Raw genomic sequence first — 56862 nt, 5'->3', positions numbered from 1 at the left:
GTGATGCCGCTGACGCTGGTCAGGCTTCCGCTGTTCGGTTTCGATGTCAGCCTCGCGGTGATCCTGGCCTTGCCCGTCCTGATGTACTGGCTGCTGCTCGACGTGGCGCTCGGGATCGGCATTCTGGCGGTCTCGATCGTGCTGTTTTCGGTTGCGACGACCGTTGCGGCGCAAGTCAGCATCGCGACGATGTGGGCGATTTTCGCCGCGCTGGTGGCGCTCGGCCTCGCCGCGCAGGCTATCGGTCACAAGGTTTTTGAGGGCCGCGAAGCCTCGTTGTTCACTTTTCCTTCGCATCTTTTGCTTGGACCGATGTTCGTGATGGCAAAATTATTCATTGCATTGGGCTTCCGTCGCGACCTTGCCGCGATTCTGGCGCCTCTTCCGACCAATTCCCTTTCAACCCGATAGCTCTAGACGCGAAACAGCAACCTTCTGCATGGCTCTCGTACTGGTTACCGGTGGCAGTGGCTTCATCGGACATCACCTCGTCGAAGCGCTCCGCGCCCGTGGGCAGCGGGTGCGCGTTCTCGATGTCCGCGCGCCGGCCGCGGCGAACGCGGATGTTGAATACGTCCACGGTTCGGTGCTCGACGGCGCCGCGGTCGATGCTGCGATCGCCGGGGTCGATCAGGTCTATCACCTTGCCGGCCTGCCCGGCATGTGGGTCGCCAACAAGCAGGACTTTCACGACGTCAACTGTCGCGGCACCGAAATCGTGCTCGCGGCCGCAATGAAGCGTGGCGTATCGCGCTTTTTGCACTGCTCGACGGAATCGATCCTGTTCCCCTATTCCGACCTCAAGGGCGCTGCAGCCGAAGAGGCGCTGCAGCCGGCCGACGCGATGCCGGGTGCCTATACGCGCTCGAAGTCGCTCGCCGAGCATCATGCCGCGAAGGCCGCGGCCAGCGGCTTTCCGCTCGTGATCGGCACGCCGACCATGCCGATCGGAGCGGCCGACCACAATCTGACGCCGCCGACGGCGATGCTGTGGTACTTCCTCCAGAAGAAGGTGCAGCCGCATCTCAACTTCCTGGTCAACCTCGTCGATGTCCGCGACGTCGCCATGGGCCTCGTGCTGACCATGGAGCGCGGCCGCACCGGCCAGCGCTACATCCTCGGCGGCGACTGCGTCCCGCTCGGCAACATCCTGCGGATGATGTCGGCGATGAGCGGCCGCCGGCAGTTCCCGATCGTCGTGCCCGGCAAGATCGCCGAGCTCTCGGGCATCATGCTCGAATACCTCGCCGACCGTGTCACGCGCCGGCCGCCCAACGGCACCGCCGAGGGCGTGCGCATTGCGCTCGCCGCGAGCGACCTCTCGATCGGCAAGGCGCGCACCGAGCTCGGCTACGCGCCGCGTCCGATCGAGCCGGTGCTGCGCGAAACCATCACCCATCTGCTCGCCCGCAACGGCCAGCAGCCCTCCGGCGCCATCAAGCATCACGCGCTCTCCTCGCGCGCGAGCTAAAGCCGCCGCCCAACGCAAAGAACCTTCATGTCCTTCGATTTCAGCAAGCTTCTCTCCGTCGCCTGGGGTGGCTGGACCACGGCCTGGCCGACCGAACTCCTGGCCCTGGTCTGGCTCGCCTTTCTCGCCAGTTGGGTCGGCGCCTCGTTCTGGCAGGGGCGGACCAAGAAGCAGGTCATGACGCTGGAGTCGCAGCGCTATCGTCTGCCGATCCTGGTCGGCGGCATCCTGTACACGCCGTGGGTTGCACAGCTGCTGGGCTGGAAGCCGCTTTGGGTGCTCGGCAACACCGGCATCTACATCGCCGCGGTCCTCTCGGCCGCCGGCATCGCTTTCGCCTGGTGGGGCCGGCTGCATCTCGGAAAATTCTGGTCGAACACCATCACCCAGAAAGAAGATCACCGCGTTATCGACACCGGCCCCTACGGCATCGTGCGTCACCCGATCTACACCGGCTTGATCTTCGGCATGCTCGTCACCGGCATCGCAATCGGCCTCGTAACCACAATCCTCGGCGCGATCCTGATCTCGCTCGGCATGTGGCAAAAGGGCCGGATGGAAGAGGTGTTTCTGTCGAAGGAGCTCGGCGAGGACGCCTATGGCGCCTATTGCCGCCGCGTTCCGATGATCATCCCGTTCCTGTCGCCGCGGTAAGGGCCTAGCAGCGCCTTCCTACTATTTTCTCCGCATAACACTGCTGCTGGTCCCGTCATCCTGAGGTGCGAGGTTGGCGATGCGAATGCATCGCCTGCCGAGCCTCGAAGGATGTACGGCCGCGATGCAGCCGGGGCGTTCATCCTTCGAGGCTCCCCATGGGACGCGTTGCGCCCATGGCTCGCACCTCAGGATGACGGGATAGATCGGCGCACCCGGAACTTTCGGCCGAGGAACCGCCCCTCCACCAGCCCGTTACCCCTCGACAGCTGCCACCTGCGCGAGCATCGAGCCATGTCGGACGCCTACGATTATTTTCGCGAGCATGCGATCGCCGCCGTCCGCAAGGCGCGGGCGCTGCCGCGTGGGCGGCCGAAGCAGAAGCAGCGCACGGTGGCGCGGGTCTATCACCTGCTGTCCAAGGAGGCAGCGCTGGTGCCGAACATCCATCACCTCGACGATTTTCGCACGGCGCGGCGGCTTGAGCAGCAGATCCCTCGCTGATCTCCTGGCAGGCCCGCCAGCGTTCGTCCCATGCAAAATCGATCGGCTGCCATTCCACGGGAATAGGCCCGGCCGGCGCCCCGCACAGGTTGACGTCTGCCTCGTCAGCCAGTTGGATGCGCGCGCAAACAGGGGCCCTCTCATGACGTTCTCCAGCATCTTTGCGCAGTTCGTTGCGCTTCTCGGCGGCATCGCGCTGCAATGGCGGAAGCTGTCGGGCACCGTGCCTGCGCCGGCCTGGGGAGAGAAGCCCGCCATTCCCGAGGCGAAGCCGCAAGGCGCGATCCCGACCTTGAAGATGCCGACCGCGCGCGGCTGGAGCGAGGGCCAGAAGCCGACCGTCGCGCCCGGACTCAAGGTCAATGCGTTCGCAACCGGGCTCGACCATCCGCGCTGGATCGAAGTGCTGCCCAATGGCGATGTGCTGATCGCGGAGGCGACGCAGATCGCGGGCGCACCGCGCAGCGTGTTTCACTACGCGATGCAGGCGACGATGCGGCGCGCCGCGGCGCTCGGCGTGTCCGCCGACCGCATCACGCTGCTGCGTGACAAGGACGGCGACGGCGTCGCCGAGGTGCGTGGCGCGTTCATGGAGAATCTCAGCCAGCCATTCGGCATGGCGCTGGTCGGCGACACCTTCTATGTCGGCAACACCGACGGCGTGATGGCTTTCCCCTACGTCACCAATGCCGACCGCATCACTGCGCCGGGCAAGCGGCTCACGACGTTCAAGCCAAGCGGACACTGGACCCGCAGTCTTTTGGCAAGCCCCGACGGCAAGAAGCTCTATGCCGGCGTCGGCTCGCTCAGCAACATCGCCGAGATGGGCATGGAGGTCGAGGAAGGCCGCGCCGCGGTCTACGAGCTCGACCTCGTTGCCGGCACGCACCGCATTTTCGGCGCGGGCCTGCGTAACCCGGTCGGGCTGGCGTGGGAGCCAAATACGGGTGTGCTCTGGACCGTCGTCAACGAGCGCGACGGGCTCGGCGACGAGACGCCGCCGGATTATCTCACCTCGGTGCGCGACGGCGGCTTCTACGGCTGGCCCTATTGCTATTGGGGCAAGACGGTGGACGACCGCGTGCCGCAGGATCCTGCGATGGTCGCCAAGGCGATTCAACCGGACTACGCGCTCGGCGGCCACACCGCCTCGCTCGGCCTGTGCTGGATGCCCGCAGGCACGCTGCCGGGCTTCGGAGACGGCATGGTCATCGGCCAGCACGGCTCGTGGAATCGCAGCACGCTGTCCGGCTACAAGCTGGTGTTCATCCCGTTCGAGAACGGCAAGCCGTCCGGCCCCGGTCGCGACATCCTGTCGGGCTTCCTGTCCCCGGACGAGAAGGAATCCTACGGCCGCCCGGTCGGCGTCGTGATCGGCCCCGACAAGAAATCGCTGCTGATGGCCGACGACGTCGGCAACGTGATCTGGCGCGTCACGGGCGCGTAAGGTAGCCAGGCGACACGGGCGCTCGCATAGGCGTCCCGTCATCCTGAGGCGCGAGTGGCGCGATGCGCAGCATCGCGCCGGGAGCCTCGAAGGATGAACGGCCGAGATGCAGCCGGGCCGTCGTCCTTCGAGGCTTGCTCTGCGCCGCATTCGCGTCCCAGAGCAAGCACCTCAGGATGACGGTGATGGAGCGCTTCGATCGCTCACGTCCCCACGCACAACGTCGCGCGCTGTTTGCGCAGCAGCGCGATCACCGACAAGGCCGTGATCAGCCCGGTCTTGGGATTCTCGGACGGGATGTTCTCGATCGACATCGAGAACCGCGCCGAATCCGCCTCGACCTCGATGCGGTGAACGTTGCGCGTCACGGTTGGATCAGCCCAAACCTGGATCTCGGTACGATCAGGCCCGATGCCCGCCAGCGACAACGCAACGGCGACATTGACGTTCGCTGGAAAGCCCTTCGCCGCTTCGCGCGCGCTGCCCTCGAACAGCTTCAGCGGCTCGCGCAGATTGTCGATGTCGATCTTGTTCTGAACGATGAAGGGCGCGCCCTTCAGCCCGTCGATCGGCTTGCGCGTCACCATCTTCACGGAATGGATGGTGCCGATTGCGGCGGCGTTGACGGCGTCGAGCCCGATCAGCGCGCCGGTCGGCACGATGATGCGGCCGCCATTGGCGCGGGCGAGATCGACGAGATCAAAATTGTCGAGCAATCCGCCGACGCTGACCACGACCGCCGCCTTGCCGCGCTTCACCGCAGGCTCGACGATCGCGCGCAACTGGCTGCTCGGTGCGCACTCGACCACGATGTCGGCGACCTCGCCGAGCTGATCGATCGGCAGGATCTTTGGCGGATGACGCAGACCGCCGATGAAGGTCTGATGCTTGGCGGGATCGCGCACGGCCACGGCCGACAGCGCCAGCCCCTCGATGCCCTGATCGAGCGCGGCCGCGATCTTCGTGCCGATCGAACCCAGCCCGGCAATGGCGACCCGCAACGCGCTCGAAGCTCTCTGTTCAGTCATCGTACTCACCTTTTCCGGGCTTCCGTCATAGCGCCTCACGCCTCCCGCGCATAGCTACGCAGGCGTGCCTCGAGCACCGCCACCATGGCATCGCGGGCCGGATCGCGCGAGCCGCGCAGCCACGCGGCGGCGAGCGGCAGGCGGCCGACCGGCCCGCTCTGCCTTGGCCGCAGCGGCACGAAGCGCACGCCCGTGACCGCCATCCGCGCCGTCCAGCGCGGCACAATCGCAACCCCGAGCTTCGTGGCCACCAGGTTGATGATGGTCTGCTTCTCGTCGGCGACCTGGACGATGCGCGGCGTCAGGCCTGCCTGCTCGAACAGCTTGATCGTGAGGTCATGGCTGTGCGGACGCGAGCGGCGGTCCGGCACCAGCATCGCCTCGTCGGCGATGTCGGCCAGCGTGACCCACTTGCGTCCGGCTAGCGCGTGCCGCTGCGGGAACGCCACGATCGCGGTCTCCTGGAGCAGATCGCGGAATTCGAGCCGCTTGTCCGCACGACCGGGCGGGCGAACGAAGGCGAGATCGAGCGCGCCGGTCAGGATCTTCGGCAGCAGCCGGACGGTCTTGTCCTCGAGCAGCTGCACCGCGATGTCAGGATGCTTGGCGCGTAAATCGCGCAAGAGGGTCGGCAGCAACCCGGCGGCTGCGCTGTCGATGGCGCCAATCCGGAGCCGCCGCGCGGTCCCCGCCCGGGAGCGGTTGCGCAAATTGCTCTCGACCGCCTCGACGCGGGCGAGGATAGCGCGGGCATCGCGCAGCAGGGTTGCGCCGTCCTCGGTGAGCGACACCGCGCGCGTCGTCCGCGCAAACAGCCGCGCGCCCAGATCCTCTTCCAGCAGCCTGATCTGCCGCCCGAGCGCGGAGGGCAGCATCTGGAGCTGCTGCGCCGCGCGGCCGAAATGCAGCTGCTCGGCGGCCGCCACGAAGCATCGGAGCTGATGCAATTCCATCCCGCAAATCCTCTCGTCTCGCGAGGATTATATCATTTTTTTGTATAAACCAGCGCCAATTGAGTCCGCCCTGCACTCCCGTCTAGATTCGCCGACGACGCAGCCGGCCTGATATGCCGGCCCGATCTCTCACACGGAGCATTCTCATGCGCACCCATTCGATCGCAGCAATTCCCGCCGACGGCATCGGCCCCGAGGTGATCTCGGCCGGCGTGCGCGTGCTGGAGGCGCTGGCAAAGCGCAGCGGCGATCTTGCCTTCAACGTCAGGACGTTCGACTGGGGCTCGGACTATTACAAGAAGCACGGCGTGATGATGCCGGCGGACGGCCTCACCGAGCTGAAGACGTTCGACGCGATCTATTTCGGTGCGGTCGGCGCGCCCGATGTGCCCGACCACATCACGCTGTGGGGCCTGCGGCTACCGATCTGCCAGGGCTTTGACCAATACGCCAATGTGCGCCCGACGAAGATCCTGCCCGGCGTCGCCTCGCCGCTGCGCAATGTCGGTGTCGGCGATCTCGACTGGGTGATCGTGCGCGAGAACTCGGAAGGCGAATATGCCGGCATGGGCGGCCGCGCCCACAAGGGCCTGCCGGAAGAGGTCGGCACCGAAGTCGCGGTCTTTACCCGCGTCGGCGTCACCAGGATCATGCGCTATGCGTTCCAGCTCGCACAGTCGCGCCCGCGCAAATTGCTGACCGTCGTGACCAAGTCGAACGCGCAGCGCCACGGCATGGTGATGTGGGACGAGATCGCGGCCGAGGTCGCCGGCGAATTCCCCGACGTCACCTGGGACAAGATGCTGGTCGATGCCATGACCGTGCGCATGACGCTGCATCCGAGGAGCCTCGACACCATCGTCGCGACCAATCTCCATGCCGACATCCTGTCCGATCTCGCCGGCGCGCTGGCCGGCAGCCTGGGTGTGGCGCCGACCGGCAACATCGATCCGCAGCGCCGCTTCCCCTCGATGTTCGAGCCGATCCACGGCTCGGCCTTCGACATTACCGGCAAGGGCATCGCCAATCCGGTCGCGACGTTCTGGACCGGCGCGCAGATGCTCGAGCATCTCGGCGAGAAGGACGCCGCTTCGAGGCTGATGGCGGCGGTCGAGCGCGTCTGCGCGGCGGGCGTGCTGACGCCTGACGTCGGCGGCAAGGCGACGACGAAGGAAGTGACGGACGCCGTGATCGACGCAATCAACGGCTCGAATGTGTAGCACTCTCGCTTACGCCGCTTGCGGCAGGGAGAGGCGGAGAACGTCCCTACTTCCGCTTCGCCGGAGCCGGCGGCGGTGTCGCCATCGCGGCCGTGGGCTCGGGCGGCGTCAGATGCCGGGGCACGATGATAGTCTGGCCCGGGGTGAGCTGCGCGTTCTCTGCTAGCGAGTTGCTCTGCGCGAGCGTCCACAGCGGCACGCGATTGGCTGCAGCGATGCTCTCCATGGTGTCGCCGCGGCGCACCGGCACCCGCGCGCCGCTGTCCCATAACTCGACCAAGGTGTCCGCGGGGACGAGGTAGCGCAGCGGCACGGCATCGGCCTGCGTCTGCGGCGGAATGCGCGGCAACTGCGTCACCATCTCGACGATCTGGCGATGGATGTCGTCGGACTTCTCGATGTTGATGTGGGAGACGCGCGCGTTTTCCTTGAGGTCATAGCTCGCATAATGGCCGCGAAAGCCGGGGACCGCGACGACGTCGCCGCCGCCGAGCACGCTATCGGACAGGAAGATGTTGATGAAGCGCTCGACATTGAGCGGCACGTCGCCGGTCGCATGCGCGGGATCGATGGCGATGACGAGGCTGATCGGGATGCTCTCCTTGGCCGCCATCTCGGAGATGACGATCGAGCACAGACCACCCATGGAGTGCCCGATCAGCACGATCGGCGCCGCCTTCTCCTTGTAGCTGGCGATGACGCGGCTGCCGATGAACCGGCATAGGGTGAATTCATAGACATCGGCGGAAAAGCCGGCCTGTGTCAGCTTCTCGCCGAGCCGGTCCATGCCGGTCGAGAAGATCGGGCCCATGGCGCCGCGGAACAGGTAGATTTTCGGCGGCGGCAACGGCTCGAACGGCGGAGGCGGCGGCGCGGCGGGTGCAGCCGCGGTGGCCTTGGACTTGGCAGGTGAGGCGGCGGCCATGCCGGGGCTCAGGACGAGCAGCGCAACGGCTGCCAGCGCGACTAGTCGCCTCAAATCAATCATCAGTCCAGCAGTCCCGCCACGGGAGGCGATCACCTCCCTCGCGGGCTTAGTGACGGCCGATTGGGTGGAATTTGGGGCACGGAACCGGCCTGCATCCCCTCCGGGCGCAATCTCCCACCGCACGCCTGGCGGCGCGACCGGACTTTGCGGCGATTGGCCTCAATCCTCGCTCGCGAATGGCTAAAATGGCAGCATCCGGTTCAACAATTCGAGCAGCGTGCGCTGCTCGGCCTCGCTGAGCGGCGCCAGCATCTTCCGATTATAGGGCTCCGTCAGCCTTGCTCCCTCCGCAATGAGCTTTGCGCCCTTCGGCGTGAGCATGAGCTCGACGGCGCGGCGATCGGACTTCGAGCGGTTGCGCTTGATGAGACCGGACGATTCGAGTTCGTTCAAGATCTTGATCAGGTTCGGCAGCCGCAGCCGGAGCAGGCTGGCGAGGCTGCTCGGCGGCACGCCGGGATTGTCGCGAATGACGGCGAAGATGGCATAGGTCGCGGGCGTCAGGCCCAAGGCGGCGAACTCCTCGTAGAAGCCCTCGAAGAATTTCAGCTGCGCCAGGCGCAGCATGAAGCCGGGCGTGCGCTGCAGAGCGCGCAGGTCCAGCGATTTCTCCATCTGCGGAGCGGACTTTTGCGGAGTGGATTTGGCTCCGGGTCTTAGAGGCTTCGGGCTCATGATTCTCAATCCAAGGGACGGCCGAATTGACACTCTCAAAAATAGCTATAAAATATAACTATTATTCAGCGGCACCAAGACCGCCTATGGGAGGGACACAATGAACAGCAAATTCCTGCACAAACTGTGCATTTTGGCCGCAACGCTCGCCACGGCGCCGGCGTTTGCCCAGGACGTCGTGAAGATCGGCATCCTGAACGACCAGTCGGGTCCGTTCGCGAGCTACCAGGGCGTCGGCTCCGTCGTCGCCGCCAAAATGGCCGTCGAGGATTATGGCGGAAAGGCCGCCGGCAAGCCGGTGGAGGTCGTCGCGGCCGATCACCAGAACAAGACCGACATCGGGATCGGCATCGCCAGGCGCTGGTACGAGAACGACAGCGTCGATGCGATCTTCGACCTTCCGAACTCGTCGATCGCGCTCGCGGTGGCCGGCATGAGCGCCGAGAAGAACAAGGTGTTCGTCGGATCGGGCGCCGGAACGGTGCTGCTGACCGGCGAGAAGTGCACGCCGAACACCGTGCACTGGACCTACGACACCTATTCTTACGGCCGCGGTCTCGGCAAGGCGATCGTGCAGCAAGGCGGCAAGAAATGGTTCTTCATCACCGCTGACTACGCCTTCGGTCACGATCTGGAAAAGCAGGCTGCGGAGGCGGTGAAAGCATCCGGCGGCGAGGTGCTCGGCAGCGTGCGGCATCCGCTGGGAACGGCCGATTACGCCTCTTTCCTGCTGCAGGCCCAGGCGTCGGGCGCGAACGTCGTCGGCTTCGCCAATGCCGGTGACGACACCATCACGTCGATGAAGCAGGCCGCCGAGTTCGGACTGACCAAGGACCACAAGCTGGTCGGATTGATCCTCGGCATGAACGGGCTTCCCGCGCTGGGCCTGAAGTTTGCGCAAGGCGCGCAGATCATGAACCCGTTCTATTGGGATCTGAACGACGGCACGCGCGCTTTCGCAAAACGCTTCGCCGAACGGATTCCCTCAAAGGCCTATCCGAACGACATGCAGGCCGGCGTCTATGCCTCGGTCATTCACTATCTCAAGGCGGTCGACAAGGCCGGAGGCGCCAAGGACGGCAAGGCCGTCGTCGCCGCGATGAAGGAGATGCCGACCGACGATGTTCTGTTCGGCAAGGGCTATATCCGCAAGGACGGTCGCAAGATCCACCCGCTCTACCTGTTGCAGGTCAAGTCGCCCGAGGAATCGACCTCGGCGTGGGATCTGCTGAAGGTCGTCGCCACCATCAAGGGCGAGGACGCGTTCCGCTCGGAGAGCGATGGCCAGTGCCCGCTCAGCAAGCCATAGAAGCGGAGCTGACCATGAGCGGCATCGCCTCCAGTCAGGTCGACCCGTTTGCACCTGACTTCCTGTTGAACCCCTATCCTGCCTATGAGGCGCTACGCGCGCTCGGGCCCGTGTTCGCGCTGGAGCGTTACGGCGTGTGGGCGATGGCCGGCTATGGCGAGGTCGAGCCAGCCTTGAAGGACTGGAAGACGTTCATCAGTGGCGAGGGCGTCGGGCTCAACGGGATGAACCCTGCGCTGCCGAAGCCGCTGACGCTCCAGATCGATCCGCCCGATCACGACAAGGGCCGGCGGGTGCTCGGCCGCACGCTGTCTCCGGGCGTCGCGAGGAAGCTGCGCGAGACGTTTCAGCAGGAGGCGGAGAAGAAGGTCTCGGAGCTGATCGACAAGGGCACGTTCGATGCCGTCACCGATCTTGCCGAAGCCTATCCGATGAAGGTGTTTCCGGATGCGATCGGTATCCGGCCGGACGGCCGCGAGAAGCTGCTGGCCTGGAGCACATTCGTGTTCGACAGCTTTGGCCCCGAGAACGAGATGCTGGCGGCATCGCGCAAGGCCGGCCTCGCCGCCCAGAGCTGGATCATGGACTGCTGCGCACGAGATGCGTTGCGGCCCGACAGCCTCGGCATGATGATCTACCAGGCAGCCGACGACGGCGAGATTACCGAGCACGAGGCGACGCACCTGGTGCGGCCGTTCCTCACGGCGGGGATAGACACCACCGTCAACGGCATCGGCAACACCCTGCTCGCGCTCGCCACCCATCCGGATGAATACCGAAAACTCCACCACAGGCCGGAGTTGGCGCGCAACGCTTTCGAGGAAGGCCTGCGCTATGACTCACCGGTGCAGACGTTTTTTCGCACCACCTCGCGCGACGTCGAGATCGGCGGCGGCGTGATCCCGGCACACCGCAAGGTGCTGCTGTTCATGGCCTCGGCCAACCGCGATCCGGCCCGATGGGACGGAGCCGATCGCTTCGAGGTCGAACGGACCGCGACCGGCCATGTCGGCTTCGGCGCAGGCATCCACGCCTGCGTCGGTCAGATGATCGCGCGTCTGGAAGGCGAATTGATCTTCGGCGAGCTTGCGAGGCGCGTGAAGACCATCGAGCTCACCGCGGAGCCCAAGCGCAGGCTCAACAATTCCCTGCGCGGGCTGGAGAGCATGCCGGTCCGCGTGACGCCCGCTTAGACGGCGTCACGCGGGAGCATGCGACGGCTCAGTTCCGTGCCGGAGCGGCCGCGGCCGCCGAGCGCGCCTGCCGGGGTGCGCCGGGTTCGGCGACCGGGACAGCCGGTGCGCGCGAACGCATGATGGCGGCGTCGATCTCGGCGATGACGCGGCGCTGGATCGCCTCGTTCTTGTCGATCGAGATGTGGCCGACGCCCGTGCCGCGCACGTCGACATTGTCGAGCTTGCCGCGGAAACCGTCGGCACGCTTGACCGGCTCGCCGGGACCGTCGCCGATATAGATGTTGATGTAACGCTCCGCGCCGGTCGAGAGCTTGGTCTTGAACACGGAATCGAGGCCGATCGCGAGCTTCACGGGCACGCCGAGCCGGTTGAGCTTTGCGATCATGTCGGGCAGCGCGGTCGCGCCGGAGGAATGGCCAACCAGGACGATGGTCTTGAGCCGACCGGCCTTGTAGGCGGTCGCGGCTTCATCGGCGAGCGAGGACCAGGAGACGAAGTTGGCGACCGTCACCGGGATGCCCTGCGCCTGGAGCCGGGCGCCGATCGTGTCGAGCCCGAGCGAGAAGATGTTGAGCACGCCGCGGAGCAGATAGACATGCGTGGTCGCGACCTGGGCCTGGCTCGGGGCCGCCCGGGCCGTGGTCGGGCTGATGGCAACAGCTGACAGCAGGAGCAGGCAGATCGCCCATACACGGAGGGCGGACAACTGGCTGGCGCCGGCGGTGTGACGGCCGTTCGGTCTCATCGGTGTTTTCCCTGGGGACAATACGCTTTGCGATTGGCCGGAATCGTAGCCATGGCCTGCTCGCAGACGCAACAAAGAGCCGCGTGAATGGCAATCTTAGCCACAGCCCGTGACCATCGCGCAACACCTGCCCGGAACCTGCCACCGAAGGGCCTGTTTTGAGACCATTTTTCTCTCGCCAATTGCGGCCCGGCAAAGGCGTTCCTATCTCAGGGCTCCGCTGACCCGCCGTTCCCGGCAGGTTCCAGCCTCCCCTCCTCAGCCTTTGCCCCTCAGCCTGACGGCCATCCATGTCCTCCATCATCTCCGTCGCCAACCTGTCGAAGACCTATGGGTCCGGCTTCAAGGCGCTCAAAAACGTCAATCTCGACATCAAGCGGGGCGAGATCTTCGCGCTGCTCGGCCCGAACGGCGCCGGCAAGACCACGCTGATCTCCATCATCTGCGGCATCGCCAATCCGAGCGAGGGCCGCGTCCTCGTCGGCGGCGAGAACATCCAGACCTCCTACCGCAAGGCGCGCTCGCTGATCGGCCTCGTGCCGCAGGAATTGCACACCGACGCCTTCGAGAGCGTGTGGGCGACCGTGAGCTTCTCCCGCGGCCTGTTCGGCAAGCCGAAGAATCCTGATCACATCGAAAAGGTGCTGAAGGACCTCTCGCTGTGGGACAAGAAGGACAACAAAATCATCACGCTCTCCGGCGGCATGAAGCGCCGCGTGATGATCGCGAAAGCGCTGTCGCACGAGCCGCAGATCCTGTTCCTGGACGAGCCCACCGCCGGCGTCGACGTCGAGCTGCGCAAGGGCATGTGGGAAGTGGTGCGCACCCTCCAGCAGTCCGGCGTCACCATCATCCTCACAACGCATTACATCGAGGAAGCCGAGGAGATGGCCGACCGCATCGGCGTCATCAACAAGGGCGAGATCGTGCTGATCGAGGACAAGGCGACGTTGATGCAGAAGCTCGGCAAGAAGCGGCTGACGTTGCATCTGCAGGGTAAGCTCGACGCGCTGCCGGAGAGCCTTGGGCATTACGAGCTGGAACTCTGCGATGCCGGCGCGACGCTGGTCTACGATTACGACACCAAGGGCGAGCGCACCGGCATCACCAGCCTGCTCGGCGATCTCCGCACCGCCGGCATCCGCTTCAACGATCTCGACACGACACAATCGTCGCTCGAGGACATCTTCGTCGATCTCGTGAGGACGTCATGAACCACCGCGCCATCCGCGCCATCTATCTGTTCGAAATGGCGCGCACCTGGCGCACGCTGCTGCAAAGCATCGTCTCGCCGGTCGTATCGACCTCACTTTATTTCGTGGTGTTCGGCGCCGCGATCGGCTCGCGCATCAGCCAGGTCGAGGGCGTCAGCTACGGCACCTTCATCGTGCCGGGCCTGATCATGCTCTCGGTGCTGACTCAGAGCATCGCCAACGCCTCGTTCGGCATCTACTTCCCGAAATTCACCGGCACCATCTACGAGATCCTGTCGGCACCGATCTCCTACTTCGAGATCGTGCTCGGCTATGTCGGCGCTGCGGCGACCAAGTCGATCATCTTGGGCCTGATCATCCTGGCAACGGCCGGGCTGTTCGTGCCGCTGCATATCCACCATCCGGTCTGGATGCTGGCCTTCCTGGTGCTGACGGCAGTGACGTTCAGCCTGTTCGGCTTCATCATCGGCATCTGGGCCGACGGCTTCGAGAAGCTGCAGATGATCCCGATGCTGGTGGTGACGCCGCTGACCTTCCTCGGCGGCAGCTTCTATTCCATCGACATGCTGCCGCCCACCTGGCGCACGGTGGCGATGCTCAACCCGGTCGTCTATCTCATCTCCGGCTTCCGCTGGAGCTTCTACGAGATCGCGGACGTCAGCATGTCCGTCAGCGTCGGCATGACGCTGGCGTTCCTGGTGATTTGTCTCGTCGTGATCTGGTGGATTTTTCGGACGGGGTATCGGCTGAAGAATTGACGCGTCATCACCGATAGCAATGGAATCGGTGATAGCCGTCGTAATAGCCGTGGCAGCGGTGACGATAGTGACGATGGGGAATGCCGAGCACGCCCTCGACTGCACCAACGGCGCCGCCGACGCCGGCACCGACGACGCCTCCGACCGCGCCGCCCACGGGGCCGGCAATCCGGTTGCCCTCGTACGAGCCTTCCTGGGCGCCGCGGACGATGCCCTGGGTGTGGCCGGCTTGCGGCAGCGCCAACAGCGCGAGCAGGATGGCGGCGATTGCGAACGCCAAGCGGACGGCTAAACCGGCCGGTGACGGCGCGGCGGCGATGCGGGCTTTGTTCATCTTCGATCCCAAAGGTGAATGGCGGCGAACGCCGCCTGTCGAGGCAGGTGATCGTCAACGCACCGGGCGACCAAATGGTTGCGCCTTTGTGACGAATTGTCGGCGTTGTGAACGGCGCAGCGCTCGCGAAAATGTCAGCGCCACCGCGCGCGGCGCGGCACAAAGCGGCCTTGCTTACGCCCCGCGCCGCGTTAACGATGGGCAGGCAGGCCGCTGGAACGAAAGCCGGATTGCAGGCATATTGCACGCCGGGGACGGAGAGCCGCGGCGCCTAGCGTGAACAGGCCGGAGGCCAGGATTCAAATGCGTTTCCAGATGCGTTCATTTTTTATCGCTTTCACCTCACTGATGTTTTTGAGCGCGGGCAGCGCGCAGGCCAAGGTCGAGATCACCGTCGACAAGGACAATCAGCAGATGACCGTCGCGGTCGACGGCGTCGCGCGGTATCACTGGCCGGTGTCGACCGGCATCCCCTCGCGCGAAACGCCGAACGGCGCGTTCCGCGCCTTCCGGATGGAAGAGGATCACTATTCCAAGGAATTCGACGACGCGCCGATGCCGCACGCGATCTTCTTCACCAAGGTCGGCCACGCCATCCATGGCACCGACTCGGTCGGCCGTCTCGGCTCGCCGGCGTCCCACGGCTGCGTTCGGCTGTCGCGCCAGAATGCCTCGACACTCTATGCGCTGGTGCAGCAGCAGGGCGTGCTCAACACCTCGGTGACGCTGACCGGCTCGGCGCAGGTGGCGCTGGCGCGCAATCCGCGCGGCCGCACCAACAATGCAGTCGCCCGCGCGCCGCAGCAGCCCGCCGAAGAGCAGTACGCGACCACGGGCGATCCCGTGAATCTGACGCCGCCGGCGCAGCCCACCCGCCGCTACATGCCGCAGGACGACAATTACATCTATCCGGCCGACGGCAGCGACACCGGCGCACGGTATCCGGCACCGCGCGGCACACGCCCGCTCTATGATGCGCAGGTTTACCAGCAGCAGCCGCGTCCCAATTACGACCAAGGCTCCGGCCAGCAGGGCTATTACTATCAACCGCAGCCGCGGCAGGTTTACCAGCCGCGCGGCTATTACTACCAGAACTGACGCTATCTGAACGCGGCGTCGCCGCGTTCCACGATCTTTCGCGCAGCATCGACGAAGGCGCGTGCGACCGGCTCGAGGATCTCGGGCCCGGTCGCTGCGAGGTCGTCCGACGGCGTGTGGAAGGTGCGATGGCGGCCGGCCATGCCGAGGAAGTTGGCGTAGCCCGCCGCGTGCACGTCGCGCAGCTCGCCGACCGCCTGCTTCTCCGTCACCAGGCGTTTTGCCGCGACCTTGGCAAAGGCCTCATCGGTGAGCGCAACCGCGGATTTGCTGAGCACGAGATAGCGTTCTTCCTCGGGCCGATCGGTGCGCGCACCTTCCGCAAAGCCGTAGCACGCATTCGACGAGCCGAAGTGGATCCACGCCAGCGTGTCCTTCGGCGCCGGCGCGCCGTGCTTCAGGAACAGCTCCATGCCGCCATGGCCGATCTCGTGGCCGGCGGTGGCGACGAAGACGAAATGCGCCGGCCATTTCTCGGCGGCGACGGTGCGCGCCAGCGCGAGGAAATTGGCAATGCCGGGGCCGCGCTCGCAGACGCAGCTATACCAGCCGGTCATCGGCGTGGAGACCACGACGGTCGGCCCGCGGCCGGCGCCGGTCTCGGCGATCACGTTGCGGCCGGTGACATCGCGTTCGTAGTGCCCCTTGACGTCGAAGCTGACAGCCGCGCCTTCGGCGAGCGCGCGCTCGAACGTCGCTTTCGACCTGGCCCCGACCACGATCACCGGCACCGGCCAGGGCGCATCCTCCTGCGTGACATTGTAAGCGAAGCGATCGTCGGCGGGATTGCCGATCATCAGCAAGATCGCTGCCGGCTTCTTCGCCGCCGCTTCACACGATGGGTTGGCCCCAGATAGGCTCCCCGGTCGAATGGCAGATCGAGCAACAGGATCTTGCCGGCGACATCGCCATCGCGTGCGAGCGGCGCCGACAGGCGGAAATTCGCCCGGTCCTCCGGCGGCCACCAGAATGGCGTTGCCTCGACAATCGTGCCGGCGGCTTCGGCGCTGGCCTGCTCGACGACATATTGGCGCCCCAGCACGACGGGCTGGAAGCTGATTGCAAAGCCCGCGGCCGAAAGCTCGCCGGCAATCCAGTCGGCGGTCGCGCGATCGCCCGCAGAGCCGAAACGGTGCAGACCGAAGGAAGCATAGCGCGCCACATCTTCATAGAGACTCGCGCCCGAAAGCACGTCCTTGGCTGCCGTCTGTCCAACCATGAGAACCACCATCGCTCCGATGAAGACAAGCCGCATGTGAGTGGCTCCCTGTATCATTGCTTTTTGAGGCGCAGTTTCTGCCTTCCACGGCCGCCGTCAACCGCGAGACTGGACGAAACGCGCAAAGATTTCATAAGCTCCTGTTTTCACGAGCGCTGCGATCCCCGATGCCGCCACGTGCCACGATAATCCTGACCCTGCTCTCGGTTCTCATGACGGGACAAGCCAAGGCTCTAGATATGGCCTTTGATATCGAGGCGCATCGCGGCGGACGAGCGCTGTTGCCGGAAAACAGCCTGCCGGCCTTCGCCAACGCGCTGTCGATGGGCGTGGACACGCTGGAGCTCGACGTCGGCGTCACCGCGGACGGCGAAATCGTCGTCTCGCATGAGCGCGGGCTCAATCCCGATCTCGCACGCGGCGCAGGCGGGACTTACATTACCCCGCCCGGCACGCCCTTCGTAAAACTGCGGCTGGACGAGGTCAGGACCTATGACGTCGGCCAGATCCGGCCGGACAGTGCCTATGCGAAACAATTCCCCGACCAGCGCGCCGTGCCGGGGACACGCATTCCCACCCTGAGCGAGCTGTTCGCGCTGGTACGGAAATCCGGCAACTCGCGTGTGCGCTTTAACATCGAGACCAAGATCGATCCGAATCGCCCGGACGAGACGCTCGATCCGCAAGCCTTTGTCACGAAGCTGCTGGGACTGATCGACGCCGAGAAATTCTCCGACCGCGTCATGATCCAGTCCTTCGACTGGAGAACCCTGCAGCTCGTCCAGCAGCAGGCGCCGAAGATACCGACGGTGTACCTGACGCTCCAGCGCGGCTCGGGCCAGACGGTGACATTGGACAAGGCCACCAACTGGACGGCAGGTTTCAGCCCGGCCGATCATGGCGGCTCGCTGCCGCGGACGATCAAGGCGGCGGGCGGTGCGATCTGGTCGCCCTATTTCGGGGATGTGACCGCCGCGCTCATCGCGGAAGCCCACGAGCTCGGATTGCGCGTCGTGGTGTGGACGGTCAACAAGCGCGAAGACATGGCGCGGATGATGGAGCTCGGCGTCGACGGGATCATTTCCGACAGGCCCGATCTGCTGCGCGAGGTTGCCGGCGAGAAGGGCATTGTGCTGCCGGCGGGGACGCCGGTCGTGCCGTAACCGTCGGTCTCGTGTCACGGACGCGGTTGTCGTGCCGCCCTACTCTCCATTCTTCAAACGCCGGTACAGGGCGCCCAGGATGTTGGAATAGTCGTCGGTCCAGACCCGCACCCTGTCGTCGGCTTCGGTCTGCTCCCAGACCTTGGAGGACGCGAGCCGACCGATGTCGGCCTCCTCGCGCGCGGAGATGACGACGTCGGTCGAGAAGATGTAGTCGCCATCACGCCCGGAATCCTCGTTGAAGACCCAGCTCTTGAGATCGTTGGCGTCCGCAATGCCGACCACGACGGTCTCGAGATCGAGGTGCCGGTTGGAGACGTGCATCACCACGGCACCGTGCGGGGCGAGCTTGTCCTTGTAGATCTTCATCGCCTCCTCGGTGGCGAGATGGATCGGGATCGCATCCGACGAATAGGCATCGACGATGATGAGGTCGTAGGCGCCGTCGGGCTCCTTTGCGAAGGTCAGGCGCGCATCGCCGATCACCGGCTTCATGTCCGGCAGGCAGCTCGAGATATAGCGGAAATTTTTGGGGTCACGCGCGGCATCCACCATCGACTGGTCGATCTCGAAGAATTTCCAGTCCTCGCCAGGTTCGGCGGCACAGGCGAGCGTGCCCGATCCGACGCCGATCGCGGCGACCTTGAGCGGCGCGCCCTTGCGCTCGCGGATCGCGCTGACGGCCTGACCGATGCCTCCGTCCTTGTGATAGTAGGTGATCGGCTCCGGCCGGCCGGTGACCGGCGTGCCGTCATTGTTGCGGAAGCGCTCGGCGCCGTGGATGGTGGTGCCGTGCATCAGCACGTGGAAATAGCCGCCGGGCGTCACCACGATCTTGTGCACGCCGAAGAAGCTGCGCACCGTCGTGACCCGGCCCTCGTCCGCCGGATAAACGCGGATCAACGCCAGCGCGAGCGCGACGGTGGCGAAGATCTTCCAGCGACCGGCATTGAGCGCCAACGCCAGCAGCGCTGCGAGCACGCCGACGGCGCCGGCGACCCAGACGCGGTGATCCTCCAACCAGGTCGAGGGGCCGCCGGTGGTATAGGACGGCGCGACGAGCGCCACCGCGAGCGCGGCGAGCACCAGCCAGTACCATTTGACGATGCCGGCGAGACGCTCATTCGCGGCCGGGCGGCACAGCGCGGCGAGCGCGATCAGGATCGGGTATTCGGCGATCCACGAGAAGGTGAAGGGAGCAACGAGGCCAGCAAAGAGACCGCCGACCATGCCGCCGAACGACAGCGCGACATAAAAACCGGTGAGATATCTGGCCGCCGGCCGCGTCCGCGCCAGTTCGCCGTGACAAGCCATGGCGATGACGAAGAAGCACAATTGGTGGCCGCCGAGGGTCAGCAGCAAATTCTGCTCGCCGCCGAAGGCGAGCAGGACGATGACACCCGCGATCGCGACCGGCTGCAGCATCAACATCCATTTGTGCGGCAGCAGCGGCCGCGACTGGAACACCACGACCCAGGTGAGCAGGTACAGCGACAGCGGCAGCACCCACAGCAACGGCGCCGCGGCGACATCGGTCGAGATGTGCGCGGTGACCGCGATGAGCAGACCCGAAGGCACCGCGGCGAGAAAGATCCAGCGCAGCCGCGTCACGATATCAGGCGCCGGCGCATTGGCGTCCTCGGTCCGCGCATCGGCCATTGCGAGCTTCGGCGAGCGCAACAGCAACACGCCGCAGGCGGCGATCAGGAGGATCAACAGGCCATAGCCACCGGTCCAGAACCGGTTCTGCGCATGCAGCGTGAACATCGGCTCCAGCAGGAACGGATAGGACAGCAGCGCCAGGAAGCTGCCGATGTTGGAGGAGGCGTAGAGGAAATAGGGATCGTGCCCAGCGGGATGGCCGGTGCGAACGAACCAGGCTTGCAGCAGCGGATTGTTGGCGGCGAGCGCAAAGAACGGCAGGCCGATCGAGACCACGAACAGGCCGAGCAGCCAGAACGCATAGCCCGAAGCGGGCGGCTCGCCATAGGCGGAGGCTATTCCGAGCGGCAGCGTGGCGAAGGCCGCGATCAGCAGCACCAGATGCACGGCCACCGGTACGACGCGGCTCCTCGCCTGCATCAACAGATGCGCATAGGCATAGCCCGCCAGCAGCAACGACTGGAAGAACACCATCGCCACCGACCACACCGCCGGCGAGCCGCCGAGCCGCGGCAGCACCATCTTCGTGAACAGCGGCTGCACCGAGAACAGCAGCAGCGCGCTGACGAAGATCGCAGCGGTGTAGGCCGTCAGCAGCAGCCGGTTGCGCGAGGACGACGGCTGCTCCGTGGCGGCAGGTTGCACGATCGAATCCATGGAAGCTCCAGCCTACATTCCCCGGCGGGCGCCGGACGCGCGCAATGGAGCACAAGGCGCCTGAACGGGCAATAAAGGCACTCGTGATGTTGCAGCGAGGAATGCCTGATATAGAGATGTCATTCCGGGGCGCGCGAAGCGCGAACCCGGAACCTCGAGGTTCTCCGGTGCGGAGCCCGCACCATAGTTCGGTGCTGCGCATCGCCCCGGAATGACGCCAGGGAAATCATGAACGAAACCGACGTCGTCATCATCGGCGCTGGCCATAACGGCCTCACCTGCGCGGCCTATCTCGCGAGCGCGGGCTTGCGCGTGCGCGTGGTCGAGCGCCGCAAGGTGGTCGGCGGCGCCGCGGTCACGGAGGAGTTTCACCCCGGATTTCGCAATTCGGTCGCGGCCTACACTGTGAGCCTGCTCAATCCGCAGGTGATCCGCGACCTCAAGCTCGCCGACCAGGGCCTGCGGATCGTCGAACGGCGCGCCCAGAACTTTCTGCCCGCGCCGGATGGAAGCTATCTCCTGACCGGCGAGGGACGGACAAAGGCATCGGTCGCGCGGCTGAGCGCGCATGACGCAGACACACTCGATGGGTTTTCACGCGAGCTGGAAGACATCGCCGACGTGCTCAGGCAGTTCGTGCTCCGCGCGCCGCCGAACCTCGTCGACGGTTTCGGCACAGCGGCCGTCCGCGAAGGCGTCAACGCCTGGAAGACGGCCAACATCCTGCGCGGTCTCACGCTGGAACAGAGCCGCAGCCTGCTCGATCTCTTCACCCGCTCGGCCGGCGAGATGCTGGACGAGCGCTTCGAGCATGATCTGGTCAAGGCCCTGTTCGGCTTCGACGCCATCGTCGGCAACTATGCCAGCCCCTACGCCACCGGCTCAGCCTATGTGATGCTGCATCACGCCTTCGGCGAGGTGAACGGCAAGAAAGGGATCTGGGGTCACGCCATCGGCGGCATGGGCGCAATCACGCAGGCGATGGCGCGCGCGGCACAGGGCCGCGGGGTCGTGATCGAAACGGATGCCGGCGTCCGTGAGATCATCGTCGAGCGCGACCGCGCCGTCGGCGTCGTGCTGGAGAACGGCACGGCCATCCGCGCCAAATATGTCGCAGCCAATGTCAATCCAAAGCTGCTCTACACGCGACTGGTCGCGGCCGACGCGCTTCCTGCGGACTTCCTCACCCGCATCCGGCACTGGAAGAACGGCTCCGGCACCTTCCGCATGAACGCTGCGCTGGACCGCCTGCCCTCCTTCACGGCGTTGCCGGGCGAGGGCGATCATCTCAGCTCCGGCATCATCCTGGCGCCAAGCCTCGGCTACATGGACCGCGCTTATCTCGATGCGCGGGCGCAGGGCTGGAGCCGGGAGCCGGTCGTCGAGATGCTGATCCCCTCGACCCTCGACGACACGCTGGCCCCAGCTGGAAAGCACGTCGCCAGCCTGTTCTGCCAGCACGTCGCGCCGGAGCTTCCCGACGGACAATCGTGGGACGACCATCGCGAAGAGGTCGCCGATCTCATGATCGCGACGGTGGACAAATACGCGCCGGGTTTTGCGACGAGCGTGTTGGGCCGCCAGATCCTGTCCCCGCTCGATCTCGAACGGCAGTTCTGCCTCCTCGGCGGCGATATCTTCCATGGCGCGCTGACCTTGAACCAGTTGTTCTCGGCGCGGCCGATGCTTGGCCATGCCGATTATCGCGGGCCGTTGAAGGGCCTCTATCATTGCGGCTCCGGCGCCCACCCCGGCGGCGGCGTCACCGGTGCGCCCGGCCATAACGCCGCGCAGACGATCTTGAGAGATCACCGGTCGCTGTTCGGAAGCCGTGGATAGGTCTGTGGATGAGCTGTGGACTGGCTGTTGAATGGCCTGTGGTCAGACCGAGGATACATGGGCCAGAGCGTCGGGACCGAACTTGGGGAAAGCCGGTGGAAAATCGCGGGACAAGCGGGTGGACGGCGTTCCGGCAAGCGGTGGACAATTTGTGAAGATCCACTGAGAACGCTCGCCCAAAACGACCTCGCCCGCCAGGGGTATCCCCTCGCGGGCGGTGATCAGGAAAAACCTCAAAAGAAAAATAGCCCCCGCTGGGAAATGGAGGCGGAAATTACTTCAAGGAGCTGCTAATCGAAGTGAACTTGTCGTTCAGGGTGACGCCCAGGCTGTTCACCACGGTGATGATCGCCAGAGCGATACCTGCGGCAATCAGGCCGTACTCGATCGCGGTTGCGCCGGACTCGTCCGACCAGAACTTTTGAACCATGCCCTTCAAAACTCGCCTCCGTTTCAATTCCAAGCTGTGCTGGTGGGTTTCGACATCCGAAAATATACGGGGCGCAACCTACAGCCCGGTTAATCGGGAACCGCAAACTATGCGGAAAAACGACGACGAAAGTTCCAAAAATTGAACTCAACGGAACCCTGATGCAGCCTTCTCCTACCCATCGCGCCAGCTTTTCGATCGGCAGCGAGGCCGACGCAAGACGCGTCGTCGACGTGCTCACCGAGGTGTTTTTTGACGGCGATGCGGCAGTTGCGGCCTTCGAGCGGCCGGACGGACCGTGGGACGTCACGCTCCATTTTGCCGAAGCGCCAGATCAGGCTTGGCTGCGCGAACTCGTTGCAACTTCAGCAGGAAATGCGATCGCCGCGACGCTTCTCTTCGACACCGTCGAGGCCAAGGACTGGGTCAAGGCCAGCCTGGAAGATCTCGTCCCGGTCCCGGCCGGGCGCTTCGTCGTGCACGGCAGCCATGACCGCGATCGTGTGGCGCCGAACAAGCTCGCCATCGAAATCGAGGCGGCGCTTGCCTTCGGCACCGGCCACCACGGCACCACCCGCGGCTGTTTACTGCTGCTTGACCATGTCCTTAAGAGTTCCCGCCCGAGGAACCTGCTCGACCTCGGCACCGGAACCGGGGTACTCGGCATCGCGGCGGCGAAGGCGCTGCATCGCGCGGTGCTCGCCTCCGACATCGACCCGCCGTCGGTGCGGGTGGCGGCCGAGAACGCGGTGCTGAACGAGGTTGGCAACCAGGTGCGGGTAATCCGTGCCACCGGCTTCGCCGCCCCGGATTTCGAAAAGGCCGGTCCGTTCGACCTGGTGCTGGCCAACATCCTCGCCAACCCTCTCAGGCAATTGGCGGGCCCGATGGCGCGGCATCTCGCGCCCGGCGCACGCGTCATCCTCTCCGGCCTGTTGACGCACCAGGCCCCCGCCGTGATCGCCGCCTATCGCGCGCGCGGCCTCGTGCCGTTGAAGCATCTGCGGATCGAGGGGTGGAGCAGCCTGTTGCTGCGGAAGGTGTCGTAGGGTGGGTTAGCCCTGCGATTGCGCAAAGCGCAATCGCTCGGCGTAACCCACCTCTTCTGTCACCGAGGGAAAAGACGTGGTGGGTTACGCCTTCGGCTAACCCACCCTACGGAATTCCGCCGCCCTACTCCGCGGGCTTCTCGTCCCGCCGCATCGGAGGCTCGTCCTGCAAGCTACGCCTCGCGCGGCGCTCGGCGATACGGTCGATCATCTGGCGCATAACGCCGCGCGGCTTCTTCGGTGCCGCAGCAGTCGGGGCGCGACGCACCGGCGGCGTAATCTTTTCAAACGTGAATGCTGGCATCGTGTGTCCCCTCGCCGTTGAGATGAACCACCTGCTCGAATTTCCCTGTCATCCGGACGAAGCGCAACTGCCGCATCCTTTACTCCACTCAATTCGAATGGAACCATTCAAGCACAGTCCATGCCAGATGCGACGCGAATGCGTCCAGATTGCGGACTCGTCCCCATGATCCTAGAGTGATCCACCATGTTCGAAGCACACTTCCAGACATTCGAGGAGCCGGAGGCCGGCGTCGCATTGACGGCGCGGCTCGCCGCACTTCGCGAAGAGCTCGCCCGCCGCAAGCTGACCGGCTTCGTGATCCCGCGCGCCGATCAGCAGCAGAACGAATATGTGCCGCCGTCGGAAGAGCGACTGGCCTGGCTGACGGGTTTCACGGGCTCGGCGGGACTCGCGGTGGTGCTGACCCAGGAGGCCGCACTGTTCGTCGACGGCCGCTACACGCTTCAGGCCGCCAAGCAGGTCGATGCAAAGGCCTGGGCCGTGGAATCGCTGATCGATCCGCCGCCGGAGAGCTGGGTGTCGGGGCATCTGAAGGCCGGTGACCGCCTCGGATTTGATCCGTGGCTGCACACTTTTGCGGCAGCCGAGCGCCTGTCCGCCGCCTGCGCCAAGGCCGGCGCCGAGCTGGTCGCGGTCGACAGCAATCCAATCGACGCAATCTGGCAGGACCGTCCGCAGCCGCCGCTCGCCCCCGTCGCCGTGCACAGCCTGCAGAATGCCGGCGTCACTGAAGCCGAGAAGGTGACGCAGATCAGGGCCGAGATCGTCAAGCTCGGCGCCGACGCGCTGGTGCTGTCCGACAGCCACGCGGTGGCCTGGACCTTCAACATCCGCGGTGCCGACGTCGCGCACACGCCGCTGCCGCTGTCCTATGCGCTGGTGCCGAAGGACGGTCGCCCCACCATCTTCATCGACCATCGAAAACTCTCCAACCTCACGCGCGACCACCTCGAGCAGTCCGCCGACGTGCGCGAGCCCGATGCGATGGCGCCGACGCTGATGGCGCTGGCCAAAAGCGGCGCTGCGATCGCGCTCGACGGTGCCACGGCCGCCGATGCGCTCAGCCGCCTGATCGCGGGCGCCGGCGGCAAGCCGGTGCGGGGCAGCGATCCGATTGCACTGCTCAAGGCGGTCAAGAACGCGACCGAGATCAAGGGCACGCAGACGGCACATCGGCGCGACGCCGTGGCGCTGGCACGCTTCCTCGCCTTCATCGATCGCGAGGCCGCAAGCGGCAAGCTCACCGAGATCGACGCGGTCGAGGCGCTGGAGACGTTCCGCCGCGACACCGGCGCGCTGAAGGACGTATCGTTTCCGACCATCTCAGGCACCGGCCCGAACGGCGCCATCGTGCACTACCGCGTCACCCGCAAGAGCAACAGGCGGATCGCGCCCGGCGACCTGCTGCTGATCGATTCCGGCGCGCAGTACGAAGACGGCACCACCGACGTCACGCGCACCATGGCGGTGGGCGACCCCACCGCCGAGATGCGCGACCGCTTCACCCGCGTGCTGCGCGGCCATATCGCGATCGCGCGCGCCGTCTTTCCGGACGGCACCACGGGCGCGCAGCTCGATACGCTGGCGCGGCAATATCTCTGGGCCGCCGGCGTCGATTTCGAGCACGGCACCGGTCACGGCGTCGGCAGCTATCTCTCGGTGCACGAAGGGCCGGCGCGGATCTCGAAGCTCGGCACCACGCCGCTGAAGCGCGGCATGATCCTCTCCAACGAGCCCGGCTATTACAAGACCGACGGTTTCGGCATCCGCATCGAGAACCTGGAGCTGGTGGTGGCCGCCGACATCAAGGGCGCCGAGAAGCCGATGAACGCGTTCGAGACGCTGACGCTGGCGCCGATCGACCGCAGCCTCATCGATGTCGCGATGCTGAGCCGCGACGAGCTCGGCTGGCTCAATGCCTATCACGCGCGCGTCCGGACCGAGGTACGGCCCGCGCTGGACGAAGCGACACAGACCTGGCTCGATCAGGCGACGGCGGAGCTGAAGGCGTAGCGCGCGCCAGAGTGCGACGCATAGCACTACGCGAATTGTGCAAGGCTCTCATCTCAAACTCACTGTCATGCCCCGGCGGGGCATCCCAGAGACAGCAGACGTATCCGGATAAGCCGCGGCGTACTGGATTTCCCGCCTGCGCGGGGAATGACACCGAACTTTTGGCACGAGCCATAGCCCGATCGGTCGCCGTTGCGCCCCCATTATCACCATCCCGGAATCCGTATAGCCGCATTCCGAAACGCCGATATCCGTCTTGCGCGAGCGCGCTACAGTCGATTCGAACTCGAAAGACGGACACCAATGCACGGCATGATCAGCAAGCCGCCGGGAGCGGCGGCCAACCTCGCGACGTCGCGCCTGGTGCTGCTGTTGCTGGTCGTGATGACCGGGATCGCGCCGATCTCGCTCTACATCCTGGTTCCGGCACTGCCGGTGCTGGCGACGAATTTCGGCAGCGACATCTCGATCGCGCAGATGACGGTGTCGCTCTACATGGTCGGCATCGCGCTGTCGCAGCTGATCATGGGGCCGCTGTCGGACCGGTTCGGACGGCGTCCGGTGCTGCTCGGAGGGCTGGCGCTGATGGTCGTGGCCAGCGTCGCGTGCATTTTCGCCGAGACCTTGCCGCAATTGATCGCCGCGCGCTTTTTCCAGGCGCTCGGCGGCGCCTCCGGCATGGTGATCAGCCGTGCCATCATCCGCGACATCTACGAGCGCGACCGCGTCGCCTCGATGATCAGCCTCGTGGTCGCGGCGCTGATGATCGGGCAGATGGTTTCGCCGCTGACCGGTGGCCTGATCGAGACCGCGTTCGGCTGGCGCGCGATCTTCTACACCATCACCATCGCCGCGATCATTGTCGCCGTCGGCATCGCGGTGGCGCTGCCCGAAACGCGGCGCAGCCGCGCCGCCGGCAGCGGCTTCCGCGGCGACGTCGGCATCCTGATCCGCAACCGCGCCTTCGTCGGCTATGTGATGTGCCAGGTGCTGGCCTCCCAGGTCATCTTCACCTTCGCGGGCGGCGGCCCCTACATCGTGGTGACGCAGATGGGCCGCAGCAGCGCCGAATACGGCGCCTGGTTTGCGACCTCGGGCTTTGCGTTTCTCGTCGGAAATCTGCTCTGCGTGCGCTTTGCGCCGCGGCATTCGCTGGAAAAACTGATCTGGTTCGGGCTCGCCCTCCAACTCGCCGGCAGCCTTGCGAACCTGCTCTGGAGTATCATCGGCTGGAACGAGGCCCCGGCCTGGCTGTTCGGCACGCAGATGATCGTGATGGCCGGCAATGCCTTCGTGATGGCGAATTCGGCCGCCGGCGCCATCAGCATCCGCCCCGAAGCCGCCGGCACCGCCTCCGGCACGATGGGCTTCCTCCAACAGGGCATCGGCGCGCTGATGTCGCAATTCGGCGCCTATCTCGGCGGCCACTCCGCAACGACGCTGCCACTCACCGCCGCAGTCCTCGCGATCTCGCTGCTCTGTGCCTGCGTGATGATCTTCGTCGTCCCCCGCCGCGAGATGACGGTGAGCGAGACGCTGATCAAGCAGGCGGAAGAGGAAGAGAGCAGGATGATGTAGCTGTCGCTGGGCGCGACGGCGTCACCCTGCATTCGGTGTCATCCCCCGCGAAGGCGGGGGATCCAGTATTCCAGAGACGCTGCGGGGATACGGATAGGCTGCGGCGTACTGGATTCCCCGCCTTCGCGGGGAATGACGGCGGAGTGTGTGGCGCAAAGCGCGAACCCTCACTCCCCGATCAGCGTCAGCCACTCGTCCTCGGTCAGCACCTTGACGCCGTGCTTGTTGGCCTCGGCCAGCTTCGACCCCGCGCCAGGACCGGCAACGACGAGATCGGTCTTCTTCGACACCGAGCCTGAGACCTTGGCGCCCAACCGCTCCGCAGTCGCCTTGGCCTCGTCGCGCGTCATCTTCTCCAGCGAGCCCGTGAACACCACCGTCTTGCCGGCGACGGCTGAGTTGCTCTTCGGCTTCTCGGCGTCGACGATCTCGACTTCCTTGGTCAGTCGCTCGACGATGCCGCGGTTGTGGCTCTCGCCGAAATAATCGGCGATGCTCTTGATCACGGTGTCACCGATCTGGTCGAGCGCGTCCATCTCCGCCATCGCCTCCTCGTCGCCCTTGGCGACCTTGAGACAGGCGTCATGAAAGGCGTCCCACGAGCCGTAGCCGCGTGCCAGCGCCAGCGCCGTGGTCTCGCCGACATGACGCATGCCGAGCGCATAAATGAAGCGCTCGAGCGCGATTGTGCGCCGACTCTCGATGGCGCCGAACAGGTTGCGCACCGAGGTCGCGCCGTAGCCTTCGATCTCCTCGAGCTTCAGCTTCGCGTTGCGCTTCTCCAGCGTGAAGATGTCGGCGGGCTCCTTGACCCATCCCTCGTCGAAGAAATACTGCAGCTGCTTCTCCCCTAAACCGTCGATGTCGAAAGCACGGCGCGAGACGAACAGCTTGAGGTGTTCGATCTTCTGATAGGGGCAGGCGAACTCGCCGCTGCAGCGGGCGCGGGATTCCTCTTCGCCGGCGGCGGTTGCGCCGCGGACAACGTCGGTGTGCAGCGGGCACGGGCACTTCTTCGGGAAGGAGAATTCCCTGGCGCTCTTCGGCCGCTTGTCGAGGACGACGTCGACGATCTGCGGGATCACGTCGCCGGCGCGCTGGACCACGACGGTGTCGCCGATCCTGATGTCGCGCCCCTCGCGCAGCACCTCGCCCTTGTTGCCGATGCCCTTGATATAGTCCTCGTTGTGCAGCGTGACGTTCTGCACGATCACGCCGCCGACGCCGACCGGTTCGAGCTTGCCGACCGGCGTGAACGAGCCGGTGCGACCAACCTGAATCTCGATGTCGCGCAGCACAGTCATGGCCCGCTCGGCCGGGAATTTGTGCGCGATGCCCCAGCGCGGCGTGCGCGAGACGAAGCCGAGCCGCTCCTGCCAGTCGATGCGGTCGACCTTGTAGACGACGCCATCGATATCGTAGTCGAGCTCGGCGCGCTCTTCCTCGATGCTCTGGTGGAACGCGACCAGCTCCTCGACGGAGTGGCACAGCTTGGTCAGCGGATTGGTCTTGAAGCCGCAGCGCTCGAACCAGCCGATCATGCCGCTCTGCGTCCCTTCCGGCATCGCGCTCATCTGCCCCCACGCATAGGCGAAGAAGCCGAGGGGGCGCGAGGCCGTGATGGTCGGGTCCTTCTGCCGGAGCGAACCGGCCGCCGAATTGCGCGGATTGGCAAAGATGGTGTCGCCGGCCGCCTTCTGCCGCTCGTTGAGCGCGAGGAACGCCCTCTTGGTCATGTAGACTTCGCCGCGCACCTCGCAGATGTCGGGCACGTTGCGCCCTTTCAGCTTCTGCGGCACGTCTTCGAGCGTGCGGATGTTGGCGGTGACATCCTCGCCGACCGCACCGTCGCCGCGCGTCGCCGCGGTGACGAGCTCGCCGCCCTCGTAGCGCAGCGACATCGAGAGGCCGTCGATCTTCGGCTCGGCGGAGAAATTGATCTTGTCGTCGTCGAGCTTCAGGAAGCGCACGATGCGGCCGACGAAGTCGCGCACGTCCTCTTCTGCAAAGGCGTTGTCGAGCGACAGCATCGGAACGGAATGCCGGACCTTCTTGAAGCGGCCTGACGGCGCCGCGCCGACCTTCTGCGAGGGCGAGTCCGAGGTGACGAATTCAGGAAAGCGCTTCTCGATCGCGTTGAAGCGCTGGCGCAGCGCGTCGTACTCGGCGTCGGTGACGGTGGGCGCGTCCTCCTGATAGTAGCGCTCGTTATGCCCCTCGATCTCGAGCGCCAGCCGCATGTGCTCGACCTTGGCCTGGGCCTTGGTGAGGTCGGCGACGTCGCGAAGCGGTGTTGCTTTGGATTTTGCTGCTCTGGCCATGGTGCTTGGATACGACGGAGCGGTAGCACGGTAAAGGCGTGTGGAAATCCCGTGTCCCGGCTCTGCGGAGCAGCGCTACGCGCTGCGCCGCCCCGGGGCACACTCAAGCCATGGCCGCCTTGAGCAGCCGCTCCGCCGCCGCCCTCGCCTCGGCCGTGATCTCGGCGCCGGCCAGCATGCGGGCGATTTCCTCGCGGCGGTGGTCGGCGGCCAGCGCATTGACGCGGGTGGCGACGCGCTTGCCTTTGTCGAGGGCGTCCTTGGAAATCAGGAGGTGCTGGTCGGCGCGGGCGGCGACCTGCGGGGCGTGGGTCACGGCCATCACCTGCACCTTGCCGGCAAGCCGCGCCAGCCGCCCGCCGATGGCGTCGGCGACCGCACCGCCCACGCCGGTGTCGATTTCGTCGAACACCAGCGTCGGCGCCGAGCCGCGGTCGGACAGCACGACCTTGAGCGCGAGCAGAAAGCGCGACAGCTCGCCGCCGGAGGCGACCTTCATCATCGGTCCTGGCTTGGTGCCCGGATTGGTCTGCACCCAGAACTCGACGCGGTCGAAGCCTTGCGGGCCTGGAGCTGCCTCATCGGTCGCGACCTGGGTCATGAACCTGGCGCGTTCGAGCTTGAGCGGCGCCAGCTCGGCGTTGACCGCCTTGTTGAGCTTCTCCGCCGATTTCTGCCGAACCAGCGACAGCTTCTTGGCGGCGGCGGCATAGAGGCTATCTGCCTCGATTGCGGCCTGCTCCAGCTTTTTCAGCCGCGAGGCGCCGGCATCGATCAGCACGACGTCGGCGGCGTATTTCGCGGCCAGCGCGGCGAGCCCGTCGACCGGCGTCGAATATTTGCGCGATGCCGCTCGCAGCGCGAACAGGCGCTCCTCGATGCGTTCGAGCTCGGCCGGATCGAAATCGGTCGCGGCGAGTGCCGCCTGCAGATGCTGGTCGGCTTCCTCCAGCGCGTTGATCGCCATGTCGATCGCCCTTACGGCAGGCTCGACCAGCGCGGGCGAATTGACGCCGCGGCGTTCCAGCCGGCGTACCGCCGCCGACAGCGTCGAAACCGGCGAATGGTGGCCGCCGACAGCCTCCTGCGCCTCGCGCAAATCGGAGGCGATCTTCTCGCCCTGCATCATGGTGGTGCGGCGGTTGGCGAGCGAGGTTTCCTCGCCGTCCTTGGGCGCGAGCTGCTTCAGCTCGGCGGAGGCGTGGCGCAGATAGTCGGCCTCCCGCGCGGCGCGCTCCATGGCGGCGCGATGCTCCTCCAGCGCGGTGTTGGCGGTGCGGCGTGCGTCCCAGAGCGATTCGACTGCGGCAACGTCCTTCTCCAGGCCGGCGAACGCGTCGAGCAGGCGGCGGTGGGTGGCGGCGTCGACCAACGCGCGCTCGTCATGCTGGCCGTGGATCTCGACCAGGGCGGCGCCGACCGCCTTCAACGTCTGCACGCTGATCGACTGATCGTTGATGAAGGCCCGGGTGCGGCCGTCGGCGAGCTGCACGCGGCGGAGAATCATCTCGCCGGTGTCCTCCAGGCCATTCTCAGCAAGGATCTTCGTTGCGGGGTGATTCTTGGGGACATCGAATACGGCAGTCACCTGCCCCTGCTCCACGCCGTGGCGCACGAGGCCGGCGTCGCCGCGGCCGCCGAGTGCCAGCGCAAAGGCATCGAGCAGGATGGATTTGCCCGCACCGGTCTCGCCGGTCAAAACCGCAAGGCCGGTGGCGAATTCGATATCGAGCCGTTCGATCAGGACGATGTCACGGATCGACAGACGCGCCAGCATGGAACCAAATTTCCTAGCCGAGACCCATCTTCTTGAAGGTCCGGCTGATCCAAGACCCCTGATTCTCGCTCGGTTCGAGACCGCCGGATTTTACAAGATTATAGGCGTCCTTGTACCAGCGGCTGTCAGGAAAATTGTGCCCAAGCACCGCCGCCGCGGTCTGCGCCTCGCCGACGATGCCGATCGCCATATAGGCCTCGGTCAGCCGGAACAGCGCTTCCTCGACATGGCGGGTGGTCTGATACTGCGTGACGACGGTCTTGTAGCGGTTGATCGCCGCCGTGTAGTCGCGCTTCTGCGCGTAGTAGCGGCCGACATTCATTTCCTTGCCGGCAAGCTGGTCGCGCGCACCCTCGATCTTGGCCTTGGCGGATGTCGCGTATTCCGAGTTCGGATATTTGCGCACCACCTCTTCGAGGGCGGCGATCGCCTTCTCGGTGCGGGCCTGGTCGCGGCTGGTGTCCGGGATCTGGTCGTAATGGGAGGCGGCGATCAGATATTGCGCATAGGCCGCATCCGGGCTGCCGGGATGCAGCGTGACATAGCGGGTGGCGGCGCCGATGCAGCCGTCGAAGTCGCCGCCCTGGTAGGACGCATAGGCCGACATCAGCAGCGATTTGCGGGCCCAGTCGGAATAAGGATGCTGGCGGTCGACCTCTTCGAACTTCTTGTTCGCCGCCTTCATGTCCTTCTTCTCGTTCATGAGGTACAGGCCCTCATTGTAGATCTTGTCGGCCGGCTCCTCGACGAAGGTGTCGTCCTTGGCGGTGAACTTGTCCCAGAGCGAGCCGGTGCCGCAGCCGGCCAGCGGCAGCGCAAGCATCATGAAGGTGACGGCCTGCAGCAGCCCACGGGCCCGCGACGAGACCGAGAAATATCCGCGCGTCATACGCTGTGCCGACATGAGTTTAAGCCCTGACGCCCTGTGATGCGGTGCCGCCAGCCCATGAACCCCGTCATGGGCGCGAAATGTAACCGTGGTGCCTGCCATGCGACCACGCCGATGTATCCGAAAAGCGATCTTTAACCAACCGGATAGGCAGGCATTTCGCCCGGATTAAGGCGAACGTGCCGCAATCCTAGCCGATCGTGGTTACCAGGAGTTTCCCGGGGTAAGCCGCTGCCTGAGGCCGGCGGCAACAGCTCTGTTAGGACACGTCCGGCCCGTAGGCCGCAGCGATCCGGCCGCCGACGATACCGCGACCGACCTCGCCCACAGGACGCGTGGTGCGGCGGGCCGCCTCGCCCTCGACCACCCGCCAGGCGGTACGGTCGGCGAGCAGCGCGGTCAGGACAGCATGGTTGAGCTTGTGGCCGCCACGCACCGAGCGGTAGGCGCCAAGCAGCGGCAGGCCGGCCAGCGACAGGTCGCCGATCACGTCCAGCACCTTGTGGCGGGCGCATTCATCGGCGTAGCGCAGGCCCTCGGTGTTGAGCAGCCGCTCGTCGTCGAACACGACGGTGTTGTCGAAGGAGGCGCCGAGGGCATAGCCTGCGCTCCAGAGCCGCGCCACGTCGCTCATCAGACCGAAGGTCCGGGCCCGGCCGACTTCGCGGCGGAAACGCTCCGGATTGAGGTCGAAGGCGTAGCTCTGCTGGCCGATGACGGGATTGGTGAAATCGATCTCGACCTCGACGCAGAACCCGTTGGCGTAGGGCCTGATCTCGCCGAAGGAGTCGCCGATCTTGACCGAGATCGGCTTCAAAACCTGAATGAAGCGGCGCTGTGCCGGCTGGGTAATGATGCCGGCCTGGTCAATCGCCGCAATGAAGGCCGCCGCGCTGCCGTCCATGATCGGCACTTCGGGACCATCGATCTCGATGGTGGCGTTGTCGACACCCATACCCCGCAGTGCAGCAAGCACGTGCTCGGCGGTGGACACCAGCGGACCGTTGCGATCGCCGAGGACGGTGGCGAAATCGGTCGCGATCACCTGCTCGGCGGTCGCCTGAACTTCGCGATCACTTCCTTCGAGGCCGGTGCGGACAAAAATAAAACCCGCGTCGACAGGCGCAGGCCCAAGGGTGAGAGTGACGGGAAGACCGGAATGAACGCCCACGCCTGCCACGGAGGCTTGCGCACGAAGCGTTGTTTGCCGGCTAAATTTCATCAGGAACCCGCCCCACTACGACCCACTGCGACTTATACTGGACTCACTTGGCCGGCCAGTGCCGAGCTCCTGCGAATCCGTATCCCCAAGTCACGGCAAACCATAGTCACTGCCTCAAACAGCGCCAACTCACGCTTTTTTACCGATTGTTACCCCAAACCTGCCGTATTCGCGCCAAGGCTTAACCAAATTGCGCCGAGGTTTTGGATCGCTTCCGGCAGTTTGACTGAACACCCAAACACGTAATTAATTATTTAAAATCAGTTGCTTGTCTGCGCAGACCGGACATGCACGGGACAAAAGGAAAGGTCCCGGCAAGCTTGTTGCCGGGACCTTTTTTCGTCTGCCTTATTGTAACAATCCTCAGGTCGCCTGCCGCCGCAGGAAGGCCGGGATATCAAGATGGTCGTCGCCCTGTGGCGCCGGCGCAACAGGCGCCGGACGGCCGTGCATGTCCAGCCCCTGCGGCGCGGGACGGCGGGCGTACTCGGATACCGGCTCGCTCGATGCGATCTGCTGCGCCACGGTCTTCTGCTGGCGGCGCTCGGGCAGCGGCGGCATCGCGGGACCGGCGGTGCGGGCCGCGACCGGCGGCTCGCTTTCCTCGTCGCGACGGCCGAGGCCAACATTGGCGAGGCGCTGCAGCAGCGACAGGCGGGTCTTCTGCGGGGTCTCCTCCTCGACCTCGCCGCGAGCCTGGCGAATCTCGGCCTGGGCCGGCATCGGCAGCTCATCGAGGCGTGGCATCCGCGGCGCACGGGCCGGCGCACGCTCGGCCTGCGGCGGAATGAAGTTTTCCGGCGTCATCGGCTCCTGCATCGCGATCGGCGCCATGTCGGGCTCCGGAAACAGCGTCGGCTTCTGCGCGATCGGGCGCACTGTGACGTCGCCATAGGTCTGCATCGGCGCGGGCGCCTGCGGGACCTCCGCAACGGCGGCGGCGATGGCGGCGAGCGCGGCGCGCTCGACATTCGGACGGGGCGCCACCGGGGCGGCAGCGACCGGGGCCGCGGCCGGAATCTGGCCTTCCAGCTTCTGGGCGCGCTCAGCCATACGCTGATTGTCGGCGCGGAGCCGCGCGGTCAGGTCGGCCAGACGGCTCTCGGCGGCGACGGCCGGAGCTGCGGGAGCCTGCTGCGCCTGCGGCGCCGCATTCGCAACCGGAGCGGAAGTCGCCTGGCTGTTGCGGGCGATCGCGGCCTGCTCGATGCCGGTGGCAACGACCGAGACGCGGATCAGGCCGTCGAGCGCTTCGTCGAAGGTCGCGCCGACGATGATGTTGGCGTCCTGGTCGACTTCCTCGCGGATACGGGTCGCGGCTTCGTCGACCTCGAACAGGGTGAGATCCTTGCCGCCGGTGATGGAGATGAGGAGGCCCTTGGCGCCCTTCATCGAGCTGTCGTCGATCAGCGGGTTGGCGATCGCGGCTTCGGCGGCGGTCAGCGCGCGCTTGTCGCCGGAGGCTTCGCCGGTGCCCATCATCGCCTTGCCCATCTCACGCATGACGGCGCGGACGTCGGCGAAGTCGAGGTTGATCAGGCCTTCCTTGACCATCAGGTCGGTGATGCAGGCAACGCCCGAGTACAGCACCTGGTCGGCCATCGCGAAGGCGTCGGCGAAGGTGGTCTTCTCGTTGGCGACCCGGAACAGGTTCTGGTTCGGGATGATCAGGAGCGTATCCACGACCTTGTGCAGCTCGTTGATGCCGGCTTCGGCCGTGCGCATGCGGCGGCCGCCTTCGAAGTGGAAGGGCTTGGTCACGACGCCGACGGTGAGGATGCCCATGTCGCGCGCGGTCTTTGCGATCACGGGGGCTGCACCAGTACCGGTGCCGCCGCCCATGCCCGCGGTGACGAACACCATGTTGGCGCCCGAGAGATGGTCGCGCAGCTCGTCGATCACCTCTTCCGCCGCCGCCGCGCCGACGTTCGGCTGTGAGCCGGCCCCGAGGCCTTGCGTGACCGCGGTGCCCATCTGCACGATGCGCTGCGCCTTCGACATCGTCAGCGCCTGCGCGTCGGTGTTGGCGACGACGAAGTCGACGCCCTGGAGGCCCGCCGTGATCATGTTGTTGACGGCGTTGCCACCGGCGCCACCGACGCCGAACACGGTGATGCGGGGCTTCAACTCGTGAATATCAGGAACGTTGATGCTGATGGTCATGTTTGCCTCTCGATCACGTGCGCGTGGGTTCGCCCCGGCCGGCGGCCGCGGGAGTTGGTGAAAGTCGGGAATTGCGGAAATGAATCATCAGAAGCCCTCGCGTAGCCATCGTCCGACCTTTCCGAAATAACCGCCGGTCCCTGTCTTGACCTGCTGCCGCGTATGCCGCGGTTCGACATGTTCGTGGTGAACATATTGCGGGTAGACGAGAAGTCCGGCCGGCACCGCGAACGCGGCGTTCTTCGCCTCGTTGGGCAGCCGGCCGAAGCCGAGCGGACGTCCGACCCGCACGGGCCGGCCGAGAATCTGGGTGCCGAGTTCGACGAGGCCGGTCAGCTGCGAGGCGCCGCCCGAGAGTACGACCCGGCCGTTGGGCTCTGAGGCGAAGGGCGAATCCTTCAGCTTGTCCCGAACCATTTCGAAGACTTCCTCGGCACGGTGCTTGACGATGTTGGCGATGGTGGCGCGGGAGACGATCTGCGGCAGATCCTGCTCGTCACCGGCTGTCGGCACAGACATCAGCTCACGCGAGTCCGATCCGCCGGTGATGACGGTCCCGTATAACGTCTTGATTCGCTCGGCATCGGCAATGGTCGCGGAGAGTCCGCGCGCCAGATCCATCGTGATGTGTTGCCCGCCGACCGCAAAACCCGCCGCATGCACGAAACGGCCGCCGGAATAGACCGCGATCGTGGTGGTGCCGGCACCCATCTCGACGACGGCAGCGCCGAGATCGGCCTCGTCGTCCGTCAGCACCGACAATCCGGCGACATATGGGCTCGCCGCCATGGCTTCGACATTGATGTGGCAGCGTTCGACCGCCAGCATCAGGTTCCTCGCCACGGTGGCGTCGCAGGTAACGACGTTCATGTCGACACCGAATTGATGGGCAACCATGCCGCGGGCGTCGCGGATGCCTTTGACGCCATCGAGCGTGTAGCCGACCGGCAACGCGTGCAGCACGGTGCGGCCTTCGCCGGTGGCGTGACGCATGCCGGTCGAGGTGACGCGGTTGACATCGGCCTGGGTCACGGCGCCACCACGGATATCTGCGGCGGCCTCGACCAGTTGGCCGGAAAGCCGGCCGCCGGAGACCGAGAGCAGCACCGACTCGACCCGCACCTTGGCCATTTTCTCCGCGAGCGCGACGGCCTGGCGCACGGCCTGCTCGCATTCGGTAAGGTCGATCACCGCGCCGGCCTTCATGCCGCGCGACTGGATCTGGCTGTATCCGATCAATTCGACCGCATGGGTGCGGCCGCGCAGCGCCTCGCTCGGCGGCGACGGCTTCAGCCGCGCGATCATGCAGGCGATCTTGCTGGTGCCGATGTCGAGACACGCGACGAGGCCGCCGCGCTTGTGCGGCATCGGGCGCGTCTTCGGCGTCTGGGTGCGATCAAGACCGGTCATGCGGAATCCCCGGCCTTCTTTTTCTTCTTGTCCTTGAACAGCTCCTCGCGCGCCTTGGCGGCGTCCTCAGACAGCTGCACCACCAGACGATCAGGCAGGCGCATGTCGACGGCGACGATGTCGCGCGAGAACAGCCTGTCCTCCTTGTCGAGCTTGGACAGCATCGCCAGCGCGTTGCCGACGTCCTGCTCGGGCAGGCGGATGTCGAGACCGTCCTTGAGCCTCAGGTTCCAGCGCCGCTCGCCGACGAAGATCGCGGCCTTGGTGATCGAGTTGACCTGCGGATAGCGCGCCAGCAGCGCGAGGAAATCGCGGGCCTGAGTCTCGGCGCCCTTGCCGACCACGAGCGGCAGCGACAGGAAACGGCGCGAGACATAGGGCTCGAGCACGGCGCCGTCATCGGCGATGACCGAGAGCCGGCCCGCCTCCTGCCACAGCGCGAATGCCTTGCGCTCGGTGAGCTCGATCATCAGCTGGCCCGGATAAAGCTTCAGCACGGTCGCATCGGCGATCCACGGATTGGCCTTGAGCTTGTCGCGCACCGCGTCAGCATCGAGGAACAGCAGCGAGGAACGGCCGCTGACGCCGCCAATGGCCAGGATCTCGTCCTGGGTGAGCTGTTTGCGGCCGTTGATCACGACGGAGGTGATGCGGAAGCCGGCGGAATTCGCCAGCGCGTTGCGGGCATCGCTGACCGCGGTGATGAAATCCTGGAGATGGCCGCCCTTGACGATGCCGAAGCCGGTACTGCCGATCAAAAGCAGCACGGTCATGCTGATCCCGACCCGGCGCGGCAGATAGCGCTCCACCAATGCGACGACGCGCGGCGGCGGCTCACGCTCGACGATGGCCTTGGCCTTGATCTTGGCGGCAGCACGCGCGGCGTGAAGTCTTTCCTGGCGCTTGTCCTGCAGCCACTCGCGCAGAAGCACGACCGCTCCGACAGCGGCCGCTTTCAGGTCAGCTTGGGGCCTCAGCGATCTGAAAAGCGACCGGGTGAGGCTTCCTGCTCCATCCATTGCACGAGCTCGTCAACAGTTTGCCCGCGACATCGCGCGGATCCTGGCGAACATGACGTCTTCGACGTGCCGGGCCGGGTGCTGGTCTTCAGCAGAAGAAGCCTCTCCCCATCAAAGCGTTCGCTGGAGGTGACATCACCCCCGAGAGCTCACGCGCCGGCAGCCAAAGCGCCATATGCGCCGCCAGCGTTAACCTTCGGACGTCCTGGTAAACAAAAGGTAAAGTTCGTTAACGTCCGGCGCATTTTGCCCCGCGATGTGAGGCATTTATGCCGCGATGTCCGGCATTTTACCGGTTTTGGACGCCAAATCGGCCCGTTTCGCCGATTCGGCCGTTAACCAGTCCTAATTATTTCCGTACACGCTGCCCGGCGAGCTCCACCAGGCCGCGCAGGAAGTCGACGAACTCGATGCCTTCGGCTTTCAGCGCCTTGGGGTAGAGCGAGGACTTGGTCAGCCCGGGCAGCGTGTTGGTCTCGAGATAGATGAGGCCCTTGTCCGAGACGATGAAGTCCGACCGGGAATAGCCGGCGCAGGACATCGCGCGGTGCGCCAGCATCGCCTGCGCCTTCAGCGCCGCGGTGATCTCGGGCGCGAAACGACCGGGGCAGATCTCCTGGGTCGACTTCAGGAGATATTTTGCAGCGTAATCGAAATTGCCCTCGCCCGGAATGATCTCGATCGGCGGCAGCGACATGATCGAACCATCAGTGCGCTCCAGCACGCCGCAGGTCGCCTCGATGCCGGCGATGTAGGGCTCGATGACGTACTCTTCGTGCTTGGCCGCGTTGCGGACGGCGACGAGGTCCTGCTTGGCGTTGACGAAGATCAGGCCGTAGCTCGATCCGTCGCGCGCCGGCTTCGCGATCAGCTTGCCATATTCGGCGAAGGCCTCGTCGATGTCGTCGAGCGCAATGTTTGCCGGCGGCGTCACGCCACCGAGCGCGGCGAAATGCTTGGCCGCGATCTTGTCGAAGGCCAGATGCGAGGAGGCCGAGCCCGAGCCGGTGAAGGGCACGCCGCGCGCTTCGCACATCACCTGCAATTCGCCGTTCTCGGCGCGCCCGCCATGCAGGCCGAGCACCAGCACCCGATCCTCGGCCTTGGCCTGGTCGAGCGCCTGCGCAAGCGGGATGCCGCGCGTTCCGGGCAAGAACTCGTCCTCGAAGGGGCGCTCATGTTCGAGCAACTGCTTCGACTGGACGGTGTGTACCTTGTCTTCGACGTCCCACCACCACAGATCGGCCTCGGGCAATGCCTGATGCAGGGCCTGGGCCGAGGCGACCGAAACCAGGCGCTCGCGGTTGGAGCCGCCGAAGAGGATGGTGATGCGCATTCGCTGCCTCGTGCTTTGTCATTCCGGGATGGTGCGCAAGCACCAGACCCGGAATCTCGAGATTCCGGGTTGCGCTGCGCGCCCCCGGAATGACTGTTAGGGGGAAACCCCGATCCGCTTGATTTCCCAGTGTAGCTCAATTCCGGAATTTGCCTTCACGCGTTCGCGCACGGTCTCACCCAGTGTCTCGATGTCGTGTGCGGTGGCATCGCCCGTGTTGATCAGGAAATTGCAGTGCATCTCGGAGACCTCAGCGCCGCCGACGCGCAAGCCGCGGCAGCCGGCGGCATCCACCAGCTTCCAGGCGGAATGGCCGGGCGGATTCTTGAAGGTCGAGCCGCCGGTCTTTTCGCGGATCGGCTGCGCGGTCTCGCGATGGGACTGCACCTCCGCCATGCGCGCGCGGATCGCCTCACTATCCCTGATCTCGCCGCGAAAGCGCGCGGAGGTGAAGATGATGGAGGGATCGACGCCGCTGTTGCGGTAGACGAACTTCATCTCGGCGTTGGAGAAGGTGTGCTTGGTGCCGTCACGCGCCACACCTCGCGCCTCGATCAGCACGTCCTTGGTCTCGCCGCCATTGGCGCCCGCATTCATGCGCAGCGCACCGCCGATGGTGCCGGGAATACCGAAATAGAATTCGAGCCCGCCGACATTGGCGGATGCAGCCACTTCCGCCACGCGCTTGTCGAGCGTGGCAGCACCGGCAGTGACGATATCGCCGCTGGCGCTGGCCTCGCCGAAGGCGCGCGGCGCCAGGCGGATTACGACGCCCGCAATGCCGCCGTCGCGCACGATCAGATTGGAGCCGACACCGACGACATAGACGGGAACGTCGGGAGAAAGATGCGCGAGGAAGTAAGCGAGATCGTCCTCATCCGCCGGCGTGAACAGCACCTGGGCAGGGCCGCCGACGCGAAACCAGGTGAGCTCGGCCAGAGACTGGTTGGCGAGCAGCCGCCCGCGCAACTCTGGCATCGCAGCTTTGAGATCGGGCGTGATATCGGGGAATCCCACCGCCCTACCCCAGCGCCTTCAATTGATCCGGCAGCGCATACGCCCATTGCGTGATGTTGCCCGCGCCAAGGCATACGACGAGATCGCCGGACTTCGCCAATCCCTTGACGATGCCCGCGAGCTCCGGCGCGGCCGGCAGCGGGATCACCTCGCGATGGCCGTGGGCGCGCAGGCCCGTGACGAAATGATCGCGGTCGATGCCGTCGATCGGCGCTTCGCCGGCGGCATAGACGTCGGCAACGACCACCGCATCGGCGTCGTTGAAGCAGGTGCAGAATTCCTCGAACAGCGATTGCAGGCGGGTGTAGCGATGCGGCTGCACCACGGCGATGATCTTGCAGTTGGTGGATTCCCGCGCCGCCTTCAGCACCGCCGCGATCTCGACGGGGTGATGGCCGTAATCGTCGATCACGGTGACGCCGTTCCATTCGCCGGTCTTGGTGAAGCGGCGCTTGACGCCGCCGAAGCCCGCGATCGCCTTGCGGATCGCTTCGTCGGAGACGCCGAGCTCGCGCGCGACAGCAATCGCCGCCGTCGCATTGGAGGCGTTGTGGCGTCCCGGCATCGGCAGCATCAAGTCGGAAATCTCGTGCACGGCGCCGGTCTTGCGGTCCCGGAACGCGACCTTGAACTTCGATCCGCCGCCCATCGGGGTCAGATCGACGAGCCGCGCATCGGCCTGCGGATTCTCGCCATAGGTGATGATGCGGCGGTCCTCGATCTTGCCGACGAGGCTTTGCACCACGGGATGATCGATGCACATCACCGCAAAGCCGTAGAACGGCAGGTTCTCGACGAAATGACGGAACGCGTCCTGCACGGCCTCGAACGTCTTGAAGTGATCGAGATGCTCGGGGTCGACATTGGTGACGATCGCGACATCGGTCGGCAGCTTCAGGAACGTGCCGTCGCTCTCGTCGGCTTCCACCACCATCCAGTCACCGGCGCCGAGCCGCGCGTTGGAGCCATAGGCGTTGATGATGCCGCCGTTGATGACGGTGGGATCGAGCTCACCGGCATCGAGCAGCGTCGCCACCATCGTGGTCGTCGTCGTCTTACCATGGGTGCCGGCGATCGCGACGCAGCTCTTCAGCCGCATCAGCTCGGCCAGCATCTCGGCGCGGCGCACCACGGGAATGCGGCGCTCGCGCGCCGCCATCAATTCCGGATTGTCGCGCTTGATCGCGGTGGACACGACCACGACCTCGGCACCGTCGACATTCTCGGCCTTGTGACCGACCGAGACTTTTGCGCCTTTCTTGCGGAGGCGGTCGAGATTGTAATTGTCGGAGGCGTCCGAGCCCTGCACAGCATAGCCGAGATTGACCAGCACCTCGGCGATCCCGCTCATGCCGATTCCGCCGATCCCGACGAAGTGGATGGGTCCGATCTCGCGCGGCAGTCTCATGCTCTGTTCCCTGACCTCGCCGCCTTGCGGAGGCGGCATCTGGCGAAGGTCACGGCCAAATCAGCCGCGCGCCTTTCCTACTGGATGCCCCGCTTTAGAAGGCGAAGACAAGGGCTTTTTCGCGTCAGATTCCCGCGACTTTGACCACCAGATCGGCCAGTCGCTCGGCGGCGTCGAGCCGGCCGGCGCCGCGCGCGGCCTGCGCCATGGCGGCAAGGCGCGCAGGCTCGGCGGCGAAGGCGGAGATTTCGGAGGCCAGCCGGTCGGAAGTGAACTCGGTCTGCGGGATGCGGATCGCGCCGTCGACCTTGACCAGCACGCCGGCATTGGCGAACTGGTCCTGGTCGATCGAGCCGGGCAGCGGCACCAGGATCGAGGGCCGGCCGATCGCCGCGAGCTCGGCCACCGTGCCGGCGCCGGAGCGCGATACCACGAGATGATTGGAGGCAAGCCGTGCCGGCAAATCGGTGAAGAACGGCGCCAGCTCCACCTTGATCTTGAGCTTGTCATAGACCGCGCGCACACGCGCCATGTCCTCGTCCCGCACCTGCTGGGTGAGGACGAGACGGCTCCACAGCGCAGGCTCGAGCCGCTCGATCGCACCGGGCACGATGTCGGCCATGATGCGCGCGCCCTGGCTGCCGCCGACGACGAGCAGCCGCAGCGGGCCGTTCACCTCGGGAGCGGCGTAAGGCACGGCAGCTGCGGCGAGCACCGCCGGGCGCATCGGCGTGCCGACCGTCGTGGTCTTGCCGGAGAGTGCCTGATCGCGGTCAAGCACGCCGGGCAACGACGTCGCGATAGCGCGTACGCGGCTCGAGAGGAACCGGTTGGCGCGGCCGAGCACCGCGTTGGCGTCGTGAATAATGCCGGGTACGCTGGCGAATTTGGCAGCGACCAGCGGCGGCAGCGTCGGATAGCCGCCGAAGCCGACGACGGCGACAGGCTTCAAGCGCTTGATCAGGGCGTAGGCCGACAGCGTGCCGGCAGCGAGCGTAAGCCCGGCATAGGCGAGCTGGAGCGGATTGCGGCCCCGCGCGGTCTCGCTCGCGACGACGTCGATCATGTCCTTGGTGAACAGCCCGCTGTAACGCAGCGCGCGCTCATCCGTGACGAGACGAACGCGAAAGCCGCGCCGGATCAGCTCGACGCCGAGTGCCTCGGCCGGAAACAGATGGCCGCCGGTGCCGCCTGCGGCGAGAAGAATCAGGGGGGAATTGTCCATGGTAGAAGGTTTTACAGGGACTTTTTCGCCATTGCGAGCCGGCTACGCGGCGCTCGTGCCCCGGGCGCAGCGCAGCGCGTCGCTCTTGGCGACGTGGTGCGCTGCTGAACCGGGGCCCATTGGTTGCGGCATTCTGGGTCCCGGCTCTGCGCTTCGCTTGTCCGGGACACGAGAGCGGCTACGCGTAACTCCGCATCGCGTCGGCGTGGCCGCTGGCTTCGACCTCGGTGCGTGGGCGCAGCCGCGTCAGCGCCAGCATCATGCCGACACCATAGGCGAGCGACACGATCGAGGAGCCGCCATAAGAGATGAACGGCAGCGTCATGCCTTTGGCGGGGATCAGCTGGAGGTTCACCGACATGTTGATCGCGGCCTGCACGCCGAACAGGATCGCGAGACCCGAGGCCGCAAAGCGCGAGAACATGTCCTCATTGGCATAGGCGCGCGACAGCGTGCGGATGACGACGAAGGCAAACAGCGTCAGCATCGCCAGGCACAGGATGATGCCGAACTCTTCGGCCGCGACCGCGAACACGAAGTCGGTGTGACTGTCCGGCAGGCTGCGCTTGGCGATGCCCTCCCCTGGCCCAAGTCCGAACCAGCCGCCGTTGTAGAAGGCCTCCATGGCGGTATCGACCTGGAAGGTGTCGCCCGAGGCCGGGTTCATGAAGCGCTTGATACGGCCTGCGACGTGCGGGACGAACAGATAGGCGCTGAACAGGCCGGCCGCACCGAGACCCGCCAGGCCGAACACCCAGATCATGCGCATGCCCGCGATGAAGAACAGCGAGCCCCACACCATCAGGATCAGCATGGTCTGACCGAAGTCCGGCTCCATCACCAGCAGCGCGACCAGCATCATGAGAAGCACCAGCGCCATCGAGGTCGCCGGCATCTCCGGCCGCTTGGTCGATTCCGCGAACAGCCAGGCGGCGATGACGACAAAGGACGGCTTTGCGATTTCGGAGGCCTGGATGTTGACGCCGAGCAGCGTGATCCAGCGCCGCGAGCCCTTCACCTCCGGGCCGATGGCGAGCGTGAGCACGATCAGAATGATGCTCGCCGCGAAGATGATCAGGGCCGAGCGGCGGATCGCGCGCGGCGACAGGAAGGACACCCCGAGCAGCACCAGGCAGGACGGCAGCAGGAACAGCACGTGACGACTGAAGAAATGGAAGGGATCGAGCCCGATGCGGGTCGCAACCGGCGGACTTGCCGCCAGCGACAGGATCACCCCAGTCAGCATCAGCGCCAGGATGGCGCCCATCAGCGGCTTGTCGACGGTCCACCACCACTCGGAAAAGGGGGTGCGTTCTTCACGGGAGAGCATGGGCGGCCGCTTTCGGACAGAGGTCCGTCCATTGGTCGCTGAGGTTGGTTACCGCAAGGTTAAGGAAGTGGATGAAGTTGTGCACAGTCTCGTGCCCCGGACGCAGCGCAGCGCGCCGCCTCTTCGCGGCGTGGTGCGCTGCAGAGCCGGGGCCCAGCGGGTCCCGGCTCTGCGGAGCGTCACTTCGTGCCGCACCGCGTTCGGGACACGAGAGGCCTACTCGTAATTGATCGTGACATCCCCCACGCGTTGGTCGCGTTTGTAAATCTGGACTGTCCCCGAAATGGACCCGATCCTGACGGCATGCTCGCTACTCCAGGCAACGCTAACATCCTGGTGCTCGCGCACATTGAGAAAGGTCGGCGTGCTCTCAGGCGAGAACGTCCGGCCGCGCGCCACGATGCTGGCTTGCGTGCTGTCGGGTACCGTCGCTCCGCACGACTTCCAGACCACGACGACCAACTGGCCACCGCTTGGCGAGGCGAAGGCGCGCTGGCGAACGACGCGGCATGCACCGAATCCGCTCATGACATTATCGACGATAACAACGAAGACAAAACCCGCGACGACCGGAACAGCAAGAGCAGCGACGGCGATCCCGATCCAGCGTCGCCGCGTCATCCTCACACCACCGGCTTCACACCCGGCAGCGCCTGCGCCAACTCGCGGAATTTGGTGCCGCGTATCTCGAAGTTGCGGTACTGGTCGAAGGAGGCACAGGCCGGCGACAGCAGCACGACTGCGTCGGTGAGCCCTGAGGCTTCCGCATCACGCGCGGCGTGCTCGACGGCAACGTCTAGTGTCTGACTGATCTCGTGCGCAACCTCGCTGCCCAGCGTTCCCGAAAACTCCTGCGCGGCCTCCCCAATCAGATAGGCCTTGCGGATGCGTGGGAAGAAGCCGGTCAGGCCAGCGATGCCACCGGCCTTGGGCTTGCCGCCGGCGATCCAGAAGATGTCAGCGAAAGATGACAGCGCGTGCGCCGTGGCATCCGCATTGGTGCCCTTGGAATCGTTGACGAACAGCACGTTGCCGCGGCGGCCGACCTGCTCCATGCGGTGCGCAAGGCCTGGAAAGCTGCGCAGGCCATTCTGCAGCACGTCCTGGTTGATGCCCATCGCCAGCGCGGCGGCGGCGGCGCAGGCCGCGTTCTGCGCATTGTGCTGGCCGCGCAGCGAACCGATGCCGCCGAGCTTTGCGATCTCGCTGCGGGCGCCGCCCGCGGTGCGCACGATATTGCCGTGCTCGACATGAATGCCTGAAGCCAGCGGGTTCTTGACGGAGATCCGCACCACGGTCTTGCCGGCGCGGTCGAGCCGGTCGGCGATGTCGCGGCAGAAGCCGTCATCAACGCCGACGATCGCGGTGCCGCCGGCCTGCACGCCGGCAACGAGGCGCTCCTTCACCGCAGCGTAGTGCGCGATGGCGCCGTGGCGATCGATGTGATCCTCGCTGACGTTGAGCAGGATGCCGACGGAGGGATCGAGCGAGGGCGTGAGGTCGATCTGGTAGGACGACATCTCGATGACGTGGACGCGGCCCATGCGCGGCGGCTCCAGCGACAGGATCGCGGTGCCGATATTGCCGCCCATCTGGGTGTCGTAGCCGGCGACTTTCGTCAGATGCGCAATCAGCGCCGTCGTGGTCGACTTGCCATTGGTGCCGGTGATGGCGACGAACGGCGCATCCGGCGCGTGGCGGCGCCGCTCGCGGCAGAACAGCTCGATGTCGCCGATTACCTCGCAACCTGCCTCGCGCGCCTTCAGCACGCTCCAGTGCGGCACCGGATGAGTCAGCGGCACGCCGGGCGCGAGCACGAGCGCGGCAAAATTCGCCCAGGACACGTTGCGCAAATCGGCGGTGATGAAGCCGGCCTGCGCGGCCTTGGCTACGTTGTCCGCATTGTCGTCGGCGGCGATCACCTCGGCGCCGCCGGCCTTCAGCGCGTGGCAGGAGGCAAGCCCCGAGCCGCCGAGGCCGAACACCGCGACGGTCTTGCCGGCGAAGGATGTGACCGGGATCATCGCGGTACCATCAGCGCAGCTTCAGGGTGGAGAGACCGGCCAGCGCCAGCATCACCGAGATGATCCAGAAGCGGATCACGATCTGCGGCTCGGTCCAGCCAAGCTGCTCGAAATGGTGATGGATCGGCGCCATCCGGAAGATGCGCTTGCCCGTGAGCTTGAACGACACCACCTGCACGATGACCGAGACCGCCTCCAGCACGAACAGGCCACCGATCACTGCGAGCACGATCTCGTGCTTCACCGCGACCGCGATGGCGCCGAGCATGCCACCGAGCGCGAGCGAGCCGGTGTCGCCCATGAAGATCGAGGCCGGCGGCGCGTTGAACCAGAGGAAGCCGAGGCCGGCGCCCAATAACGCGCCGCAGAGCACTGCGAGCTCGCCGGTGCCGGCGACATATTTGATCTGCAGATATTCGGCGAACACCGCGTTGCCGGCGAGATAGGCGATCATCGCAAAGCTCGCGGTCGCGATCATCACGGGAACGATGGCGAGGCCGTCGAGACCGTCGGTGAGGTTCACCGCGTTGCCGGAGCCGACGATGACGAAGGCGCCGAAGATGACGAAGAACCAACCGAAATGCAGCACGGTGTCCTTCAGGAACGGAATCGTCAGCGCGGTCGATGCGGGATCGCGGTTCAGCCGCACCAGCGCGTAGCAGGCCACCAGCGCGATCGCCGCCTCGATCAGCAGGCGAAGCTTGCTGCCGAACCCGGTCGTGGTCTGCTTGGTCACCTTGAGGTAATCGTCATAGAAGCCAACGAAGCCGAAGCCGAGCGTCACCGCCAGCACGATCCAGACATAGGGGTTAAGCGGGTTGGCCCACAGCACCGTGCCGACCGTGAGGCCGGACAGGATCATCAGCCCGCCCATGGTGGGCGTGCCCTTCTTGGCGAGATGCGATTGCGGGCCGTCGGTCCGGATCGGCTGACCCTTGCCCTGGCGGATCCGCAGATGATCGATGATCCAGGGCCCGAACAGGAACACGAACAGCGCGCCGGTGACGACGGCGCCGCCGGTGCGGAAGGTTATGTAGCGGAAGACATTCAGGAAGGTGCGAACGGCACCGAAGCCCGGAAATGTGTTGGAGAGCTCGATCAGCCAGTAAAACATTCAGACGGTCCTATGGCGCCTTTGCACACGCGGTCTCGGCCTTGATCTTGGTCTTCATCTTGGCCTCAACGTGCCTTACGCGCATTCGCTGGTCTTCATCATGGGTCGCGCGACCTCCGGGAAACCGGACGGCTTCGCGCCGCAAAGGGTGGGATTCGGGAACGGCGCCTTCCAAGCAGTTTACGCCTTTGCCTGCAAGGCGGCCACCAGGCCCGGCACAAACTTGTTGACCCAGAACATCTTCTTGCTGCCCTTGACAACCACGACGTCGCCTGCCTTCAGCAGGTTCGCGACCTCACTCGGCTTCAGCGTGGCGGGATCGCCGTGCCAGCCGAGGCCCTTGCCGGCCGGCAGCACATCATAGAGGTGGCGCATCAGAGGGCCGACGCAGTAGATCCCGTCGATACCGTCGAGATGCTTGGCAAGGCCGGTGTGATACCCCGGTGCATCATCGCCGAGCTCCAGCATGTCACCGAGCACCGCAACGCGGCGGCCGCCGGTCACATTGCGCGCCTGGAGGCTTTGCAGCGCAGCGGCGACGCTGGCCGGATTGCCGTTGAAACTGTCGTCGATCACGGTGATACCGCCGACCGCCTGCTCGACACCGCGGCCGGTCATGATGCCGACCCGGTCGAGCTTGATCGCGAGCGTCGCCGCATCGAGGCTCGCGGCGCGGATGGCGGCGAGCGCGGCCAGCGCATTCTGCACGCGGTGCGGCGCGCCCGGCGTCAGGCTGAAGGCGATCTGCTTCTTGCCGATCATGGCCACGACCTGCCAGCTCTCGCCATGCGGCGCGTGCGTGACCTCATGCACCTCGGCATGCTCGCCGAAGCGCACCACCTTGCCCTTCCATTCGGATGCCTTCAGCCCGGCCGGCAGCACCAGCACGCCGTCCTCGGGCAGGCCGAGCGCGATCGACACCTTCTCGCGGCGGATGGCTTCAAGCGAGCCGAGCTTCTCCAGATGCACGGGCTGGACGTTGACGACGAGTGCAACGGTGGGCCGCGTCAGTTCGCTGAGCCGCGCGATCTCGCCTTGCTGGTTCATGCCCATCTCGACGACCCAGAGACTTGCGTCGGGCCTGGCATTGCACAGCGTCAGCGGCACGCCCCAGAAATTGTTGAAGCTGGACGGACTTGCATAGGCGTTCGGATAGGCCGCCAGAAATTCCTTGGTGCTGGTCTTGCCCGCGCTGCCGGTGAGCCCGATCACAGGCCCGCGGAAGCGGGCGCGGGCGGCGCGTGCGAGGCCCCAGAGGCCGTCGATCAGCGTGTCCTTCACGACGATCTGGGGGATGCGGATGCCCGCGATCTCGTGCGGCACGATCATCGCGACCGCGCCCGAAGCCTCGGCCTTGTCCGCGAACTCCCAGCCGTCGCGCGCGCTGGCGAAGGCCGAGACGAAGCCGCCGCTCGGCGTGCCGCTCAGCGCCACGAACAGGCTGCCCGGTTTCACCAGGCGGCTGTCCTGGGTGACGAAATCAATCGGCGTGTCCGGGAATGATCCGGCAGCGCCCAGTGCGCGCGCGACTTCGGCAACCGTCCATATCGGCGCGCTCATGCAACCCTCGACGCTAATGCGGCGGCGACCGCCTCGTGATCACTGAAGGGCAGCACCTGGCCGCCGACGATCTGTCCGGTCTCGTGTCCCTTGCCGGCGACGAGCAGTGCATCGCCTTCCTGTAGTTCCTCGATCGCGGTTCGGATTGCCGCGGCACGGTCGCCGATCTCGCGGGCGCCCTTTGCGGTGGCGAGGATTTCGGCGCGAATGGTTTCGGGCTTCTCGCTGCGCGGATTGTCGTCGGTGATGATGACGCCGTCGGCATTCTCGGCCGCGATCTCGCCCATGATCGGACGCTTGCCGGCATCGCGGTCACCGCCGGCGCCGAACACGACGACCAGCTTTCGTTTCGCGTAGGGTCGCAGCGCCTGCAGCGCCTTGGCCAGCGCATCGGGCTTGTGCGCGTAGTCGACGAAGATCGGCGCGCCATTGCGCTCGCCGACGCGCTCGAGCCGGCCCTTGGCGCCTTCGAGATGTTCGAGGCTTGCAAACACATTGGCGGCATCGCTGCCGGTACCGATCGCAAGGCCGGCCGATACCAGCGCGTTCTCGATCTGGAATTCGCCAACCAGCGGCAGCCGGACGACATAGCGCTTACCGTGATGCTCGAGCGCGAGCACCTGCGAAAATCCTTCGACCTTGACGTCGGCGAGACGAATGCCGTCGCCTGCCCCGTCGCCGTTGCGGCCGACCGCGATCACGCGCAGGGCGCGTGCCTTCGCAGCATCGATCGCTTCCGCCGAGCAATCATGATCGGCCGAGATCACCGCCGGGCCGCCCGGAGCAACGAGTTCCCGGAACAGGCGGAGTTTCGCCGCAAGATAATGCGCGACAGTCGGATGATAATCCATGTGGTCGCGCGACAGATTGGTGAAGCCGCCGGCGGAGACGCGCACGCCGTCGAGCCGATACTGATCGAGCCCGTGCGAGGACGCTTCGAAAGCAAGGTGCGTCACGCCCTCGCGGGCGATCTCGTCGAGCTGCCGGTGCAGCGCAATCGGATCCGGCGTGGTCAGCGAGCCGTAGACGGTGCGCTTGGGCGAGACGAGGCCGATGGTGCCGATGCTGGCGGAGGCGTGCCCCAGCCGTTCCCAGATCTGGCGCGTGAAGGCTGCGACCGAGGTCTTGCCGCTGGTGCCGGTCACCGCGGCGATGGTCGCGGGCTGCGACGGGAAGAATTTTGCAGCGGCCAATGCCAGCGCGCGGCGCGGATTGGCGACAGTGATGAACGGCACCCTGCTCGTATCAGGCGCATGGTCACCGACGACAGCCACGGCGCCTGCGGTCACCGCGGCGTCGATGAAGCGCGACCCGTCGGTCTTGCTGCCCGCGAGTGCGAAGAAGAGATCGCCGGCCTTGACCACGCGGCTGTCGAGCGCAATGCCCGTCGCCTCGAGCGCCGCAATTGCGGGCTCGATCGCGGCATCATTGCCTAAGAGGTCGCGCAGCTTCATGGTCTTCCAGTCGCCGTACCGGAAAGCCGAATCTTGAGGGAAATCCCCGACTCAGCAGCGGCTACGGCCCACCCGATTGATTACTGGGTTGTCCTGGATGCTGCAAGAATAAGGCGCTCGGACGGCGGCAGGTCGAACCGCGGTTCGACGCCCAGAAGCGGCGCGATCCGCTCGATCACCTTGCCGCCGGTCGGCACCGTGTTCCAGCCCGAGGTGATGAAGCCCTTCGTTTCAGGAATCGCCTGCGGCTCGTCCAGCATGATCAGGATCTGATATTTCGGATCGTCGCAGGGCATGATTGCGGTGAACGAGTTGAGCACGCGCTTCTTGGCATAGCGGCCGTTGATGACCTTCTCGGACGTGCCGGTCTTGCCGCCGACATAGTAGCCCTTGACGTCAGCGGTCTTGGCGGTGCCGATTTCGGCATTGAGCCGCATCAGGAACCGCATCTTGTCGCTGGTCTCCGTCTTGATCACGCGCTTGGCCATCGCCGCCGCTTCGGATTCGCTGCGCTTCATAAAGGTCGGCGGAATCAGATAGCCGCCGTTCACCAGCGCGTTGATGCCCATCACCGCCTGCAGTGGTGCCACCGACATGCCCTGGCCGAACGCGATGGTGACCGTGTTCAGCTCACCCCAGCGGCGCGGGATCAGCGGAGCCGCGCTCTCCGGCAGCTCGGTGCGCAGCCGCGTCAACTGGCCCATCTTGGCAAGGAACGCCTTGTGGGCCTCGACCCCCTGGCCGAGCGCGATCCGCGCGGCACCGATGTTGGAGGAGTAAGTGAACACTTCCTTGGTGTTGATGAAGCGTCCGAGCGGGTGGCTGTCGTGGATGGTGAACTTGCCGTAGTGCAGGTTTCCGCGGGCATCCCACGACGTGTTCAGATTGATCTTTCCGGAATCGAGCGCCATCGCCAGCGTGAACGCCTTGAAGGTCGAGCCCATCTCGTAGACGCCGGTGGTCAGGCGGTTGATGCGATCCGGGTCGTGCGCTTCCTTCGGATTGTTCGGATCGAAGTCCGGAAGCGAGACCATCGCCACGATCTCGCCGGTCTTGACGTTGGAGACGATGCCGGACGCCGCCTTGGTGTGGTACTTCTCCTTGGCCTTCAACAGCTCGTCGCGCAGCGCGTGCTCGACGCGCAGATCGATCGAGAGCTCGATCGGCTTTTGCAGCCGGTCGGTGGCAAAGCCGGCGCGGTGGAGATCGGCGAGGCCCTGATTGTCGAGCCACTTCTCCATGCCGGCGATGCCCTGGTTGTCGATGTTGACCAGACCGATGAGGTGGGCGACCTCGTTGCCGGTCGGGTAGACGCGCTTGTTCTCGCGCAGGAAGCCGATGCCGGGAATGCCGAGCTTGTGGATGGCCTGCTGCTGCTTGGCCGTGACCTCGCGCTTGAGCCAGACGAAGCCCTTGCGCGTCCTCAGGCGCTCGCGCACCTCGGCCTCGTCGAGGTCGGGCACGGTCGCCGTGAGAAGCTCGATCGCCTCGTCCTTGTCGATGATGCGGCGCGGCTCGCCGAACAGGCTCGCCGCCTTGACGTCGGTCGCAAGGATGGCACCGTTGCGGTCGACGATGTCGGGCCGTGCGGTCGCCACCACCTCCTGCGCCGCGGCGCGGCGTGCGCCATGGGCATCGGCGCCGATCGCGAACATCACGAGCCGGCCGCCGATCAGGGCGTAGACCGAGGCGAAGGCGAGCATGGCAAGACCAACGCGCGCGCGCGCCTTCGCGGCGCGGTCGACATTGCGCCCGTAGAGCAGGCTGCGGATCAGCCGCTGGCGCCAGGGTTCCGTCGGTTTGGCCGGAGTTGCAGCGCTCATTGCTTGTCCTCGGGCTGAGGCACGGAGCCCGTCACATTGTCAGGATCGCTCGCGGCTTCGATGGTGTTGAGCATGGCTCCGATCGGATCGGGCTCGCCCGGCCTGAACATCCGCGGCGGACGCTCCGGCAGGTTCTTCAGCTGGTCATATTGCGTGCCGTTGACCGGCTTGAGCTGCAGATGCCGGTCGGACAGGCCTTGCAGCCGATGAGGCGCGTCGAGCTTTGCCCATTCGGACCGCAGCGAGGCGATCGCGTCGCGCTGCTCGCGGATCTCCGCATGCAGCCGCAGCACCCTCTCGGTGCGCGCCGTGGAGTCCATCTTGATCCGGTAGACATAGGCCGCCGCGAAGATCAGCGCGCCGATGACGAAGAGGTGGATAATGCGCATGCGCTAGCCTCCCCTCATCACGTCGGAAAGTTTTGGCCAGGACGATGGCTCGCCATCCTGATGCGCGGGCGCCGAGGTGCGCTCAGCGGCGCGAAGCTTTGCGGAACGCGCGCGCGGGTTATGCGCGATTTCGTCCTCACCGGCGACCACGGGCCGCCGCGTCAGAAGCTGGAAGCTCGGCGGAACTTGCGCCACCTCCGGCAAATGCCGCGAGCCGCCGCCGGTCTTGGAACGCTCGGAGAGGAAATTCTTGACGATGCGATCTTCCAGCGAATGGAAGGAGACCACGACGAGGCGTCCGCCCGGCTTGAGCACGCGCTCGGCCGCAGCGAGCGCGGTCTGAAGTTCCTCGAGCTCTTCGTTGACGAAGATGCGCAGGGCCTGGAACGTCCTCGTCGCCGGATGAATGTCGCCGGGCTTGGAGCGCACCACCCTGCCGACGAGGTCGGCGAGCGCGCGCGTGGTCGTGAACGGCGTCTCCTGCCGGTCCGCGACGATGGCGCGGGCGACGCGGCGCGAATGCCGCTCCTCGCCGAGAAGATAAATGATGTCGGCGAGATCGGCTTCCGAAGCGCGGGCAACGACGTCGGCCGCGGTCGGCCCCGCCTGTCCCATCCGCATGTCGAGCGGACCGTCGAGCCGGAACGAGAAACCGCGACCGGCCTGGTCGAGCTGCATCGAGGACACCCCGACATCCATCACGACACCGTCCACGGCCTCGACACCCTGCGCCGCGCAGACCTCGGCAAGGTTGGAGAATCGGTCCTCGACCAGCGTCAACCGGCCCGCGGAGCGTTCGACCAGCTCGGCACCGCCCGCGATGGCGGTGCGGTCGCGGTCAATGGCGATGAGCCGGGTTCCCGGCACGTCGAGGATGGCGCGGCTATAGCCGCCGGCGCCGAAGGTGGCGTCGACATAAGTACCGCCATCGCGCGGGGCGAGGTGGTCGACGGCTTCGCGGCCGAGAACGGGGATGTGCGGAGCCGAGCTCATGCGCCAGGCCTGCTGGAGGCCCAGCCTGACGTCCAAGCGAGATTGGGGACGAACAAGCCCATGACGCCTCGAATGACTCCGTATCGCGGCGGTTCCACGACCGCACCGTCCAGCATGGTTACCGAGCCCGGTCGTCCCGGGCGGCAACCCCAGTGTTCCCAGCGGAATTTGTCGGGCAGCCATGGGATTTCGAGCCAAAATACGCTTTGGCCGCCTCCGGACGCGGGTCGGCTCTTCATCCCTCAGTAACGGCCCTTAGCGTTAAGAAAGCGTTGCTCGGCTCGTGACAAGTCGAAAAGCTGATGAGGCGGTGATGCTTCATCCACACACTTGCGCCAAAATGCATCCGTTAACCGCGCCGCGCGATTGCGCGGGGTGGAGGGTAAAGGAATAGTAAAGAGAAGGGCTTGGCCCACTCTCCGTCCGACCTTGGTTTGTCTATGCCGCCTTCCGGTTCGTCCACACCGTCTGGATCTGATTCGAAGCGTCAACGCGTTCTCCCGGTTCCCAAGGCCGCGGCGAGCATGAGGGCGTTCGAGCCGGATTCCTCGATCGTGTCCGACATCATCCCCTCGCCGAACCATGGCGAGCGCAACAAGACACGGCAGCCCGATATGATCGTGCTGCACTACACCGGCATGCCCGATGTCGAGGGCGCGCTGGCGCGGCTGTGCACGGCGGGAACCGAAGTCTCGGCGCATTACGTCGTGCTGGAGGACGGCCGCATCGTGCAATGCGTGCCCGAAACCAGGCGCGCCTGGCACGCCGGCGTCTCGTCCTGGGCGGGCGAGGACGACATCAACTCCTGCTCGATCGGCATCGAGATCATCAATCGCGGCCACGACTGGGGCTACCCGGAATATCCGCTGCGCCAGATCGCCGCCGTGATCGCGCTGTGCCGCGGCATCATGCTTCGCCGCAAGGTGCCGGCCCACCGGGTGCTCGGCCATTCCGACGTCGCGCCCGCGCGCAAGAAAGACCCCGGCGAAAAGTTTCCGTGGCACTCACTGGCCAATTCCGGCGTCGGTCACTGGGTGACGCCGGCTCCGGTCGTGCGCGGCGAGACTCTGATGCTCGGCACCATCAGTGACGAGGTGCTGAGCCTGCAGCAAGCGCTCGCCAGATACGGCTACGGCGTGCCTCTGACCGGCAAATACGACGCCGCGACCATGGAAGTCGTCACCGCCTTCCAGCGCCACTTCCGCCCCGCACGGCTGGATGGCGTCGCGGACCACTCGACGCTGTCGACATTGCAGGCGCTGCTCGCGAGCCTGCCGGCAGAGGGGACGACCGTCGCGTCGAAGTGACGGCGTAGCCGCGCAGTTCGCTCTCGTGTCCCGGACGCGCGAAGCGCGAGCCGGGACCCAGTCAGCGACACGCCCTGCTGCGGGATGGGCCCCGGCTCTGCAGCGCACCGCACCGGACGATGCTTCGCATCGCCGGGGGCGCTGCGCTGCGTCCGGGGCACGAGAGCCCTACTCCATTTCCCTCACCCGCCGCGCGTAGAGCCGCCGCAGCGGCTCGAGCTGTGTCGCCGCAGTCGCTGCGTGATACGCCTCGCACGCCTCATCCCTCCGCCCCAACCGCCGCAACAGATCCGCGCGCACTGCGGGCAGCAGCTCATAGCCGCCGAGCCCGCCTCGGGCGCTGATCGCATCGACGAGATCGAGCGCACGTGCCGGCCCATCGACCATCGACACGGCGGCGGCGTGGTTGAGCTCGATCACCGGAGAGGGAGAGATGCGCAGCAGCACCTCGTAGAGCCCGGCGATCTGCCGCCAATCGGTCTGCTCGAAGCTCGGCGCGCGGGCATGCAGCGCGGCGATCGCGGCCTGCACCACATAAGGCTGCGGCCGTCCCGGCACGCGCAACGCATCCTCGACCAGGCCCAGGCCCTCCTCGATCCGCCCGCGATCCCACAGCATGCGATCCTGCTCCTCGAGCAGCACGATATCGCCGGCCGCGGTCTCGCGTCCGGCACGGCGCGCATCGTGCAGCAACATCAGGGCCAGCAGGCCTTTGATGCCGCCACGATCCGGCATCAGCCGATCGAGCAAGCGGCCGAGCCGGATCGCTTCAGTTGCAAGATCAGGCCGCATCAGATCCGCGCCCTCGGTCGCGACATAGCCCTCGGTGAAGACCAGATAGATCACGGCGAGCACGCCATCGAGCCGCGGCGCCAGCGCGTCGCGCTCGGGCACCTCGTAGGGGATGCCGGCGAGTCTGATCTTCTGCTTGGCGCGGACCAGCCGCTGCGCCATTGCCTCCTCGCCCACGAGAAAGGCACGCGCGACCTGCGTGGTCGAGAGCCCGCAGACCGTGCGCAGCGTCAGAGCGACCTGGACTTCGGGCGCGAACGCCGGATGGCAACAGGTGAAGATCAGCCGCAGCATGTCGTCGTTGAGTGTTGCCGGCGGCTCGTCGACCGTTTGCGCATTGAGCTCGATCTCGTGCAGGAGCGCTTGCTGCTTGCCGCGGAAGACAGCCTCGCGCCTGACACGATCGATCGCCTTGTGCCTGGCGACATTGACCAGCCAGGCGCGCGGATTGTCGGGGACCTCGCACGCCGCCCAGCGTTCCAGCGCGACGGCAAAAGCATCCTGAAGCGCGTCCTCGGCGAGATCGAAATCGCCGACGAGGCGGATCAGCGTGGCCAGCGCCCGCCCCGCCTCGTCGCGGAAGATTTTGTCGATCTCGCCAGGAGTCATGCGGCGACGCGCGGCCCGGCCGTCACTTGTCGTAGACCCAGATCGGCCGCACCTCGATCGAACCGACGCGCGCGCTCGGAATCCGCGCCGCGATCTCGATCGCGGCGTCGAGATCCTTGGCCTCGATCAGATAGTAGCCGCCGAGCTGCTCGCGGGTCTCCGCAAACGG

The 56862-nt window shown here is 65.7% G+C and carries 50 protein-coding genes (2 of these 50 only partly in view); 17 read left to right on the top strand and 33 right to left on the bottom strand.

What is annotated here, in order from left to right; translation table 11 throughout:
* The 5 genes from RAD04_RS12175 to RAD04_RS12155 form a co-directional block, all read left to right on the top strand.
* A protein-coding gene (locus tag RAD04_RS12175) for an Mpo1 family 2-hydroxy fatty acid dioxygenase (RefSeq protein WP_461623985.1) crosses the window boundary here: on the top strand, window positions 1-411 show its 3' portion. 108 nt of this gene lie to the left of the window's left edge; only the last 411 of its 519 coding nucleotides appear in the window; its start codon lies beyond the left edge, outside the window; it ends in the stop codon at window positions 409-411.
* Window positions 412-439: 28 nt separating this feature from the next.
* Entirely contained in the window at window positions 440-1471 is a 1032-nt protein-coding gene (locus RAD04_RS12170; RefSeq protein WP_461623984.1) for an NAD-dependent epimerase/dehydratase family protein, read from the top strand.
* A gap of 27 nt (window positions 1472-1498) precedes the next feature.
* Window positions 1499-2125: a methyltransferase family protein gene (locus RAD04_RS12165; RefSeq protein WP_091961596.1), complete on the top strand. Its 627-nt coding sequence runs from the start codon at window positions 1499-1501 to the stop codon at window positions 2123-2125.
* A gap of 294 nt (window positions 2126-2419) precedes the next feature.
* Window positions 2420-2629, top strand: a complete 210-nt coding sequence (locus RAD04_RS12160; protein ID WP_461623983.1) for a hypothetical protein — start codon at window positions 2420-2422, stop codon at window positions 2627-2629.
* A 142-nt stretch (window positions 2630-2771) separates the two neighbouring features.
* Window positions 2772-4076, top strand: coding sequence for a PQQ-dependent sugar dehydrogenase (locus RAD04_RS12155; RefSeq protein WP_461623982.1), 1305 nt, complete (start codon window positions 2772-2774; stop codon window positions 4074-4076).
* Window positions 4077-4279: 203 nt separating this feature from the next.
* Here the strand turns inward: RAD04_RS12155 and RAD04_RS12150 are convergent, their stop codons facing one another.
* Together RAD04_RS12150 and RAD04_RS12145 are read right to left on the bottom strand one after the other, a co-directional pair.
* Window positions 4280-5104 carry an aspartate dehydrogenase gene (locus RAD04_RS12150; RefSeq protein ID WP_461623981.1) on the bottom strand — a complete coding sequence of 275 codons (825 nt, stop codon included), beginning with the start codon at window positions 5102-5104 and terminating at the stop codon, window positions 4280-4282.
* A 35-nt stretch (window positions 5105-5139) separates the two neighbouring features.
* Window positions 5140-6057: a LysR substrate-binding domain-containing protein gene (locus RAD04_RS12145; RefSeq protein ID WP_461623980.1), complete on the bottom strand. Its 918-nt coding sequence runs from the start codon at window positions 6055-6057 to the stop codon at window positions 5140-5142.
* A 146-nt stretch (window positions 6058-6203) separates the two neighbouring features.
* On the opposite strand from RAD04_RS12145, the gene RAD04_RS12140 reads away from it, so the two are divergent.
* On the top strand, window positions 6204-7277 hold the full coding sequence (locus tag RAD04_RS12140; RefSeq protein ID WP_461623979.1) for a tartrate dehydrogenase: 1074 nt from the start codon (window positions 6204-6206) through the stop codon (window positions 7275-7277).
* Window positions 7278-7323: 46 nt separating this feature from the next.
* Here RAD04_RS12140 and RAD04_RS12135 read toward each other — a convergent pair whose 3' ends face one another.
* Together RAD04_RS12135 and RAD04_RS12130 are read right to left on the bottom strand one after the other, a co-directional pair.
* Entirely contained in the window at window positions 7324-8265 is a 942-nt protein-coding gene (locus tag RAD04_RS12135; protein WP_461623978.1) for a LysM peptidoglycan-binding domain-containing protein, read from the bottom strand.
* A gap of 180 nt (window positions 8266-8445) precedes the next feature.
* On the bottom strand, window positions 8446-8940 hold the full coding sequence (locus RAD04_RS12130; RefSeq protein WP_461623977.1) for a MarR family winged helix-turn-helix transcriptional regulator: 495 nt from the start codon (window positions 8938-8940) through the stop codon (window positions 8446-8448).
* A gap of 100 nt (window positions 8941-9040) precedes the next feature.
* On the opposite strand from RAD04_RS12130, the gene RAD04_RS12125 reads away from it, so the two are divergent.
* Together RAD04_RS12125 and RAD04_RS12120 are read left to right on the top strand one after the other, a co-directional pair.
* A complete protein-coding gene (locus tag RAD04_RS12125) occupies window positions 9041-10249 on the top strand; it encodes an ABC transporter substrate-binding protein (RefSeq protein ID WP_461623976.1) in 1209 nt (402 codons plus the stop codon).
* Window positions 10250-10263: 14 nt separating this feature from the next.
* The gene (locus RAD04_RS12120) at window positions 10264-11442 is read left to right on the top strand and encodes a cytochrome P450 (protein ID WP_461623975.1); all 1179 of its coding nucleotides are present in this window, start codon (window positions 10264-10266) and stop codon (window positions 11440-11442) included.
* Between the two features lie 28 nt (window positions 11443-11470).
* On the opposite strand, the gene RAD04_RS12115 is transcribed toward RAD04_RS12120, so the two are convergent.
* Window positions 11471-12190 (bottom strand): hypothetical protein, encoded by a 720-nt coding sequence (locus RAD04_RS12115; protein WP_461623974.1) that lies wholly within the window; start codon window positions 12188-12190, stop codon window positions 11471-11473.
* Window positions 12191-12480: 290 nt separating this feature from the next.
* Here RAD04_RS12115 and RAD04_RS12110 point away from each other — a divergent pair, with 290 nt between their 5' ends.
* A complete protein-coding gene (locus RAD04_RS12110; RefSeq protein WP_104463460.1) occupies window positions 12481-13404 on the top strand; it encodes an ABC transporter ATP-binding protein in 924 nt (307 codons plus the stop codon).
* Complete coding sequence (locus RAD04_RS12105; RefSeq protein ID WP_018322533.1) at window positions 13401-14162, top strand: ABC transporter permease; 762 nt, start codon at window positions 13401-13403, stop codon at window positions 14160-14162. The genes RAD04_RS12110 and RAD04_RS12105 overlap by 4 nt, the downstream gene beginning before the upstream one ends.
* A 7-nt stretch (window positions 14163-14169) precedes the next feature.
* Here RAD04_RS12105 and RAD04_RS12100 read toward each other — a convergent pair whose 3' ends face one another.
* Window positions 14170-14496, bottom strand: a complete 327-nt coding sequence (locus RAD04_RS12100) for a hypothetical protein (protein WP_461623973.1) — start codon at window positions 14494-14496, stop codon at window positions 14170-14172.
* Window positions 14497-14799: 303 nt separating this feature from the next.
* Between RAD04_RS12100 and RAD04_RS12095 the strand changes: the two genes are divergently transcribed.
* Window positions 14800-15594, top strand: a complete 795-nt coding sequence (locus RAD04_RS12095) for a L,D-transpeptidase (protein ID WP_461623972.1) — start codon at window positions 14800-14802, stop codon at window positions 15592-15594.
* Window positions 15595-15596: 2 nt separating this feature from the next.
* Here RAD04_RS12095 and RAD04_RS12090 read toward each other — a convergent pair whose 3' ends face one another.
* Complete coding sequence (locus RAD04_RS12090; protein ID WP_461623971.1) at window positions 15597-16391, bottom strand: hypothetical protein; 795 nt, start codon at window positions 16389-16391, stop codon at window positions 15597-15599.
* A complete protein-coding gene (locus RAD04_RS12085) occupies window positions 16391-16849 on the bottom strand; it encodes a hypothetical protein (protein ID WP_461623970.1) in 459 nt (152 codons plus the stop codon). Before RAD04_RS12085 ends, RAD04_RS12090 begins: the two co-directional genes overlap by 1 nt.
* A 131-nt stretch (window positions 16850-16980) precedes the next feature.
* On the opposite strand from RAD04_RS12085, the gene RAD04_RS12080 reads away from it, so the two are divergent.
* A complete protein-coding gene (locus RAD04_RS12080) occupies window positions 16981-17976 on the top strand; it encodes a glycerophosphodiester phosphodiesterase (RefSeq protein WP_461623969.1) in 996 nt (331 codons plus the stop codon).
* Between the two features lie 39 nt (window positions 17977-18015).
* Here RAD04_RS12080 and RAD04_RS12075 read toward each other — a convergent pair whose 3' ends face one another.
* Window positions 18016-20295 (bottom strand): fused MFS/spermidine synthase, encoded by a 2280-nt coding sequence (locus RAD04_RS12075; protein WP_461623968.1) that lies wholly within the window; start codon window positions 20293-20295, stop codon window positions 18016-18018.
* 228 nt (window positions 20296-20523) lie between these two features.
* On the opposite strand from RAD04_RS12075, the gene RAD04_RS12070 reads away from it, so the two are divergent.
* On the top strand, window positions 20524-22134 hold the full coding sequence (locus tag RAD04_RS12070) for a phytoene desaturase family protein (RefSeq protein WP_461623967.1): 1611 nt from the start codon (window positions 20524-20526) through the stop codon (window positions 22132-22134).
* Between the two features lie 274 nt (window positions 22135-22408).
* On the opposite strand, the gene RAD04_RS12065 is transcribed toward RAD04_RS12070, so the two are convergent.
* Entirely contained in the window at window positions 22409-22564 is a 156-nt protein-coding gene (locus RAD04_RS12065) for a Flp family type IVb pilin (protein ID WP_018322539.1), read from the bottom strand.
* A 161-nt stretch (window positions 22565-22725) separates the two neighbouring features.
* Between RAD04_RS12065 and RAD04_RS12060 the strand changes: the two genes are divergently transcribed.
* A complete protein-coding gene (locus RAD04_RS12060) occupies window positions 22726-23613 on the top strand; it encodes a 50S ribosomal protein L11 methyltransferase (RefSeq protein WP_092253440.1) in 888 nt (295 codons plus the stop codon).
* A gap of 124 nt (window positions 23614-23737) precedes the next feature.
* Here RAD04_RS12060 and RAD04_RS12055 read toward each other — a convergent pair whose 3' ends face one another.
* Entirely contained in the window at window positions 23738-23917 is a 180-nt protein-coding gene (locus RAD04_RS12055) for a hypothetical protein (RefSeq protein ID WP_018322541.1), read from the bottom strand.
* A 186-nt stretch (window positions 23918-24103) separates the two neighbouring features.
* Between RAD04_RS12055 and RAD04_RS12050 the strand changes: the two genes are divergently transcribed.
* Together RAD04_RS12050 and RAD04_RS12045 are read left to right on the top strand one after the other, a co-directional pair.
* Window positions 24104-25933 carry an aminopeptidase P family protein gene (locus RAD04_RS12050; protein ID WP_461623966.1) on the top strand — a complete coding sequence of 610 codons (1830 nt, stop codon included), beginning with the start codon at window positions 24104-24106 and terminating at the stop codon, window positions 25931-25933.
* Between the two features lie 303 nt (window positions 25934-26236).
* The gene (locus RAD04_RS12045; RefSeq protein ID WP_461623965.1) at window positions 26237-27511 is read left to right on the top strand and encodes a multidrug effflux MFS transporter; all 1275 of its coding nucleotides are present in this window, start codon (window positions 26237-26239) and stop codon (window positions 27509-27511) included.
* Between the two features lie 167 nt (window positions 27512-27678).
* On the opposite strand, the gene ligA is transcribed toward RAD04_RS12045, so the two are convergent.
* The 20 genes from ligA to rsmH form a co-directional block, all read right to left on the bottom strand.
* Window positions 27679-29832 carry an NAD-dependent DNA ligase LigA gene (gene ligA, locus RAD04_RS12040; RefSeq protein WP_461623964.1) on the bottom strand — a complete coding sequence of 718 codons (2154 nt, stop codon included), beginning with the start codon at window positions 29830-29832 and terminating at the stop codon, window positions 27679-27681.
* Between the two features lie 103 nt (window positions 29833-29935).
* On the bottom strand, window positions 29936-31609 hold the full coding sequence (recN, locus tag RAD04_RS12035; RefSeq protein WP_461623963.1) for a DNA repair protein RecN: 1674 nt from the start codon (window positions 31607-31609) through the stop codon (window positions 29936-29938).
* A 13-nt stretch (window positions 31610-31622) separates the two neighbouring features.
* The gene (locus RAD04_RS12030; RefSeq protein WP_461617765.1) at window positions 31623-32513 is read right to left on the bottom strand and encodes an outer membrane protein assembly factor BamD; all 891 of its coding nucleotides are present in this window, start codon (window positions 32511-32513) and stop codon (window positions 31623-31625) included.
* A 244-nt stretch (window positions 32514-32757) separates the two neighbouring features.
* Window positions 32758-33720, bottom strand: a complete 963-nt coding sequence (gene lpxC, locus RAD04_RS12025; RefSeq protein ID WP_461623962.1) for a UDP-3-O-acyl-N-acetylglucosamine deacetylase — start codon at window positions 33718-33720, stop codon at window positions 32758-32760.
* A 363-nt stretch (window positions 33721-34083) separates the two neighbouring features.
* Window positions 34084-35883, bottom strand: coding sequence for a cell division protein FtsZ (gene ftsZ / locus RAD04_RS12020; RefSeq protein ID WP_461623961.1), 1800 nt, complete (start codon window positions 35881-35883; stop codon window positions 34084-34086).
* 87 nt (window positions 35884-35970) lie between these two features.
* The gene (gene ftsA / locus RAD04_RS12015) at window positions 35971-37293 is read right to left on the bottom strand and encodes a cell division protein FtsA (protein ID WP_461623960.1); all 1323 of its coding nucleotides are present in this window, start codon (window positions 37291-37293) and stop codon (window positions 35971-35973) included.
* Window positions 37290-38312 (bottom strand): cell division protein FtsQ/DivIB, encoded by a 1023-nt coding sequence (locus RAD04_RS12010; RefSeq protein ID WP_461623959.1) that lies wholly within the window; start codon window positions 38310-38312, stop codon window positions 37290-37292. The genes ftsA and RAD04_RS12010 overlap by 4 nt, the downstream gene beginning before the upstream one ends.
* Window positions 38313-38661: 349 nt before the next feature.
* Complete coding sequence (locus RAD04_RS12005) at window positions 38662-39648, bottom strand: D-alanine--D-alanine ligase family protein (RefSeq protein WP_461623958.1); 987 nt, start codon at window positions 39646-39648, stop codon at window positions 38662-38664.
* A 96-nt stretch (window positions 39649-39744) separates the two neighbouring features.
* A complete protein-coding gene (gene murB, locus RAD04_RS12000) occupies window positions 39745-40665 on the bottom strand; it encodes a UDP-N-acetylmuramate dehydrogenase (RefSeq protein ID WP_461623957.1) in 921 nt (306 codons plus the stop codon).
* Between the two features lie 4 nt (window positions 40666-40669).
* Window positions 40670-42073: a UDP-N-acetylmuramate--L-alanine ligase gene (gene murC, locus RAD04_RS11995; protein ID WP_461623956.1), complete on the bottom strand. Its 1404-nt coding sequence runs from the start codon at window positions 42071-42073 to the stop codon at window positions 40670-40672.
* 124 nt (window positions 42074-42197) lie between these two features.
* On the bottom strand, window positions 42198-43298 hold the full coding sequence (murG, locus tag RAD04_RS11990; protein ID WP_461623955.1) for an undecaprenyldiphospho-muramoylpentapeptide beta-N-acetylglucosaminyltransferase: 1101 nt from the start codon (window positions 43296-43298) through the stop codon (window positions 42198-42200).
* 178 nt (window positions 43299-43476) lie between these two features.
* The gene (gene ftsW, locus RAD04_RS11985; RefSeq protein WP_018318676.1) at window positions 43477-44628 is read right to left on the bottom strand and encodes a putative lipid II flippase FtsW; all 1152 of its coding nucleotides are present in this window, start codon (window positions 44626-44628) and stop codon (window positions 43477-43479) included.
* A gap of 216 nt (window positions 44629-44844) precedes the next feature.
* Window positions 44845-45249 (bottom strand): hypothetical protein, encoded by a 405-nt coding sequence (locus RAD04_RS11980; protein ID WP_461623954.1) that lies wholly within the window; start codon window positions 45247-45249, stop codon window positions 44845-44847.
* A gap of 2 nt (window positions 45250-45251) precedes the next feature.
* Window positions 45252-46652: a UDP-N-acetylmuramoyl-L-alanine--D-glutamate ligase gene (murD, locus tag RAD04_RS11975; protein WP_461623953.1), complete on the bottom strand. Its 1401-nt coding sequence runs from the start codon at window positions 46650-46652 to the stop codon at window positions 45252-45254.
* 10 nt (window positions 46653-46662) lie between these two features.
* On the bottom strand, window positions 46663-47766 hold the full coding sequence (mraY, locus tag RAD04_RS11970) for a phospho-N-acetylmuramoyl-pentapeptide-transferase (RefSeq protein WP_018318673.1): 1104 nt from the start codon (window positions 47764-47766) through the stop codon (window positions 46663-46665).
* A gap of 180 nt (window positions 47767-47946) precedes the next feature.
* Window positions 47947-49326: a UDP-N-acetylmuramoyl-tripeptide--D-alanyl-D-alanine ligase gene (locus RAD04_RS11965; RefSeq protein ID WP_461623952.1), complete on the bottom strand. Its 1380-nt coding sequence runs from the start codon at window positions 49324-49326 to the stop codon at window positions 47947-47949.
* On the bottom strand, window positions 49323-50780 hold the full coding sequence (locus RAD04_RS11960) for a UDP-N-acetylmuramoyl-L-alanyl-D-glutamate--2,6-diaminopimelate ligase (protein ID WP_461623951.1): 1458 nt from the start codon (window positions 50778-50780) through the stop codon (window positions 49323-49325). Before RAD04_RS11960 ends, RAD04_RS11965 begins: the two co-directional genes overlap by 4 nt.
* An 80-nt stretch (window positions 50781-50860) precedes the next feature.
* Window positions 50861-52603 carry a peptidoglycan D,D-transpeptidase FtsI family protein gene (locus tag RAD04_RS11955; RefSeq protein ID WP_461617754.1) on the bottom strand — a complete coding sequence of 581 codons (1743 nt, stop codon included), beginning with the start codon at window positions 52601-52603 and terminating at the stop codon, window positions 50861-50863.
* The gene (gene ftsL / locus RAD04_RS11950) at window positions 52600-52992 is read right to left on the bottom strand and encodes a cell division protein FtsL (protein ID WP_091961738.1); all 393 of its coding nucleotides are present in this window, start codon (window positions 52990-52992) and stop codon (window positions 52600-52602) included. The genes RAD04_RS11955 and ftsL overlap by 4 nt, the downstream gene beginning before the upstream one ends.
* 3 nt (window positions 52993-52995) lie before the next feature.
* Complete coding sequence (gene rsmH, locus RAD04_RS11945; RefSeq protein ID WP_461623950.1) at window positions 52996-53985, bottom strand: 16S rRNA (cytosine(1402)-N(4))-methyltransferase RsmH; 990 nt, start codon at window positions 53983-53985, stop codon at window positions 52996-52998.
* 524 nt (window positions 53986-54509) lie between these two features.
* Between rsmH and RAD04_RS11940 the strand changes: the two genes are divergently transcribed.
* Entirely contained in the window at window positions 54510-55292 is a 783-nt protein-coding gene (locus tag RAD04_RS11940) for an N-acetylmuramoyl-L-alanine amidase (protein WP_461623949.1), read from the top strand.
* A 168-nt stretch (window positions 55293-55460) separates the two neighbouring features.
* On the opposite strand, the gene RAD04_RS11935 is transcribed toward RAD04_RS11940, so the two are convergent.
* Window positions 55461-56693, bottom strand: coding sequence for an RNA polymerase sigma factor (locus RAD04_RS11935; RefSeq protein WP_461623948.1), 1233 nt, complete (start codon window positions 56691-56693; stop codon window positions 55461-55463).
* 22 nt (window positions 56694-56715) lie between these two features.
* A protein-coding gene (locus RAD04_RS11930) for a YciI family protein (protein WP_026202052.1) crosses the window boundary here: on the bottom strand, window positions 56716-56862 show its 3' portion. 207 nt of this gene lie beyond the right edge of the window; only the last 147 of its 354 coding nucleotides appear in the window; its start codon lies beyond the right edge, outside the window; its stop codon occupies window positions 56716-56718.

This window comes from Bradyrhizobium sp. 25ACV, from assembly GCF_054863005.1.
This window is presented reverse-complemented; position numbering and strand designations above follow the sequence as displayed.

Coding starts and splice junctions, on each gene's coding strand:
- RAD04_RS12170 (WP_461623984.1), top strand. CDS start 440: ATGGCTCTCGTACTGGTTACCGGTGGCAGTGGCTTCATCGGACATCAC.
- RAD04_RS12165 (WP_091961596.1), top strand. CDS start 1,499: ATGTCCTTCGATTTCAGCAAGCTTCTCTCCGTCGCCTGGGGTGGCTGG.
- RAD04_RS12160 (WP_461623983.1), top strand. CDS start 2,420: ATGTCGGACGCCTACGATTATTTTCGCGAGCATGCGATCGCCGCCGTC.
- RAD04_RS12155 (WP_461623982.1), top strand. CDS start 2,772: ATGACGTTCTCCAGCATCTTTGCGCAGTTCGTTGCGCTTCTCGGCGGC.
- RAD04_RS12150 (WP_461623981.1), bottom strand. CDS start 5,104: ATGACTGAACAGAGAGCTTCGAGCGCGTTGCGGGTCGCCATTGCCGGG.
- RAD04_RS12145 (WP_461623980.1), bottom strand. CDS start 6,057: ATGGAATTGCATCAGCTCCGATGCTTCGTGGCGGCCGCCGAGCAGCTG.
- RAD04_RS12140 (WP_461623979.1), top strand. CDS start 6,204: ATGCGCACCCATTCGATCGCAGCAATTCCCGCCGACGGCATCGGCCCC.
- RAD04_RS12135 (WP_461623978.1), bottom strand. CDS start 8,265: ATGATTGATTTGAGGCGACTAGTCGCGCTGGCAGCCGTTGCGCTGCTC.
- RAD04_RS12130 (WP_461623977.1), bottom strand. CDS start 8,940: ATGAGCCCGAAGCCTCTAAGACCCGGAGCCAAATCCACTCCGCAAAAG.
- RAD04_RS12125 (WP_461623976.1), top strand. CDS start 9,041: ATGAACAGCAAATTCCTGCACAAACTGTGCATTTTGGCCGCAACGCTC.
- RAD04_RS12120 (WP_461623975.1), top strand. CDS start 10,264: ATGAGCGGCATCGCCTCCAGTCAGGTCGACCCGTTTGCACCTGACTTC.
- RAD04_RS12115 (WP_461623974.1), bottom strand. CDS start 12,190: ATGAGACCGAACGGCCGTCACACCGCCGGCGCCAGCCAGTTGTCCGCC.
- RAD04_RS12110 (WP_104463460.1), top strand. CDS start 12,481: ATGTCCTCCATCATCTCCGTCGCCAACCTGTCGAAGACCTATGGGTCC.
- RAD04_RS12105 (WP_018322533.1), top strand. CDS start 13,401: ATGAACCACCGCGCCATCCGCGCCATCTATCTGTTCGAAATGGCGCGC.
- RAD04_RS12100 (WP_461623973.1), bottom strand. CDS start 14,496: ATGAACAAAGCCCGCATCGCCGCCGCGCCGTCACCGGCCGGTTTAGCC.
- RAD04_RS12095 (WP_461623972.1), top strand. CDS start 14,800: ATGCGTTTCCAGATGCGTTCATTTTTTATCGCTTTCACCTCACTGATG.
- RAD04_RS12090 (WP_461623971.1), bottom strand. CDS start 16,391: ATGATCGGCAATCCCGCCGACGATCGCTTCGCTTACAATGTCACGCAG.
- RAD04_RS12085 (WP_461623970.1), bottom strand. CDS start 16,849: ATGCGGCTTGTCTTCATCGGAGCGATGGTGGTTCTCATGGTTGGACAG.
- RAD04_RS12080 (WP_461623969.1), top strand. CDS start 16,981: ATGCCGCCACGTGCCACGATAATCCTGACCCTGCTCTCGGTTCTCATG.
- RAD04_RS12075 (WP_461623968.1), bottom strand. CDS start 20,295: ATGGATTCGATCGTGCAACCTGCCGCCACGGAGCAGCCGTCGTCCTCG.
- RAD04_RS12070 (WP_461623967.1), top strand. CDS start 20,524: ATGAACGAAACCGACGTCGTCATCATCGGCGCTGGCCATAACGGCCTC.
- RAD04_RS12065 (WP_018322539.1), bottom strand. CDS start 22,564: ATGGTTCAAAAGTTCTGGTCGGACGAGTCCGGCGCAACCGCGATCGAG.
- RAD04_RS12060 (WP_092253440.1), top strand. CDS start 22,726: ATGCAGCCTTCTCCTACCCATCGCGCCAGCTTTTCGATCGGCAGCGAG.
- RAD04_RS12055 (WP_018322541.1), bottom strand. CDS start 23,917: ATGCCAGCATTCACGTTTGAAAAGATTACGCCGCCGGTGCGTCGCGCC.
- RAD04_RS12050 (WP_461623966.1), top strand. CDS start 24,104: ATGTTCGAAGCACACTTCCAGACATTCGAGGAGCCGGAGGCCGGCGTC.
- RAD04_RS12045 (WP_461623965.1), top strand. CDS start 26,237: ATGCACGGCATGATCAGCAAGCCGCCGGGAGCGGCGGCCAACCTCGCG.
- ligA (WP_461623964.1), bottom strand. CDS start 29,832: ATGGCCAGAGCAGCAAAATCCAAAGCAACACCGCTTCGCGACGTCGCC.
- recN (WP_461623963.1), bottom strand. CDS start 31,609: ATGCTGGCGCGTCTGTCGATCCGTGACATCGTCCTGATCGAACGGCTC.
- RAD04_RS12030 (WP_461617765.1), bottom strand. CDS start 32,513: ATGTCGGCACAGCGTATGACGCGCGGATATTTCTCGGTCTCGTCGCGG.
- lpxC (WP_461623962.1), bottom strand. CDS start 33,720: ATGAAATTTAGCCGGCAAACAACGCTTCGTGCGCAAGCCTCCGTGGCA.
- ftsZ (WP_461623961.1), bottom strand. CDS start 35,883: ATGACCATCAGCATCAACGTTCCTGATATTCACGAGTTGAAGCCCCGC.
- ftsA (WP_461623960.1), bottom strand. CDS start 37,293: ATGACCGGTCTTGATCGCACCCAGACGCCGAAGACGCGCCCGATGCCG.
- RAD04_RS12010 (WP_461623959.1), bottom strand. CDS start 38,312: ATGGATGGAGCAGGAAGCCTCACCCGGTCGCTTTTCAGATCGCTGAGG.
- RAD04_RS12005 (WP_461623958.1), bottom strand. CDS start 39,648: ATGCGCATCACCATCCTCTTCGGCGGCTCCAACCGCGAGCGCCTGGTT.
- murC (WP_461623956.1), bottom strand. CDS start 42,073: ATGAGACTGCCGCGCGAGATCGGACCCATCCACTTCGTCGGGATCGGC.
- murG (WP_461623955.1), bottom strand. CDS start 43,298: ATGGACAATTCCCCCCTGATTCTTCTCGCCGCAGGCGGCACCGGCGGC.
- ftsW (WP_018318676.1), bottom strand. CDS start 44,628: ATGCTCTCCCGTGAAGAACGCACCCCCTTTTCCGAGTGGTGGTGGACC.
- RAD04_RS11980 (WP_461623954.1), bottom strand. CDS start 45,249: ATGACGCGGCGACGCTGGATCGGGATCGCCGTCGCTGCTCTTGCTGTT.
- murD (WP_461623953.1), bottom strand. CDS start 46,652: ATGATCCCGGTCACATCCTTCGCCGGCAAGACCGTCGCGGTGTTCGGC.
- mraY (WP_018318673.1), bottom strand. CDS start 47,766: ATGTTTTACTGGCTGATCGAGCTCTCCAACACATTTCCGGGCTTCGGT.
- RAD04_RS11965 (WP_461623952.1), bottom strand. CDS start 49,326: ATGAGCGCGCCGATATGGACGGTTGCCGAAGTCGCGCGCGCACTGGGC.
- RAD04_RS11960 (WP_461623951.1), bottom strand. CDS start 50,780: ATGAAGCTGCGCGACCTCTTAGGCAATGATGCCGCGATCGAGCCCGCA.
- RAD04_RS11955 (WP_461617754.1), bottom strand. CDS start 52,603: ATGAGCGCTGCAACTCCGGCCAAACCGACGGAACCCTGGCGCCAGCGG.
- ftsL (WP_091961738.1), bottom strand. CDS start 52,992: ATGCGCATTATCCACCTCTTCGTCATCGGCGCGCTGATCTTCGCGGCG.
- rsmH (WP_461623950.1), bottom strand. CDS start 53,985: ATGAGCTCGGCTCCGCACATCCCCGTTCTCGGCCGCGAAGCCGTCGAC.
- RAD04_RS11940 (WP_461623949.1), top strand. CDS start 54,510: ATGAGGGCGTTCGAGCCGGATTCCTCGATCGTGTCCGACATCATCCCC.
- RAD04_RS11935 (WP_461623948.1), bottom strand. CDS start 56,693: ATGACTCCTGGCGAGATCGACAAAATCTTCCGCGACGAGGCGGGGCGG.